This window comes from Cellulomonas humilata, from assembly GCF_013359775.1.
Taxonomy (GTDB): Bacteria; Actinomycetota; Actinomycetes; order Actinomycetales; family Cellulomonadaceae; genus Cellulomonas; species Cellulomonas humilata.
The window spans coordinates 230,687-285,376 of the sequence record NZ_JABMCI010000070.1; the positions used below are offsets into that span (position 1 = coordinate 230,687).

At 72.9% G+C, this 54,690-nt stretch carries 60 protein-coding genes (2 of these 60 only partly in view); 31 read left to right on the forward strand and 29 right to left on the reverse strand.

Features of this window, described 5'->3' with window-relative positions:
* Nucleotides 1-152, forward strand: partial view of an SRPBCC domain-containing protein gene (locus HP550_RS18110; protein WP_175349071.1) — the final stretch only. The gene continues 322 nt to the left of window position 1, outside the view; the window shows 152 of its 474 coding nt (coding positions 323-474); its start codon lies beyond the left edge, outside the window; it ends in the stop codon at nt 150-152.
* Entirely contained in the window at nt 149-598 is a 450-nt protein-coding gene (locus HP550_RS18115; RefSeq protein ID WP_175349072.1) for an SRPBCC family protein, read from the forward strand. The genes HP550_RS18110 and HP550_RS18115 overlap by 4 nt, the downstream gene beginning before the upstream one ends.
* Here the strand turns inward: HP550_RS18115 and HP550_RS22790 are convergent.
* Both HP550_RS22790 and HP550_RS18120 read right to left on the reverse strand, forming a co-directional pair.
* Nucleotides 595-729 carry a hypothetical protein gene (locus tag HP550_RS22790; RefSeq protein ID WP_281362247.1) on the reverse strand — a complete coding sequence of 45 codons (135 nt, stop codon included), beginning with the start codon at nt 727-729 and terminating at the stop codon, nt 595-597. The genes HP550_RS18115 and HP550_RS22790 overlap by 4 nt on opposite strands.
* Before the next feature lies 1 nt (nt 730).
* The gene (locus tag HP550_RS18120) at nt 731-1,021 is read right to left on the reverse strand and encodes a DUF4287 domain-containing protein (RefSeq protein WP_175349073.1); all 291 of its coding nucleotides are present in this window, start codon (nt 1,019-1,021) and stop codon (nt 731-733) included.
* Between the two features lie 229 nt (nt 1,022-1,250).
* Here HP550_RS18120 and HP550_RS18125 point away from each other — a divergent pair, with 229 nt between their 5' ends.
* Nucleotides 1,251-5,714: a CARDB domain-containing protein gene (locus HP550_RS18125; protein WP_175349074.1), complete on the forward strand. Its 4,464-nt coding sequence runs from the start codon at nt 1,251-1,253 to the stop codon at nt 5,712-5,714.
* Between the two features lie 90 nt (nt 5,715-5,804).
* Here the strand turns inward: HP550_RS18125 and HP550_RS18130 are convergent, their stop codons facing one another.
* Both HP550_RS18130 and HP550_RS18135 read right to left on the reverse strand, forming a co-directional pair.
* Nucleotides 5,805-6,074, reverse strand: coding sequence for a DUF1905 domain-containing protein (locus HP550_RS18130; RefSeq protein ID WP_175349075.1), 270 nt, complete (start codon nt 6,072-6,074; stop codon nt 5,805-5,807).
* Nucleotides 6,071-6,889 (reverse strand): alpha/beta fold hydrolase, encoded by an 819-nt coding sequence (locus HP550_RS18135; protein ID WP_175349076.1) that lies wholly within the window; start codon nt 6,887-6,889, stop codon nt 6,071-6,073. The genes HP550_RS18130 and HP550_RS18135 overlap by 4 nt, the downstream gene beginning before the upstream one ends.
* Before the next feature lie 38 nt (nt 6,890-6,927).
* On the opposite strand from HP550_RS18135, the gene HP550_RS18140 reads away from it, so the two are divergent.
* A complete protein-coding gene (locus HP550_RS18140) occupies nt 6,928-7,872 on the forward strand; it encodes a sigma-70 family RNA polymerase sigma factor (protein WP_175349077.1) in 945 nt (314 codons plus the stop codon).
* A gap of 76 nt (nt 7,873-7,948) precedes the next feature.
* Entirely contained in the window at nt 7,949-8,347 is a 399-nt protein-coding gene (locus tag HP550_RS18145) for a hypothetical protein (RefSeq protein ID WP_057209063.1), read from the forward strand.
* Here the strand turns inward: HP550_RS18145 and HP550_RS18150 are convergent.
* The 3 genes from HP550_RS18150 to HP550_RS18160 all read right to left on the reverse strand — a co-directional run bounded on the left by HP550_RS18150 (nt 8,340) and on the right by HP550_RS18160 (nt 11,641).
* The gene (locus HP550_RS18150; protein ID WP_175349078.1) at nt 8,340-9,542 is read right to left on the reverse strand and encodes a low temperature requirement protein A; all 1,203 of its coding nucleotides are present in this window, start codon (nt 9,540-9,542) and stop codon (nt 8,340-8,342) included. The genes HP550_RS18145 and HP550_RS18150 overlap by 8 nt on opposite strands.
* A gap of 71 nt (nt 9,543-9,613) precedes the next feature.
* Complete coding sequence (locus HP550_RS18155) at nt 9,614-10,684, reverse strand: lytic polysaccharide monooxygenase (protein WP_175349079.1); 1,071 nt, start codon at nt 10,682-10,684, stop codon at nt 9,614-9,616.
* 135 nt (nt 10,685-10,819) lie between these two features.
* Nucleotides 10,820-11,641 carry an alpha/beta fold hydrolase gene (locus HP550_RS18160; protein ID WP_175349080.1) on the reverse strand — a complete coding sequence of 274 codons (822 nt, stop codon included), beginning with the start codon at nt 11,639-11,641 and terminating at the stop codon, nt 10,820-10,822.
* A 53-nt stretch (nt 11,642-11,694) separates the two neighbouring features.
* On the opposite strand from HP550_RS18160, the gene HP550_RS18165 reads away from it, so the two are divergent.
* Nucleotides 11,695-12,876, forward strand: a complete 1,182-nt coding sequence (locus HP550_RS18165; RefSeq protein ID WP_175349081.1) for a DNA glycosylase AlkZ-like family protein — start codon at nt 11,695-11,697, stop codon at nt 12,874-12,876.
* Here the strand turns inward: HP550_RS18165 and HP550_RS18170 are convergent.
* Nucleotides 12,845-13,561: an alpha/beta hydrolase gene (locus tag HP550_RS18170; protein ID WP_210768263.1), complete on the reverse strand. Its 717-nt coding sequence runs from the start codon at nt 13,559-13,561 to the stop codon at nt 12,845-12,847. The two genes, HP550_RS18165 and HP550_RS18170, sit on opposite strands and share 32 nt — an antisense overlap.
* A 187-nt stretch (nt 13,562-13,748) precedes the next feature.
* On the opposite strand from HP550_RS18170, the gene HP550_RS18175 reads away from it, so the two are divergent.
* From HP550_RS18175 to HP550_RS18190, 4 genes are all read left to right on the forward strand, one after another.
* A complete protein-coding gene (locus HP550_RS18175) occupies nt 13,749-14,717 on the forward strand; it encodes a helix-turn-helix domain-containing protein (protein WP_175349082.1) in 969 nt (322 codons plus the stop codon).
* 70 nt (nt 14,718-14,787) lie between these two features.
* Nucleotides 14,788-15,312: a hypothetical protein gene (locus tag HP550_RS18180; protein ID WP_175349083.1), complete on the forward strand. Its 525-nt coding sequence runs from the start codon at nt 14,788-14,790 to the stop codon at nt 15,310-15,312.
* A gap of 26 nt (nt 15,313-15,338) precedes the next feature.
* Entirely contained in the window at nt 15,339-17,468 is a 2,130-nt protein-coding gene (locus HP550_RS18185; RefSeq protein ID WP_175349084.1) for a bifunctional polysaccharide deacetylase/glycosyltransferase family 2 protein, read from the forward strand.
* A 63-nt stretch (nt 17,469-17,531) separates the two neighbouring features.
* Nucleotides 17,532-18,632, forward strand: a complete 1,101-nt coding sequence (locus HP550_RS18190) for an AI-2E family transporter (protein ID WP_175349085.1) — start codon at nt 17,532-17,534, stop codon at nt 18,630-18,632.
* Here HP550_RS18190 and HP550_RS18195 read toward each other — a convergent pair whose 3' ends face one another.
* From HP550_RS18195 to HP550_RS18215, 5 genes are read right to left on the reverse strand one after another with little or no spacing between them, the layout of a single operon-like run.
* Nucleotides 18,633-19,835: an MFS transporter gene (locus tag HP550_RS18195; protein WP_175349086.1), complete on the reverse strand. Its 1,203-nt coding sequence runs from the start codon at nt 19,833-19,835 to the stop codon at nt 18,633-18,635. It abuts the gene before it with no gap.
* Between the two features lie 31 nt (nt 19,836-19,866).
* Entirely contained in the window at nt 19,867-20,937 is a 1,071-nt protein-coding gene (locus HP550_RS18200) for a GNAT family N-acetyltransferase (RefSeq protein WP_175349087.1), read from the reverse strand.
* Nucleotides 20,938-20,975: 38 nt separating this feature from the next.
* Entirely contained in the window at nt 20,976-21,386 is a 411-nt protein-coding gene (locus HP550_RS18205) for a DUF6069 family protein (RefSeq protein WP_210768264.1), read from the reverse strand.
* A complete protein-coding gene (locus HP550_RS18210) occupies nt 21,383-21,838 on the reverse strand; it encodes an SRPBCC family protein (protein WP_175349088.1) in 456 nt (151 codons plus the stop codon). The genes HP550_RS18205 and HP550_RS18210 overlap by 4 nt, the downstream gene beginning before the upstream one ends.
* Complete coding sequence (locus HP550_RS18215; RefSeq protein WP_175349089.1) at nt 21,835-22,170, reverse strand: ArsR/SmtB family transcription factor; 336 nt, start codon at nt 22,168-22,170, stop codon at nt 21,835-21,837. Before HP550_RS18215 ends, HP550_RS18210 begins: the two co-directional genes overlap by 4 nt.
* A 58-nt stretch (nt 22,171-22,228) precedes the next feature.
* On the opposite strand from HP550_RS18215, the gene HP550_RS18220 reads away from it, so the two are divergent.
* Nucleotides 22,229-22,561: a hypothetical protein gene (locus HP550_RS18220; protein ID WP_175349090.1), complete on the forward strand. Its 333-nt coding sequence runs from the start codon at nt 22,229-22,231 to the stop codon at nt 22,559-22,561.
* Between the two features lie 4 nt (nt 22,562-22,565).
* Here the strand turns inward: HP550_RS18220 and HP550_RS18225 are convergent, their stop codons facing one another.
* Nucleotides 22,566-23,177 (reverse strand): LysE family translocator, encoded by a 612-nt coding sequence (locus tag HP550_RS18225; protein WP_175349091.1) that lies wholly within the window; start codon nt 23,175-23,177, stop codon nt 22,566-22,568.
* A 22-nt stretch (nt 23,178-23,199) separates the two neighbouring features.
* Nucleotides 23,200-23,742 (reverse strand): NUDIX hydrolase, encoded by a 543-nt coding sequence (locus tag HP550_RS18230; RefSeq protein ID WP_343048252.1) that lies wholly within the window; start codon nt 23,740-23,742, stop codon nt 23,200-23,202.
* Nucleotides 23,743-23,806: 64 nt separating this feature from the next.
* On the opposite strand from HP550_RS18230, the gene HP550_RS18235 reads away from it, so the two are divergent.
* Nucleotides 23,807-24,781: a YegS/Rv2252/BmrU family lipid kinase gene (locus HP550_RS18235; protein ID WP_175349093.1), complete on the forward strand. Its 975-nt coding sequence runs from the start codon at nt 23,807-23,809 to the stop codon at nt 24,779-24,781.
* 4 nt (nt 24,782-24,785) lie between these two features.
* Here the strand turns inward: HP550_RS18235 and HP550_RS18240 are convergent, their stop codons facing one another.
* Nucleotides 24,786-25,706, reverse strand: a complete 921-nt coding sequence (locus HP550_RS18240; protein WP_175349094.1) for a universal stress protein — start codon at nt 25,704-25,706, stop codon at nt 24,786-24,788.
* The gene (locus tag HP550_RS18245) at nt 25,703-27,163 is read right to left on the reverse strand and encodes an APC family permease (protein WP_175349095.1); all 1,461 of its coding nucleotides are present in this window, start codon (nt 27,161-27,163) and stop codon (nt 25,703-25,705) included. The genes HP550_RS18240 and HP550_RS18245 overlap by 4 nt, the downstream gene beginning before the upstream one ends.
* A 191-nt stretch (nt 27,164-27,354) precedes the next feature.
* Between HP550_RS18245 and HP550_RS18250 the strand changes: the two genes are divergently transcribed.
* The 5 genes from HP550_RS18250 (at nt 27,355) to HP550_RS18270 (ending at nt 31,514) form a co-directional block, all read left to right on the forward strand.
* Nucleotides 27,355-27,771 carry a DUF5684 domain-containing protein gene (locus tag HP550_RS18250; protein ID WP_175349096.1) on the forward strand — a complete coding sequence of 139 codons (417 nt, stop codon included), beginning with the start codon at nt 27,355-27,357 and terminating at the stop codon, nt 27,769-27,771.
* 66 nt (nt 27,772-27,837) lie between these two features.
* A complete protein-coding gene (locus tag HP550_RS18255; protein ID WP_175349097.1) occupies nt 27,838-28,239 on the forward strand; it encodes a PPOX class F420-dependent oxidoreductase in 402 nt (133 codons plus the stop codon).
* A gap of 10 nt (nt 28,240-28,249) precedes the next feature.
* Nucleotides 28,250-29,026: a putative protein N(5)-glutamine methyltransferase gene (locus HP550_RS18260; protein ID WP_175349098.1), complete on the forward strand. Its 777-nt coding sequence runs from the start codon at nt 28,250-28,252 to the stop codon at nt 29,024-29,026.
* 46 nt (nt 29,027-29,072) lie between these two features.
* Nucleotides 29,073-30,773 carry a SpoIIE family protein phosphatase gene (locus HP550_RS18265; RefSeq protein WP_175349099.1) on the forward strand — a complete coding sequence of 567 codons (1,701 nt, stop codon included), beginning with the start codon at nt 29,073-29,075 and terminating at the stop codon, nt 30,771-30,773.
* Nucleotides 30,774-30,797: 24 nt separating this feature from the next.
* A complete protein-coding gene (locus tag HP550_RS18270) occupies nt 30,798-31,514 on the forward strand; it encodes a DNA alkylation repair protein (protein WP_210768266.1) in 717 nt (238 codons plus the stop codon).
* Here the strand turns inward: HP550_RS18270 and HP550_RS18275 are convergent.
* Nucleotides 31,507-31,905, reverse strand: a complete 399-nt coding sequence (locus HP550_RS18275) for a VOC family protein (RefSeq protein ID WP_175349100.1) — start codon at nt 31,903-31,905, stop codon at nt 31,507-31,509. The two genes, HP550_RS18270 and HP550_RS18275, sit on opposite strands and share 8 nt — an antisense overlap.
* A gap of 61 nt (nt 31,906-31,966) precedes the next feature.
* On the opposite strand from HP550_RS18275, the gene HP550_RS18280 reads away from it, so the two are divergent.
* Both HP550_RS18280 and HP550_RS18285 read left to right on the forward strand, forming a co-directional pair.
* Nucleotides 31,967-32,923 (forward strand): helix-turn-helix transcriptional regulator, encoded by a 957-nt coding sequence (locus HP550_RS18280; protein ID WP_175349101.1) that lies wholly within the window; start codon nt 31,967-31,969, stop codon nt 32,921-32,923.
* Nucleotides 32,924-32,933: 10 nt separating this feature from the next.
* On the forward strand, nt 32,934-33,344 hold the full coding sequence (locus HP550_RS18285) for a DUF3224 domain-containing protein (protein WP_175349102.1): 411 nt from the start codon (nt 32,934-32,936) through the stop codon (nt 33,342-33,344).
* On the opposite strand, the gene HP550_RS18290 is transcribed toward HP550_RS18285, so the two are convergent.
* Together HP550_RS18290 and HP550_RS18295 are read right to left on the reverse strand one after the other, a co-directional pair.
* Complete coding sequence (locus HP550_RS18290) at nt 33,329-33,874, reverse strand: SRPBCC family protein (protein WP_210768267.1); 546 nt, start codon at nt 33,872-33,874, stop codon at nt 33,329-33,331. The two genes, HP550_RS18285 and HP550_RS18290, sit on opposite strands and share 16 nt — an antisense overlap.
* 54 nt (nt 33,875-33,928) lie before the next feature.
* Nucleotides 33,929-34,339: a DUF6855 family protein gene (locus HP550_RS18295; RefSeq protein ID WP_175349103.1), complete on the reverse strand. Its 411-nt coding sequence runs from the start codon at nt 34,337-34,339 to the stop codon at nt 33,929-33,931.
* Between the two features lie 92 nt (nt 34,340-34,431).
* On the opposite strand from HP550_RS18295, the gene HP550_RS18300 reads away from it, so the two are divergent.
* Nucleotides 34,432-34,959, forward strand: coding sequence for a hypothetical protein (locus tag HP550_RS18300; protein ID WP_175349104.1), 528 nt, complete (start codon nt 34,432-34,434; stop codon nt 34,957-34,959).
* Nucleotides 34,960-35,141: 182 nt separating this feature from the next.
* Nucleotides 35,142-37,022, forward strand: a complete 1,881-nt coding sequence (locus HP550_RS18305) for an adenylyl cyclase (protein ID WP_175349105.1) — start codon at nt 35,142-35,144, stop codon at nt 37,020-37,022.
* Nucleotides 37,023-37,074: 52 nt separating this feature from the next.
* Here HP550_RS18305 and HP550_RS18310 read toward each other — a convergent pair whose 3' ends face one another.
* From HP550_RS18310 to HP550_RS18325, 4 genes are read right to left on the reverse strand one after another with little or no spacing between them, the layout of a single operon-like run.
* Nucleotides 37,075-37,683, reverse strand: coding sequence for a TetR/AcrR family transcriptional regulator (locus HP550_RS18310; RefSeq protein WP_175349106.1), 609 nt, complete (start codon nt 37,681-37,683; stop codon nt 37,075-37,077).
* On the reverse strand, nt 37,680-38,192 hold the full coding sequence (locus tag HP550_RS18315; protein WP_246281001.1) for a DoxX family protein: 513 nt from the start codon (nt 38,190-38,192) through the stop codon (nt 37,680-37,682). Before HP550_RS18315 ends, HP550_RS18310 begins: the two co-directional genes overlap by 4 nt.
* Nucleotides 38,189-38,620, reverse strand: a complete 432-nt coding sequence (locus HP550_RS18320; protein WP_175349107.1) for an Ohr family peroxiredoxin — start codon at nt 38,618-38,620, stop codon at nt 38,189-38,191. Before HP550_RS18320 ends, HP550_RS18315 begins: the two co-directional genes overlap by 4 nt.
* Nucleotides 38,621-38,652: 32 nt before the next feature.
* Nucleotides 38,653-39,093, reverse strand: a complete 441-nt coding sequence (locus HP550_RS18325; protein ID WP_175349108.1) for a hypothetical protein — start codon at nt 39,091-39,093, stop codon at nt 38,653-38,655.
* A 127-nt stretch (nt 39,094-39,220) separates the two neighbouring features.
* On the opposite strand from HP550_RS18325, the gene HP550_RS18330 reads away from it, so the two are divergent.
* The 4 genes from HP550_RS18330 to HP550_RS18345 are packed head-to-tail and all read left to right on the forward strand — an operon-like array spanning nt 39,221 to nt 42,857.
* The gene (locus tag HP550_RS18330) at nt 39,221-39,652 is read left to right on the forward strand and encodes a YciI family protein (protein ID WP_175349109.1); all 432 of its coding nucleotides are present in this window, start codon (nt 39,221-39,223) and stop codon (nt 39,650-39,652) included.
* The gene (locus HP550_RS18335; RefSeq protein WP_175349110.1) at nt 39,652-40,911 is read left to right on the forward strand and encodes an RNA polymerase sigma factor; all 1,260 of its coding nucleotides are present in this window, start codon (nt 39,652-39,654) and stop codon (nt 40,909-40,911) included. The genes HP550_RS18330 and HP550_RS18335 overlap by 1 nt, the downstream gene beginning before the upstream one ends.
* Before the next feature lie 13 nt (nt 40,912-40,924).
* Nucleotides 40,925-42,193: an MFS transporter gene (locus HP550_RS18340; RefSeq protein ID WP_175349111.1), complete on the forward strand. Its 1,269-nt coding sequence runs from the start codon at nt 40,925-40,927 to the stop codon at nt 42,191-42,193.
* Between the two features lie 22 nt (nt 42,194-42,215).
* Nucleotides 42,216-42,857: a GNAT family N-acetyltransferase gene (locus tag HP550_RS18345; protein WP_175349112.1), complete on the forward strand. Its 642-nt coding sequence runs from the start codon at nt 42,216-42,218 to the stop codon at nt 42,855-42,857.
* On the opposite strand, the gene HP550_RS18350 is transcribed toward HP550_RS18345, so the two are convergent.
* From HP550_RS18350 to HP550_RS18360, 3 genes are all read right to left on the reverse strand, one after another.
* Complete coding sequence (locus HP550_RS18350; RefSeq protein WP_175349113.1) at nt 42,841-44,037, reverse strand: sigma-70 family RNA polymerase sigma factor; 1,197 nt, start codon at nt 44,035-44,037, stop codon at nt 42,841-42,843. The genes HP550_RS18345 and HP550_RS18350 overlap by 17 nt on opposite strands.
* Entirely contained in the window at nt 44,034-44,378 is a 345-nt protein-coding gene (locus HP550_RS18355) for a YciI family protein (RefSeq protein WP_175349114.1), read from the reverse strand. The genes HP550_RS18350 and HP550_RS18355 overlap by 4 nt, the downstream gene beginning before the upstream one ends.
* A gap of 80 nt (nt 44,379-44,458) precedes the next feature.
* Nucleotides 44,459-45,295 carry an aldo/keto reductase gene (locus tag HP550_RS18360; RefSeq protein ID WP_175349115.1) on the reverse strand — a complete coding sequence of 279 codons (837 nt, stop codon included), beginning with the start codon at nt 45,293-45,295 and terminating at the stop codon, nt 44,459-44,461.
* 84 nt (nt 45,296-45,379) lie between these two features.
* Between HP550_RS18360 and HP550_RS18365 the strand changes: the two genes are divergently transcribed.
* Together HP550_RS18365 and HP550_RS18370 are read left to right on the forward strand one after the other, a co-directional pair.
* Nucleotides 45,380-46,297: an SDR family oxidoreductase gene (locus HP550_RS18365; RefSeq protein ID WP_175349116.1), complete on the forward strand. Its 918-nt coding sequence runs from the start codon at nt 45,380-45,382 to the stop codon at nt 46,295-46,297.
* Entirely contained in the window at nt 46,294-46,815 is a 522-nt protein-coding gene (locus tag HP550_RS18370; RefSeq protein ID WP_175349117.1) for a TetR/AcrR family transcriptional regulator, read from the forward strand. Before HP550_RS18365 ends, HP550_RS18370 begins: the two co-directional genes overlap by 4 nt.
* On the opposite strand, the gene HP550_RS18375 is transcribed toward HP550_RS18370, so the two are convergent.
* Nucleotides 46,796-47,224 carry an SRPBCC family protein gene (locus tag HP550_RS18375; RefSeq protein ID WP_175349118.1) on the reverse strand — a complete coding sequence of 143 codons (429 nt, stop codon included), beginning with the start codon at nt 47,222-47,224 and terminating at the stop codon, nt 46,796-46,798. The genes HP550_RS18370 and HP550_RS18375 overlap by 20 nt on opposite strands.
* A gap of 9 nt (nt 47,225-47,233) precedes the next feature.
* Nucleotides 47,234-48,106 (reverse strand): helix-turn-helix domain-containing protein, encoded by an 873-nt coding sequence (locus HP550_RS23115; RefSeq protein ID WP_175349119.1) that lies wholly within the window; start codon nt 48,104-48,106, stop codon nt 47,234-47,236.
* A 92-nt stretch (nt 48,107-48,198) separates the two neighbouring features.
* On the opposite strand from HP550_RS23115, the gene HP550_RS18385 reads away from it, so the two are divergent.
* From HP550_RS18385 to HP550_RS18400, 4 genes are all read left to right on the forward strand, one after another.
* Nucleotides 48,199-49,512 (forward strand): FAD-binding oxidoreductase, encoded by a 1,314-nt coding sequence (locus HP550_RS18385; protein WP_175349120.1) that lies wholly within the window; start codon nt 48,199-48,201, stop codon nt 49,510-49,512.
* 147 nt (nt 49,513-49,659) lie between these two features.
* Entirely contained in the window at nt 49,660-51,636 is a 1,977-nt protein-coding gene (locus HP550_RS18390; RefSeq protein ID WP_175349121.1) for a penicillin-binding transpeptidase domain-containing protein, read from the forward strand.
* A gap of 51 nt (nt 51,637-51,687) precedes the next feature.
* On the forward strand, nt 51,688-53,070 hold the full coding sequence (locus HP550_RS18395; RefSeq protein WP_175349122.1) for a 3' terminal RNA ribose 2'-O-methyltransferase Hen1: 1,383 nt from the start codon (nt 51,688-51,690) through the stop codon (nt 53,068-53,070).
* A protein-coding gene (locus HP550_RS18400) for a polynucleotide kinase-phosphatase (RefSeq protein ID WP_175349123.1) crosses the window boundary here: on the forward strand, nt 53,067-54,690 show its 5' portion. 893 nt of this gene lie beyond the right edge of the window; 1,624 of the gene's 2,517 nt are visible here — the first part of the coding sequence; its start codon is at nt 53,067-53,069; its stop codon lies beyond the right edge, outside the window. Before HP550_RS18395 ends, HP550_RS18400 begins: the two co-directional genes overlap by 4 nt.

Genomic DNA, 54,690 nt, shown 5'->3' on the forward strand with positions numbered 1-54,690 from the left:
AGACGTTCGAGCCCACGCCGACCGGGTCCCGCCTGACGTCGGTGTCGCTCTTCGCCTCGGTCGAGGACCGCGACGGCTGGGTGCCGTCCGGTGGGCTCGAGTCCGGGACGCGCGCGTCGATGGGGATGCTCGACGAGGTGCTGGCGTCATGACCGACCTCGAGGTGCAGCGGGCGTTCGACGCCCCGGCCGGCGCGCTCTGGGCGGCCTGGACGGAGTCCGACGTCGTGCGCAGGTGGTGGGGACCGCAGGGGTTCACGTGCCCGGTCGCCCGGATGGACGTGCGGGTGGGCGGGATCTCGCTCGTGGCCATGCGCACGCCCGACGGGGTCGACCTCTGGAACACGTGGACCTACACCCGCATCGTCGACGGCGAGCGGCTGGAGTTCGTCAACGGGTTCAGCGATGCCGACGGTGGCTCCTACGACCCGCAGGACCTCGGCTTTCCGCCCGGCATCCCGCGCGAGGTGCCGCACGTCGTCACCGTGCGCGACGGGCTCATGACGATCGTGGAGCGCGGGTACGCCGACGCGCAGACCGCCGAGCTGTCCCGGCAGGGCCTGGAGTCGTCGCTCGAGAAGCTGGCCGCGACGTTCTAGGGGTGCTGTGCGCGCAGCGCGACGGCGATGCGCTCGACGAGCTCGGCTCGCCGCAGCGCCTCGGCGACCTCGGTCAGGATCGGGCGGACCTCGTCGGGGAACGTCGCGATGTACTCGTCGGTCGTCGTCATGTCAGGTCGGCTTCGTCGCCTTGCCGTCGAGCCACAGCTTCTCGGACTCGTCGCGGTGCACGCTGTCCGTGCCGACGTGCTTGGTGCTGATGGTCGGGCCCTTCGAGATGACGTGCCACAGCGCCATGGCGTGCCCGCGACCGAGGCCGTAGTCCTCCGCCAGCCACGTCACCACGCCGCCGGCCTTGGCGCCCGGCGCGTCGAGGCCCTTCTCGTGCGCGATCGCCACCAGCTGCCGCGGCGTGAGACCGGTCTTGTCCTCGATGGTGTCCAGGTAGGCCTGGAACGACATGGGCGTCCCCTCTCTCTCGTGGAGAACCTAGCGTGACCCGGTGACACGCGCCCTTGACGGGATGCGCGAGATGTTCGTAATGTCGCACCTCACTACTGCAAGAACGCGACAACAGAATGCACAAAGCCGTGCATCCCGGTCGCGATGAACCGCACTCATCTCGCCGTCCGCTCTCCACACCCCTCACGGGGTCGACCCCTGCAATGACGCAGGGAGAACGAGGACGTCCATGAGAACTCGGTTGAAGCACGCGATCGTGGCCGGTGCCACGATCGCGCTCGTCGCGCCCCTGGGCGTCGCGCTCGTGGCACAGGGTGCGTCCGCCGCCCCCGTGCTGCTCTCTGCGGGCAAGCCCGCCACCGCCAGCAGCTCGAACCAGACCTACGTCGCCGGCAACGTCACCGACGGGAACCAGGCCAGCTACTGGGAGTCGGTGAACAACGCGTTCCCGCAGTGGGTCCAGGTGGACCTCGGCGCCGCCGCGACGGTCACCGACGTCACCCTCAAGATCCCCGGCGGCTGGGGCGCCCGGAACGAGACAGTCACGCTCCAGGGCTCGACCGACGGGTCCAGCTTCACGACGCTCAAGGCGTCCGCGTCCTACGCGTTCACCGGCGGCAACAGCGTCGCCGTCGACGTGACCGACACCAGCGCCCGCTACGTGCGCGCCGCCGTGAGCGCCAACACCGGCTGGCCCGCCGCGCAGCTGTCCGAGGTCGAGGTGTACGGCACCTCGTCGACACCGCCGGTCGACCCGCCCGAGGGCAGCAACCTCGCACAGGGCCGCCCGATCACCGCGACCTCCGTGCAGCAGACGTACGTCGCCGGCAACGCGGTCGACGGCTCCACCGCCACCTACTGGGAGGGTGCGCCGGGTGCGTATCCGTCGAACCTCACGGTGTCGCTGGCCGCGCAGTCCACGCTGACCGGCGTCGTCGTCAAGCTCAACCCCGACGCCGCCTGGAGCACCCGGACGCAGACGTTCGCGGTCGAGGGCCGCACGGGCAGCGGCTCGTGGAGCACCCTCAAGGCTTCCGCGGCCTACGCGTTCAGCCCGTCGTCCGGGAACACCGTGACCGTCCCGGTCACCGGGTCCGCGACGGACGTCCGCCTCGTGTTCACCGCGAACACCGGCTCGTCCAACGCCCAGGTCGCCGAGCTGCAGGTGTTCGGCAGCACAACGCCGGTGCCCACAAGCCCTGACCTCCAGGTCGCGCTGACGACGAACCCGATCACGGTGACGCCGACGCAGGCGATCTCCGTCGGCGCCACGGTCCGGAACTCCGGGACAGCCGGCTCGGCCGCCACCACGGCCGTCGTCGCGATCGGTGGCACGACCGTCGGCACGATGAACGTCCCGGCGCTCGCGGCCGGTGCGCAGACCACGGTCACCGTGAACGCGGGCACCCGGGCCACCGGCACCTACCCGCTCACGGTCACGGTCGACCCGGCGAACACTGTCGCCGAGTCCGACGAGACCAACAACACGGCGACCGGCTCGGTCGTCGTGTCCTCCGGACCGGAGCCCACCGCCGCAGACCTCCAGGTCAGCCTCACGGGTACCTCGCCCGCCAGCCCGACCCCCACGGACGTCATCACCGTCACCGGCACCGCGCGCAACACCGGCACGGCCGGCTCGGCCGCGACGACCGTCGCGCTCACCCTGAACGGCACCGCCGTCGGCTCCGCGAACGTCGGGGCGCTCGCCGCCGGTGCGCAGCAGAACGTGTCCGTCAGCATCGGCACCCGGGCCGCCGGCACCTACGCGCTCGTCGCCACGATCGACCCGGCCGGGTCGATCGCCGAGTCGAACGAGAGCAACAACAGCGCCACGGCATCCCTCGTGGTGAACACGCCGGGTGGCACAGGAGAGGACCTCGCCGCCGGACGGACCGCGACGGCATCGTCGACCGAGTTCTCGTTCGTCGCCGGGAACGCGGTCGACGCCGATCCGACCACCTACTGGGAGGGCGCGGGCGGTGCGTACCCGAGCTGGCTGGCCGTGAACCTGGCGTCGCAGTCGACCCTCCAGCAGGTGGTCGTCGGCGTACCGCCGGTGGCTGCCTGGGGTGCGCGCACGCAGACGTTCTCGATCGAGGGCCGCGTCGGCACCGGGGCATGGAGCACGCTCAAGGCGTCGGCCGCCTACGCCTTCGCGCCGGCGTCGGGCAACAAGGTGACGATCCCGGTGAGCGGCTCGGCCACCGACGTCCGCCTCGCCTTCACCGCCAACACGGGTGCCGGCAACGGGCAGGTCTCGGTGCTCCAGGTGGTCGGCATCCCCGCCCCCAACCCGGACCTCACGGTCACCGCGGTCACGGCCAGCCCGGCCGCACCCGTCGAGACCGCGGCGATCACGCTCGCCGCGACCGTGCGGAACGGCGGCAACCTGGCGTCGGCCGCGACGACCGTGGACCTCACGGTCGACGGGGCTCGCGTGGACTCGGTCGCCGTGCCCGCGCTCGCGGCCGGACAGTCGACGACCGTCTCCAAGGCCATCGGCACCCGGCCCGCCGGGTCGTACACGATCGGCGCGGTCGTCGACCCCGCCAACACGGTCGTCGAGCAGAACGACGCCAACAACGCGTTCAGCAACCCGACCAAGGTGGTCGTCACCGAGGCGCCCGGCCCTGACCTGCAGGTCCTCGCCATCGCCTCCAACCCGGCCAACCCCGCGGTCGGCTCGTCGGTGTCGTTCACCGTCACCGTGAAGAACCGCGGCTCGTCGGCGGCCGCCGCCTCCACCACGCGGCTGGCAGTCGGCACCACCACCCTGAACGGCACGACCGGATCCCTGGCCTCGGGCGCCACGGCGGTCGTCCCGATCAGCGGCACGTGGACCGCGGTCACCGGCGGGGCCACGCTGACCGCCACGGCCGACGCGACGAACGCCGTCGCGGAGACCAACGAGGCCAACAACACGCTCGCCCAGTCGATCGTCGTGGGACGCGGGGCGGCCGTCCCGTACACGTCCTACGAGGCCGAGGCCGGCACCTACACCGGCACCCTGGTCGAGGCGGACGCACTGCGGACGTTCGGGCACACCAACGTCGGGACCGAGTCCTCGGGCCGCAAGTCGGTGCGCCTGACCGCGCAGGGGCAGTACGTGCAGTTCACGTCGACCAACGCCACCAACTCGATCGTGATCCGGAACTCCATCCCGGACGCGGCAGGCGGCGGCGGCCAGGAGGCGACGATCAGCCTGTACGCCAACGGCACGTTCGTGCAGAAGGTCACGCTCAGCAGCCGGCACAGCTGGCTCTACGGGACGTCGGACCAGCCCGAGGGCCTCACCAACACCCCGGGCGGCGACGCCCGCCGGCTGTTCGACGAGTCCCACGCTCTGCTCGCGCAGTCCTACCCGGCCGGCACCACGTTCCGGCTCCAGCGCGACGCCGGCGACACCGCGGCGTTCTACGTCCTCGACCTGATCGACCTCGAGCAGGTGGCGCCCGCGCTGCCCAAGCCCGCGGAGTGCACCTCGATCACGGCCTACGGGGCGGTCCCGAACGACGGCGTCGACGACACCGCTGCCCTCCAGGCGGCCGTGACGGCCGACCAGAACGGCCAGATCAGCTGCGTCTGGATCCCCGAGGGCCAGTGGCGGCAGGAGAAGAAGATCCTCACCGACGACCCGCTGAACCGCGGCACGTACAACCAGGTGGGCATCTCGAACGTGACGATCCGCGGGGCGGGCATGTGGCGCTCGCAGCTGTACTCGCTGATCGAGCCGCAGGACGCCAACACCCTCAACCACCCGCACGAGGGCAACTTCGGGTTCGACATCGACAAGAACACCCAGATCTCCGACATCGCCATCTTCGGCTCCGGCCGGATCCGCGGCGGCGACGGGAACGACGAGGGCGGCGTCGGCCTCAACGGCCGGTTCGGTGCCGGCACCGCGATCAGCAACGTGTGGATCGAGCACGCCAACGTGGGTGCCTGGGTGGGCCGCGACTACGACAACATCCCCGAGCTCTGGGGCCCCGCCGACGGGTTGCAGTTCACGGGCATGCGCATCCGCAACACCTACGCCGACGGGATCAACTTCTCCAACGGCACGCGGAGCTCGAGGGTGTTCAACTCCTCGTTCCGCACCACCGGCGACGACTCGCTGGCCATCTGGGCCAACCCGTACGTCAAGGACCGGAACCTCGACAACGCCCGCGACAACCACTTCGTGAACAACACGATCCAGCTGCCGTGGCGCGCCAACGGGATCGCCATCTACGGCGGCTCCGACCAGTCGATCGAGAACAACCTCGTCTACGACACCATGAACTACCCGGGCATCATGCTGGCGACCGACCACAGCCCCCTGCCCTTCGGCGGGACCACGCTGATCGCCAACAACGGGCTCTACCGGACCGGCGGCACGTTCTGGAACGAGGACCAGGAGTTCGGGGCCATCACCCTGTTCCCCTCCACGCTCCCGATCACCGGCGTCACCATCCGGGACACCGACATCGACGACTCCACCTATGACGGCATCCAGTTCAAGAACGGTGGCGGCGCCATGCCCGACGTCCGGATCACGAACGTGCGGATCACGAACTCCCGCAACGGGGCCGGCATCCTCGCGATGAGCGGGGTGAGCGGCAACGCGATCCTGTCCAACGTGACGTTCGCCGGGAACGCCGACGGGGACGTGGTCCGGCAGCCCGGGTCGCAGTTCACGATCACCGGCAGCTGAGCACGCACCTGAGGGCCCTCGGTCAGCCGAGGGCCCTCAGGTACGCCACGATGTCGGCGGGGGAGCTCGAGCAGCAGGCGCGAGCCCGGTTCAGGAGAGTCGCTCCCGGAGGTGCACCTCCACCAGCTCGCCCGCCGAGCTCTTGCCGATCGTCGTGCACAGGGCCTTGCGCAGGGGGAGCCAGTGCGGTCCGGTGCCCGACGGCATCAGGGTCGCGGCGAAGCCGTGCCCATCGAGCGTGCCGGTGACCTTGACCGCCTTGCGGGTACCCAGCAGCTCGGCGGAGCCGTCCAGCTCCAGGTAGGTGGCGAAGGCTCCGTCCTTCCGGATGGGCGCGGTGAACGAGGCGTCGAGGCTCATGCGCCCAGGATCTCGCGGAGCCGCACCGCGAACGCGTCCGGCTGCTCGGCGAAGCCGATGTGGTCGCCGGGGAACAGGGTCGGTTCGAGGCCGAGCAGGTCGGCCAGCGCGCGCGAGGTGCGGTCGCACAGCTGACCGGTGGACTCCTCGCCGATGCCGATCACCAGCCGCGTCGGCGCCGCCGTGAGCGCGTCGATGTTCGGCCGGAAGCGCACGGTGTGCCGGATCATGTGCACGAACTGGAAGTGCTCGTCGGCCGCTGCCTGCCCCTCGCGCGGGGAGCCGAAGAACATCTCGAACAGCTCGTCGGGCATCTGGAGGTTCCCGATGACCATGAACTGCTGCCACGCCGACCGGGTGTCGCCCGTCAGGTAGGTGGCGATCATGCGCTCGGTCTCTTCGTACAGGTCGGCGTGGTCGGGGAGCAGCTCCTCCAGGGGCGGCTCGTGCACGACCGCCGTGCGGACCAGCTCCGGGTTCCGCTCGACGAGCGCGAGCAGGCTGACGGCCCCGCCGCTGGACCCGAGCACCGTGGCGGGTCCGGCGTCGACGTGCCGGATCAGCGCGGCCAGGTCCGCGGCCCGGTCGACGGGGGTCGAGTCCTGGTCGGGGTGGTCGACCGGGCTGCGGTTGATGCCGCGGGGGTCGGTGGTCAGGACGGTGTGGTCGGTGGCCAGCAGGTCGGCGAGCGGTGCGAACGAGGTGGCGTCCATCGGGGCGCCGACGAGGACGATCAGGGGCCCGGTCCCGCGGAGCTCGTAGTGGAGCCGGGCGCCGGGGACGTCGAGGGTGGTGGCGGTGGTGAGTGTGGTCATGCCGGTAGGACTTGCGCGGCGGGGGAGAATCATCGGTCATGACGGACGTCTCCGAGATCCGCGCACAGGACTTCACCGAGCTCGTCGCGCCGCTGCGGGGTGAGCTGCACGCGCACTGCTACCGCATGCTCGGCTCGGTGCACGACGCCGACGACGCCCTGCAGGACGCGCTGCTCCGGGCCTGGCGGGCCATCGACGGGTTCGAGGGCCGGAGCTCCCTGCGTTCTTGGCTCTACCGCATCGCCACCAACACCTGCCTCGACGCGATCGCCCAGCGCGGTCGTCGCGCCCTGCCCGTCGACCTCGGCCCGTCGAGCGACCAGGCCGTCGTCGGCGACGCGCCCCAGACCGAGGTCGCGTGGCTCGGCCCCTACCCGGACGCGCGCTACGAGCAGCGGGAGTCGGTCGAGCTCGCGTTCGTCGCCGCGCTCCAGCACCTGCCCGGCAACCAGCGGGCCGCGCTCCTGCTCTTCGAGGTGCTCGGGTTCTCGGCCGCCGAGATCGCCATGTGGATGGACACGACGGTCGCGTCGGTGAACAGCGCACTGCAGCGTGCGCGGGCCACGGTCGCGGAGAAGGTGCCGGCGCGGGACCACCAGCCGGCGGCCGATGCGCGCGTCCGGGAGGTCGTGGCGGCGTACTCGTCGGCCCTCGAGCGCGGGGACGTGGACCTCCTGCTGTCCCTGGTCACCGAGGACGTCACGTGGTCGATGCCGCCGCTGCCGCACTGGTACCGGGGACGTCCCGCCGTGGGCGACTTCGCGACGACGGTCGCCTTCACGTGCGGCTCCTGGCGGCACGTTCCGACGAGCGCGAACGGCCAGCCGGCGGTCGCGTCCTACCTGCGGGCACCCGGCGAGGACGTCCATCGCGCCTGGTCGATCGACGTCCTCACGTTCCGCGGGGACCAGGTGGCTGAGCTGACCGCGTTCATCGGCCCGGAGCACTTCGAGGCGTGGGGGTTGCCTGTCACCCTGCCGTGAGCCGTCCGGGTGACGGCCGCGTCGTTCGGGCGCCGCCCGGTCCGCGTCGCTCTACCGTCGACGCGGAGGTGGGGCGGTGCTGTTCGTGATCACCTGCTGGGTGCTGCTCCCCGTGGGGGTCGTGCTGGGCGTGCGAGCGCTGCGGCGGCGTGCCCAGGCCGAGCGCCGGCTGTGGGGTCGGCGGCCGATGTCGCTCGGGGAGGAGCTGCGCTGGCTGCTCGTCCTCCTGATCCCGTGGGGTCTGTTCCTGGCGCTCGGCGCCTACGCCATCGACAAGAACTGCGTCGAGGACAGCTTCTCGATGGAGCTGGCCCCGGGCACGACCGTCGCCGAGTACTGCAGCGGGGTGCTCCGGGAACAGTTCCCGGGCACCCTGATCGCCGTGACCACGTTCTTCGCGTCGGTCGCGCTGCTCTGGACCGCCGTTGTGCTGGTGGTCCGGGCGCGCGAGCGTCGGCGTTCGTGGATCAGCTGACGCCGGGCCGCCGGCGCTCCCGCCGTGGTCGTCCGTCCGCCGGCTTCTCCAGCACGAGCCACACCACGACGGCCACGAGCAGCCACACGAGCACGCCGACCGACAGGTCCGGCCACAGGAAGACCAGCGCCACAGGAACCAGGATGCTCGGCACTCCACGGGCGAGGATCCAGCGGCGGTTCTTGCCCACCAGCAGGGCGGTGACCACACCGATCGCGCAGTAGGCCGCGACCGCGCCGCACAGCAGCGTCCGGTACTCGTCGGGCAGAGGCTCGTGGGCGTGCTCGACGGCGACCCCGAGGGCGGCGGCCAGTGCCGCGAGCGCCCCGGTCAGCAGCGCGTGCAGGAGCATGACGATCCGTGGCGCGACCGTGTGCGGCCTGAGCTGGGGGATGCCCGCGGTCCCGTGCAGCAGCCCCGCGGTCCACACCGCAGCCAGCAGGGCGAACGCACCGAGCGCGACCAGAGCCGGGTCCCGGTTCCAGGTCTCGGAGTCGGCGGCGGCGTCGATGATCTGGATGAGGCCCTCGCCCAGCACGATGATGACGAACAGGCCGAGGCGCTCCGCGAGGTGCTCCTCGTCGGTGTGGGTGCCCTGGAGCACGAAGGGCCGGCCACCCCCGGGACCGCCCCGCCTTCCGCCCTGCCCGCGCTCCAGGCGCTCCTCGGCGTTCTGCATCGTGCGCGTGGCCGAGGCAAGAAGCAGCACGACGAGGTCGATGGCGATCCCGACCACCCACAGCCAGTACTTCAGCGGCGCGTCCACCCACAGGGAGACGAGCCACGGCACCGCCCCGAGCCCGTACTGCGCCAGCGGCCAGTCGAGCAGCACCTTCCCCCGCGCGATGACCGCACCGGAGAACCAGCGCAGCGCGACGTACGCGATGACGAACGCGTTGGACCGTGACCCGTGGATGCCCGGCACCGACGCCGCCATCACGGCGAGCCCGAGCATCGCGGTGATCAGGACGCCGGTGCGCGCGTCGTCGCCCGCGATGTTCCCGTACACCGCGAAGCCGGCCCAGGAGATCCAGAACGCCAGGTAGAGGACGGCGTACAGGCCGAGGGTGGTGGGCTCGGTGTCCTCGTGCAGCAGGTGGGCCAGCTGGCCGACGCCTGCGACGACCACCAGGTCGAAGAACAGCTCCTTCCAGGTGGCGTGCCGCTCGATGGTCGCGACGGGCTCGGATGCCATGCGGTCAGTAGACCGCACCCGAGGCGGCGCCCGCCCGCCCCCTGGCAGGGGACGGGCGGGCGCCCGGTCGATCAGTGCGTGCCGCAGGTGGCCGTCAGGCCGGTACCGCTGCCGTTGGCGATGAAGCCCGCGGTGGTGGTGCCACCGGCGGGAACTGCGCTGTTCCACGCAGCACTGGTGATGGTGTTGGCACCCGACAGGGAGCCGTTCCACGCCTGGGTCAGGCTCGCGCCCGCGACGGACGTGTGCCAGCCGGTCAGTGCGGTCGAGCCGGCCGTGATCGTGACCTCACCGACGAACGCGCCGGGCCAGGCGTTGACCACCTTCACCGTCGCCGTGCACGCGCCGGTCCCGCCGGTCGGGGTCGGGGTCGGCGTCGGCGTGACCGTCGGCGTCGGCGTCGGGGTGGGCGTCACCGTGGGGGTGGGCGTCGGCGTCGGGGTGACCGTGGGGGTCGGCGTCGGAGTGGGAGTCGTCGTGCCCCCGCCGATGTTGATGTCGCTGCACAGGTAGTACGGCTGGTCGAGGTGGCTGGCCTGCCAGATCGTGTAGAGGACCGCACGGCCGCTGCGGCCGGACAGGTTCACGTCGGTCTGGTAGAGCCCGGTGGTGCCGTAGCGGCCGGTCTCCTTGACCAGGTCGAGGTCGTCCCAGCCGAGCGCCTCGGTGGTCGGGTCGAAGCCCGCCTTCGAGACGTAGATGCGCAGGTAGTCGGCACCGTGCTTGGCGCCGTCGGTCAGGGTCAGGGTGAACGACGTCGGGACACCCTTGGCCACCCACGGGCCGACCGCGTCGAGGGCGTCGTAGCGCGGCGACTGCGTGCGGCCGCCGGAGCACAGCTGACCGTTCGGGATGACCGCCTGGTGGTTGCCGCCCACGTTCTCGCGGTAGAGCCCGTTCCAGTTCCACATGGCGTTCGGGTCGGCCTTCCAGGCCTGCCAGCACATGGGGTCCTTCTGCTCCATGGTGGGGTCGAGGTGGTTGCTGCCCCAACGCTCCCAACAGCCGTAGTTGCGGGTGGGTGGGTCGGTGACCGACCCGTGGGCGGACGCAGGCTGCGAGGTGATGACCGCAGCACCCAGCGCCAGGACCACCGCGAGGAGCGCGGTGGCCAGAGTGCGAGGTCGTGCTCGGACAGACATGGGTTCCCCTTCTCGAAGACGTCGTCGTTGACCCCCCGGAAGCGCCCTCGCCAGCAACCGTGTCGCTGACGGGGCGACGGGGGCGTCCGTCCACCCTCACGACACCGGGCCGGGGTGACCAGGCGCCGAAGCGATTCACACGCGCGTCAGCAGCCAGTCCAACGCGTCGGAGGCCGCACCCAGCACCGACACGTGCCCGTCACCGGGGCGCAGCCACAGCTCCGCCGACGGGATCCGCTGGGCCAGCCACCGGCTGTGCGCCGCCGGCACCACGCGGTCCGCCTCACCGTGCAGGAGCAGGACCGGGGCGGTGATGTCTGCGGGGTCGAACCCCCAGGGCGCGACGTAGGCCAGGTCGTCGTCGACCATCCCGCCGATGCCGTCCTTCTGCGCCTCGCCGGCGATCTGCGCGAGCCAGCCCCAGACGCCGTCGAGGGCCGCGTGGTCGGAGGGCGTGAACATCTCCGGGTCGTACTCGCCGGTGGTCAGCTCGCGTTCGAGGGCGTCGCGGCCGTCGATGGCGGCGTGCAGCTCCGCGGTGCCGGTGGGGTTGATGCCGGCGAGCCAGTCGAGACCGTCGGCCGGGTAGGGCGCGAGGCCCGACCCGCTCACCGCCGCGACGACCCGGTCACCGAGGAGCGCGGCGCAGGCGAGCGCGTGCGGACCGCCGCCCGAGTGGCCGAGGACCGCGAACCGGTCGATGCCGAGCGCGTCCACGATCGCCTCCACATCGGTGGCAGCCGAGGCGATGTCCCGGCCGGGGTGCGGGGTGGAGCCGCCGTAGCCGGGCCGGTCGTACGAGACCCAGCGGATGGCCGAGCTCAGGGGCAGCAGCGGCTCCGGGGGCGTGCCCACGTTCGGGGTGCCGTGGTGCCAGACGACGGTGAGTCGTGGCTCGTCGACGGGGACGTCGTAGGCGCGCAGCGTGCGGCCGTCGGGTGCGCTGACCTCGATCATCGCCCGAGCCTAGGACGGTTGTGCCAGACCCCGGCGCCCGACACCATCGGCACGTGATCCACATCGACGTCGCCGAGCGCCGGGCACGGCTGGCTCGTCGGCACGTGGTGGCGCCGCCGTTCCGGGTGGGTTCGGTCGAGGCTGCCGCGGAGGCCATGGTGTGCCTGCACGGCACCGACCCCACGGGGCTCTACCTGTCCGCGTGGGCGCGGATGGACGACTTCACGGTGCCGGACCTCGACCGGGCGCTCTACGACGACCGCACGCTGGTCAAGCACCTGGCGATGCGGCGCACCCTGTTCGCGGTCACGCGCGAGCTGCTGCCGGTCGTGCAGGCGGCGTCGAGCAACCGCGTGGCGGGCGTCGAGCGGCGGCGGCTCGAGAAGGAGGTCCGGGAGGCGGGGCTGGTCGAGGACGCGGAGCGCTGGTTCGACGAGGTCACGACCGCAGCGGTCGCGGGCCTCGCCGACGGGCCCCTGACCGCGGCGCAGCTGCGCGAGCGGGAACCGCTGCTGGAGGGCGCCATCGCGTACGGGCACGGGAAGTCGTGGGCGGGATCGTTCGCGGTGGTGTCGCGCGTGATGACCTGCCTGCAGGCCGCCGGGACGATCGTCCGGGCCGGCAACCTCGGCTCGTGGACCAGCTCACGGCCCACCTGGGCGCTCGCCAGCGACTGGCTCGGTGCGGAGATCCCGGCCGTCCCCGAGGACGTCGCCCGGGCGCAGCTGGTCGAGCGGTGGCTGCGCCGGTTCGGTCCGGGGACCACGCTCGACGTGAAGTGGTGGCTGGGCTCGACGCTCACCGCCGTGCGGCGGGCGCTGCGGGACGTCGGCGCGGTCGAGGTCGCGCTCGACGGCGGGACCGGCTGGGTCATGCCCGACGACGTCGACCCCGTCGGGCCGGTGGAGCCCTGGGTCGCCCTGCTGCCCGCTCTCGACCCGACGACGATGGGGTGGTCCGAGCGCGACTGGTACCTCGGGCCGTACCGGGCGCAGGTGTTCGACTCGGTGGGAAACGGGGGCGCGACCGTCTGGGTGGACGGGCGGATCGTCGGCGGCTGGTCGACGAGGGACGGGGCCGTCGACCTGGTCCTGCTCGAGGACGTCGGTGCTGACGCCCGCGCCGCCCTGGACGCCGAGGCCGACCGGCTCACCGCGTGGCTGCACGGCACGCCGGTCATGCCCCGGTTCCCCGCCCCGCTGGTCACCCCACCCCGGCGACCGCCTGCTGGATGAGGGCCGCGACCTCGTCGGGGTGGCTGATCATCGCGACGTGCGAGCTGTCGATCTCGACGGTCGTCGAGCCGGCGCGGGCGGCCATCGCACGCTCGGCGGCCGGCGGGATGACCCGGTCCGACGACGCGACCAGGTACCAGGACGGGAGCGTCTTCCACGCGGGCGGCCCGGAGGGCTCCCCGAGGGTCGCGAGCGCGGCGGGCCGCTGGGAGACGGCCATCACGGCGCCCACCTCCGGGGGCAGGTCCTGGCAGAAGGTCTGCGGGAAGATGTCGACGTTGAGGTAGGCGTCGGCGTTGCCCTCCCCGGCGTCCGGGAACGGGCGCACCGTGATGACCTGCGTGAGGTCCGGCGGCGGACCGTCGGCGCCGAGGGCCGTCGCGGCACCTGCTGCCTCTCCCTCCTCGAGCGCGAACGCCGCGATGTAGACGAGGGCCTTCACGTTGTCGGCGCCCACGGCCGCGTTGGTGATGACCGCGCCGCCGTAGGAGTGGCCGACGAGGATGACGGGACCCTCGATCGTCGACACGAAGGACCGGACGTAGGCCGCGTCCCCGGACACGCTGCGCAGGGGGTTGGCGGGCGCGTACGCGGAGATCCCGGCTGCGCTCAGGCGGCTGATGACGCCTCCCCAGCCAGAGGCGTCGGCGAATGCTCCGTGGATCAGGACGACGGTGGGGCTCATGGTCGGTTCCCTTCGGGCGACGGCGGGTGAGGCCAGTCTCCGGACGGGCGTGCCCGGATCGGTGGCCCCTGCGTGCACCGATCTGGTCCGGCCGTGCACGATCTGTCGTGAGACGGCAGGTGCCAGGGACGGGTCCTCGACCGTACGGTTGCTCACAACCGCGATGCCCGACTTGTGAGGTTCCGGTATGAGCCTGGTCCTACGGTCCGACGACCTGCCGCCCGACGACCGCATCGAGATCATCCACGACGCCATCTGGGCCGGGGTGCTGCCCGTCGAGATCGACTACGACCGGCCGGGACCGCAGATCGAGGTGCTCTGCAAGGTCGCGCAGGCGGGGCCGGTGAACTTCTCGTCCGCCCGGTCCACACCGACGATGCTGCGGCGGACCCCGGCCCTGGCGCGGCAGGACCACGACCCGACCGTCTTCCTCGCGGTGCAGGTGTCGGGCACGACGATGGTCGCGCAGGGTGACCACCAGGCCGTGCTGCGCGCGGGCGACATGGTGGTCTACGAGAGCACCCGGCCGTACACCGTGCTCAACACCGACCGCACCGAGCTGCACTACTTCCAGGTCCCTCGCAGCGCGCTCGCGCTCGCGGACGGGGCGCTCGCCGCGGTGACCGGGCTACGGATCGGGCCGGACAACAACGCGCTCGCGGCCGTGGTCGCGCCGTACTTCGACTCGCTCGGGAGCACCGACGTCCTCGACGACCCGACCGCCGCGGCCCTCGTCGCCGGGCCGAGCATCGACCTGCTCCGCGCGCTCATCGCCACCCACGTCGCCGACCCCGGGCTCGCTGCCGCACCGCTGCACGGGTCGCTCGTCCTGCGCGTCCAGGAGTACGTCCGCGCGCACCTGGCCGACCGGGGCCTGTCGGCCGCGACGATCGCCGCGGCGCACCACGTCTCCGTCCGGCACCTCTACGCGGAGCTGGCGCGTGCCGGGATCCGGCTGGGGGACTGGATCCGGACCGCCCGTCTCGAGGCGTGCCGACGAGACCTGCGCGACCCCGCGTCCGCGCACCTCACCGCCGCGACCGTCGGGGCTCGCTGGGGGTTCGCCGACGCCTCGCACTTCGGACGGCTGTTCCGGGACGCGTTCGGCACGACCCCGCGGGAGTGGCGGCTCGCCGGGCCCGCGGGGGTGGCCTGACCTGGGCGAATCCTCCGTCCGAGGGGTGCCGTGGGAGGATCGTCCGTTGTCCCACGACGAGAGGACGAGGATGAGCGGTCTGTCGGGCACCCCGCGAGCGGTCTTCGTCGACCCTTCCGGGCGCCGGGGCCGCACGGTCCGGCGGGTCATGTGGACCCTCGGTCTCCTCGTGGGGCTCTACTGCGCGCTCGTCGTCGTCGCCCTCGTGCTCCCGGTCGGCATGAGCCGGCTCGCCGTCCCCGGCCTGGGCCCGCTGCTGCCCGGTCCGGTGGCTCCTGCGCTCGCGGACCCCGGTTCGGACAGTGCACCGCTCGCACCGCTGACCACCCCGTCGGCCACTCCCTCGACGACGCCGAGCACCACGCCCGCGGCGCGCGTGTCACCGACGCAGGCGACCGTGCCGGCAGCGACGACCGAGCCGGCACCCGCGGTCGTGGAGGTCCCCGTCGCGACGCCCACCCCGACGGCCGCGCCGGGCCGCTCCGCGGAGGCGCCCGGGCAGTCGGCCGACGCGCCGGGCAACGACCCGACCGCCAAGCCCGTTCCGGCGTCGACGCACGCGGCCGTCCCGACCCCGCGCCCGACCAAGGGCTGAGCACCGTGCTGGACGAGATGGTCGGCATGGCAGCTGTGCCCACGCGTCGGCGCGGCGCGCACGTGGAGTACGTCGCGCGGCGCCCCGCGCTGGCGCACTGGTTCCTGCTCGTCGCGGTGCTCTCCGCGCTGCTCCTGGCGCTCGGGCTCCAGACGCTCTCGTCCGGCGTCGGCGGGGCCGGGACCGTCGAGCCGAGGGAGCGCGTCGCCGCCGACGCGCCGACCGGGGGTCCGGTCCTGGTGCAGGACCGTGGCCGGCTGGTGGGCGTGCCGATGCAGGACCGGACGGTCGCGCTCACGTTCGACGACGGTCCGGACGCGCGATGGACGCCGCAGGTCCTCGAGGTGCTGGCCAGGGAGGACGTCCCCGCGACCTTCTTCGTCGTGGGCGCCCGGGCCGTCGAGGACCCGGCGCTCGTGCGTGAGGTGCTGGCGGACGGGCACGAGATCGGGGAGCACACGTGGTCGCACGCCGACCTGTCGGCCGTCCCGGGCTGGCGCCGGAACCTCGAGCTCTCGCTGGGCCAGCTCGGCCTGGCGGGCAGCACGGGTCTGAGCACGTCGCTGCTGCGTCCGCCGTACTCGTCGTCGCCCGGCACCCTCGACGCCGCCGAGCTCTCGGCCGCGACGAGTGCCACCGACGCCGGCTACCTGGTGGTGCTGGCCGACCGGGACACCAAGGACTGGAGCAGCCCCGGGGTCGAGCAGATCGTCGCGAACGGCGGGCCCACCGGCACCGACGGGCACATCGTCCTGCTGCACGACGGCGGGGGTGACCGGTCGGAGACGATCGCGGCGCTGCCCGCGCTGATCGAGAGCTACCGGGCCGCCGGCTACCGGTTCACCACGGTGTCCGAGGGCATCGGTCTGACGGGTGGCGCGTCCCGGCCCGCCGCGGCCGTCCCCGCGTTCCAGGGGCACGTCCTGGAGTTCGCCGTCCATGCGTCCTCGTGGCTGGTCACCGCCGTGAGCTGGGCGGTGCTCGGGTTCGGCCTGCTGTCGCTCCTGCGGACGGTGCTGGTCGTCGCGCTGGCCCCGCACCACGTCCGGGTGTCGGCGCGGCGGGTGGCCGGCGAGCCGTGGCTGCCCCCCGTGAGCGTGCTCGTGCCCGCGTACAACGAGGCGGTCGGCATCGAACGCGCCGTGCGGTCGCTCGTCGCCGGCGACCACCCGGACCTGGAGGTCGTCGTCATCGATGACGGGTCGACCGACGGCACCGCCGACGTGGTCGAACGCCTCGGGCTGCCGGGGGTGCGTCTCGTGCGCCAGGCCAACGGCGGCAAGGCGGCCGCGCTGCGCACCGGCACCCGGGTGGCGTCGCACGACGTGCTGGTGATGCTCGACGGCGACACCGTGTTCGAGCCCGACACCATCCGGCTGCTGATCCAGCCCCTGCGCGACCCGGAGGTCGGCGCCGTCAGCGGCAACACGAAGGTCGGCAACCGCCGGGGTCTGCTCGGGCGCTGGCAGCACCTGGAGTACGTGAGCGGGTTCAACCTGGACCGCCGCCTGCAGGACCTGTGGGGGTGCATCACCACCGTGCCCGGCGCGGCGGGTGCGTTCCGCCGGCAGGCCGTCGAGGCGGCGGGCGGCCTGAGCTCCGAGACGCTGGCCGAGGACACGGACATCACCATGGGCGTCCTGCGGGCGGGCTACCGGGTGGTGCACGAGGAGCGGGCGCGCGCGTGGACCGAGGCGCCGAGCAGCGTCAACGACCTCTGGCGCCAGCGGTACCGGTGGAGCTACGGCACCATGCAGTGCCTCTGGAAGCACCGCCACGCCGTCCTCGACCGCGGAGGCAGCGGTCGCCGGCTCGGGCTGATCGGCATCCCGTACATGCTCCTGTTCCAGGTGCTCCTGCCGCTGCTGGCGCCGGCCATCGACCTGTTCGCGCTCTACGGGCTGTTCACGGGCAACGCGCAGTCGGTGCTCACGATCTGGCTCGCCTTCGCCCTGCTCCAGACGGCGGTGACCGCGTACGCCCTGCACCTGGACGGAGAGCGCCTCCGGCCGCTGTGGAGCCTCCCGCTCCAGCAGGTGTTCTACCGACAGCTCATCTACCTCGTCGTCATCCAGTCGATCGCCAGCGCGGTCGCCGGTGCGCGGCTGCCCTGGCACAAGCTGCACCGGTCCGGGGACGTCGTCGTCCCTGCCTGACGGCCCGATGCCTTGTATCTTGCGAGCACCTGCTCGGTGAGACCCTCGAAGGAGCACGCGCCCATGGCATCGCCCCAGGGCCTCGCGCCCTCGACCCGGACACTCCTGTTCCTCTCGGCCGCCGTCGTGGTGCTCGCCGGGATGCACGCGGCGCGCGAGGTGCTCGCCCCGCTGTTCCTCGCTGCCGTGCTCGTGATCATCGTGCACCCGCTCCGGCACCCCCTGGAGCGCCGGGGCTGGCCGCGCGCCGCCGCGACGACCGTCGTCATCCTCGTCGTCTACCTGATCCTGCTCGCCCTGATCGCCATGCTGACGTTCGCCGGCATCCAGTTCGGCGGGCTGGTCCAGGACTACCTGAACGAGCTGCAGTCGTCGATCACGGACGTCACCGCGTGGCTCGCGTCGCTCGGGGTGGACCAGAGCTCGATCGACTCGATCCGGGACGCCCTGCAGCCGTCGCAGCTGGTGGGCGTGGCCGCGTCTCTGGGCGGTGCGGTGATGGGCATCCTCACGACCCTCTTCGTCGTGGTCACCTACGTCATCTTCATCTCGGTCGACGCCGCGCGGTACGACGGGGCCGACGACCACTTCGGGGCGACGCAGGGCAACGTGCTCGGCCGCGCCACCACCTTCAACATCGGGGTCCGCCGCTACTTCGTGGTCAGCGCCTCGTTCGGTGCCGTCGTCGCGATCATCGACGGGGTCGCCCTGTGGGCGCTCGGCGTCCCCGCGCCGGCGGTGTGGGCGATCCTGGCGTTCGTCACCAACTTCATCCCGAACGTCGGCTTCGTCATCGGCGTCGTCCCGCCCACGCTGCTCGCCCTGGTGGTGGGCGGCTGGCCGCTGGCGCTCGCGGTGGTCGCCGTCTACAGCGTGGTCAACGTGGTGCTCCAGGTGCTGGTGCAGCCGAAGTTCGTCTCCGACGCCGTGAACATCACGCTCACGCTCAGCTTCGTGTCGGTCATCTTCTGGACGTTCGTCATCGGGCCGCTGGGTGCCATCCTCGCGGTGCCGCTCACCCTGCTGACGCGCGCGGTGCTGCTCCAGGGCGGGCCGGCGACCGCGTGGTACTCGTGGCTGTCGGGGGAGGACCTGCCGAAGGCGAAGGAGCTGCCGCCGGCGCCGGACGCCGAGGCCGACGTCGACGAGCCGGCTGCGGGCTGACTACTCGTCGCTCTCGATCCCCGCGGGGAACGCGCGTCGCGCCACCGCGATCACCACCAGGCTGACCGCCACCAGCCCGGCGCCGGCGTAGGGCAGGGCGCCGAGGCCGGGCCCGACGAGCACGAGCGCGCCGAGCGCCGCGCCGCCGCCGATGCCGATGTTCGCCGTCGCGTTCACGAGCGCGCCGATCACGTCGGGGGAGCCACCGCGCGTGCGGATGGCGGCGGCCTGGAACACGGACGCCATCGCGCCGAACGCGCCGGACCACACGGCCGCCGCGACCAGCACCCCGACGCGCGACGGGAACACGAGCCCGAGCGCCAGCAGCGCGAGCGCCATGACCGCGTGCACCACCAGGGTCCCGCGCCGGGGGTTCCGGTCGAGGGACAGTGCGGCGTACGCGGTGCCGACCAGTCCCACCGCGCCGAGCCCGAGGAGCACCGGACCGACGGCGGTCTCGCTCAGCCCGGTCGCCAGCAGGATCACCGACACGTAGGTGTAGACGGTGTACTGCGCGAGGTAGGTGAGCGTGTTCGCCGCGGACACGGCCCCGAGCCGGGTCCGGCGGTCGGTACGGGTGTGCTCGGGGTGGCGGGCGTCGTCGGCGGCGGAGACGGGCGGGAGCAGCAGCGCCACCAGCAGCGTCGCCAGCGCGCACCCCGCGGCGAGGACGAGGAACCCGTTGCGCCAGCCGATGGCGATACCCAGCGCGGTGGACAGCGGGACGCCGAGCACGAGCCCGGCGGACGCCCCCGCGGTGACCAGGGCGAGCGCCCGACCGGTGACCTGCGGCAGGACGAGCCGCGACGCGTACCCGATGCTCAGCGAGAAGAACAGCGCGTGCGCGATCCCGCCGACCGCGCGCCCCGCGGCGACCAGCCCGAACGACGGCGCGATCCCGACGAGCGCGTTGCTGACCGTGTAGGCGACGAGCGTGCACAGCAGCAGCCCCTTGCGCGGCAGGCGGCGGGTGCCCAGGGTCAGCGGGATCGCCAGCACGGCGACCATGAGCGCGTACACGGTGACCAGCAGCCCGGCGATGGACTCGGTCACCTCCAGGTCGGAGCTGATCTGCGGGAGCAGCCCGACGGGAACCAGCTCCGTGGTGATCGCGACGAAGGTCGCGAGCGTGAGCGCGCCGAGGCCCCCGGCCGCCTCACGGACCGACCCGGGACGCCCTGTGCTCTGCGCGGTGCCGGTCACCCGCGCATGCTCGCACGCGCCCCCGACAGGCTCACAGCGCCCGCTGCCACTCCGCGTCGACGCTGGCCTGCCGGAACCCGAGCGCCACGTTGATCGCGAGCATGTGCGCGTTCTCCTGCGCGTTCCAGGTGTGGATGCGCTCGGCGGCGGGCCGGACGCCCGGGAGCGCGTCGAGCACGGCGATCTTGGCCAGCATCCCGAGGCCGTTCCCGCGGTGCTCGCGCAGCACCAGGGTGTCGCCCTGGAACACCACGGCCGGCTTGTCCAGCGGGTACTCGACCATCGAGAACGCGGCGAGCGTCCGGGTGGGCACGTGCTCGACGACCGCCACGAGGAACCCCTGCCCGCGCGAGCGCATGTCGGCGGCGTTCGCGACGACGCGGTCGGCGTCCCACGGGTCCTCGGTCAGGTCGAGGCCGGCCGACGGGGCGTCGGTGCTCATCCGGGTCTTGAGCACGGCCAGCTGGTCGAGCCACTCGGCGGCGTACTCGTCCCGCATGGTGTGGACGCGGTAGTCGGGTCCGGGATCGCGCCGCAGCGGGCCCAGCACCGACTCGGCGACCGGGAGGTCGAGCACGGAGTGCCGGACCACCTGCTCGAGCGTGAACCCGCGGGCGAGCGCGAACCGGGTGGCGTCGTCGTGGAGCGGGATGCGTCCGCTGCCGGTCGGGGACTCGAGGGCGTCCGGCCCCGGCGGGGGCTCGGGCGCGTAGCTGGAGTCGGAGATGACGACCCGGCGGCCTGCGTCGCGGGCGATCGCGAGCCCCGCGTCCCAGAGCGTCGAGCCGATGCCGCGTCGTCTCCAGTCGGGGTGCACGGCGACGTAGACGACGGCGACGTGCGCGTTGCCGACCAGGGGGAGGCCGATGATCGCCCGTCCGACGACGGTCCGCGGCTCCCGCGAGCCGCGCGGGACCGCGACGAGGCGGTGGACCTTGCGGTGCGGCTCGCTGAGCGTGGCGCGGGTGGTCGGCACGTCGACGGCGAAGTCCGTCGAGCCGTGGATGGCCAGGTCGACGGCATCACTGACGTGCACCGTCCCCTCGACGGTCCAGGCGTCGGGGTGGGCGGGGTCCGCGGGGACGTGCACGAGGTCGATCATCCGACCAGCCTCGTGCCCGTCCCCGCGGTGCGGCAACGTCAATCGCGCAGGGCGCGCAGGGCGAGCACCGAGGTGGGCACGAGCGCCAGGTGGCAGCAGGCGAGCGCGACGGTGCTCGCGGTGTCGAAGTCCGCGGGGACGGTCATCACGAGGATCGTCCCGACGGCGAGCACGGGGGCGACGACGAGCGCGGTGGGGATCACCCACGACCAGCGCCGGAGCAGGGCGGCCACGGTGAGGCCGACGAGCAGCGGCACCGCGGTGAACCCCGCGACGGTCAGCGCGTCGACCGCCGACGGCGACCCGCCCGCCGCCGTGAACTCGTAGTCCGCCCCCGCCGCACGCCCGATCCCGTAGATCGCCAGGTTGACGACGACGGCGACGAGGACCGCTCCGACCACGACGAGCGTGGCCGGCCGCGTGCGCACCGGCGTGGCGGTGGCGGTCACTGCCGCACCAGGAACGCCTCGATGCGGTCGAGCGCCCCGACCCAGACCTCCTGCCCGAAGAAGTCACGCACCTCCACCGCCGGGAAGCCGCTCTGCACGATGGTCATGAGGGTGCCGCCCTCGACCGCTTCGAACGTGATGTCGACGCGCGTGGTCATGGACGAGCCGTCCGGGCCGCCGCCGGACGACTCGGTGACCAGCCGGTGCGGGCGGTCGATGACCAGGAACGTCTGGGTCTCGTGGAAGAGGGTGTCGCGGTCCGGCCCCCAGACGGCGGTCTGCTGGCCGCCGACGCGGAGGTCGACGGTGATCTCCACGATCCCAGGCGTCTCGTCGAGGATCGAGAACCAGATCTTCTGCTTCTCCGCGTCGGTGTACGCGTCGAACACCTGCTCCGGGGTGGCCGGCAGGACGCGCGTCATGCGCAGCTCGAGGGTGTCGGTGGTGGTCATGAGTCGGTGCCTCTCTGGAGTGTGAAGTAGGCCTCGAGACCGTCGAGCCGACGCTCCCAGAGCCGCTGGTAGAAGGAGATCCACGCCATGGCGTCGTCCAGTCGCTCCTCGCCGAGCCGGCACTGCCGCGAGCGGCCGACCTTCTCGGTGCGGACCAGTCCGGCGTCCTCCAGGACCCGGACGTGCTTGGTCATGCCGGTGAGGGTCATGCCGTGCGGCCCGGCGAGCTCCCCGATGCTGGCGGGGCCCTCTCCGAGTCGCGTGAGGATGTCGCGCCGGGTCGAGTCCGCCAGGGCCGAGTAGATCCGGTCGAGCGTGTCATGCTGAACCATGTGGTTCACCATAGGACACTGAACCGAATGGTGCAATGACGGGCCGTAGGATCGTGGGGTGCGAGCGATCAGAGGGAAGGTCGGCGTCGTCGCGGCCCTGGTGCTCGCGCTGGCGCTGGCGCTGTCCGCCCTGGCCGGGCTCGGGACGCGACCGACCGGGATCCCCGACGACGGACCGTGGGCGGTCCAGCTCACCGAGCCGGAGGGCGACTGGGCCTCGTGCCTCGACGATCCCGCGCTGACCAGCCCGACGACCTGGCAGTCGACCGTGACGGCCGTGTTCGCGACGGGAGCCACCGAGGCAGACGTGCAGCGCGTGCTCGACTGCCTCTCCGACGCGATGACCGGCGGGAGCGTCCAGGTCGGGACCGTCGAGCCGGTCGACGCCTAGCCCGTCACCGGTCGGTCAGGGCCAGCCTGGCGCCGAGGGCGACGAACGCGCCCGCGAAGGTCCGTCGCATCCACAGGACCACGCGCGGCCGGGAGACCACCTGCGAGCGCACGGCGGCCGCGCACGCGCCGTAGATCCCGAACACGACGAACGTCATCGCCATGAACACCCCGCTCAGCGCGACCATGTGCAGGAGCGCACCCGGCTCGTCGGGACGCACGAACTGCGGCAGGAACGCGAAAAAGAAGATCGTCAGCTTCGGGTTGAGCACGTTCAGCAGCACCGCGGACCAGATGACGCGGCCCGCGGACAGCGGCTCGGTCTGCCCGCTGACGACGATCTCCGACCGGTCCCGCCACATGCGCACAGCCATGTAGAGCAGGTAGGCGACGCCCAGGAGCTTGAGCGTCTGGAACGCGACCGCGCTGGTGTTGAGCACCGCGGCGAGCCCGGTCATCGCGGCGACGACGTGCGGCATGATGCCGAGCGTGCACCCGAAGGCGGCCACCAGGCTGGCGCGCGTGCCGCGCGAGAGGCCGGCGCTCAACGTGTAGATGACGCCCGTGCCCGGGGTCGCGACGATGACCAGGGTGGTGAGCAGGAAGGCCACGGTCATGGCCAGCAGTCTGCCCCGCGTGCTACCGGGTGGCCAGGACCTCGTCGAGCACCGTCCGCAGGCGGACCGCGAAGTCCTCGGGCGTGCCGGTCGGGAGCGCGTCGACCGCGAACCACGCCACCTGCTCGCTCTCGTCACTGACGACGGGCACCGCGCCGGCGGGCGCGTAGGCGACGAACCCGACGTCCCAGTGCACGCGGCACCGACCGAAGGCGGCGGACAGTTCGTGGCGGTGCACGTCGGCGGGCAGAGGACCGCCGGGGAGCAGGTCGACGATGCCGCCCTCCTCACGGGCCTCCCGGTGGGCGGCGTCGGCCAACGAGGTGTCACCGGGCTCCAGGTGGCCACCCAGCTGCACCCAGAACTGCCCCTTGCGGTGGAAGCAGAGCAGCACGCTCGACAGGTCCGGCGTGAGGACGAAGCAGCTCGCCGTGAGGTGCTCGGGGGCCAGCGACCGGTCGATCGCGGCCGGCCCCGACGCGGCGACGAACGCGCGGTACTCCTCGAGCAGCCCGGCCTGCGCGGGGTCGTGGGGGGTCCAGGCATCGAGCACGTCGGTGATCACCGCGGCAGCGTACGGTGCCCGTTCCGAGTGGCCGGTCGGCGGAGCCGGGCTCATACTCGCCGACGTGACGATCCCCCACGAGACGCCCGCCGAGCAACGCCTCGACCACGCCCCGCTGCGGTCGGCGGTCATCGTCAACCCCAACCGGGTCGAAGGTCTCGACGAGCTCCGCGCCGGCATCCGGGAGCAGCTGGCCGAGGCGGGCTGGCCCGAGCCGGCGTGGCTGGAGACCACCGCGGAGGACCCGGGCACCGGCCAGGCCGAGCAGGCGGTGGCCGACGGAGCCGACGTGGTGTTCGTCGCCGGCGGTGACGGGACCGTGCGCGCGTGCATCGACGGGCTGGCCGGCACCGAGGCCGCGCTCGCGATCCTGCCGGGCGGCACGGGCAACCTGCTCGCGACGAACCTCGGCATCCCGACCAACACGATCGAGGGCGTGCAGCTGGCCCTGGACCGGGGCCGCCGCCTGGTCGACCTGGGCGAGGTCGAGGGCCAGACGTTCGCGGTCATGGCCGGCATGGGCCTGGACGCGGCGATGGTCGACGACGCCCCCACCAAGCTCAAGGCCGTGCTCGGGTCCGTGGCGTACGTGTACTCGGCGCTCAAGCACCTCAACGACGCCGAGATGAAGGTCGAGATCCAGGTCGACGACTACCCCGTCCTGCGCCGCCGCGCGCGCACGGTGCTCGTCGGCAACGTCGGCCGGCTCCAGGGCGGCGTGAACCTGCTGCCTGACGCCGAGCCGGACAACGGCCAGATGGATGTCGCCGTCCTGGCGCCGAAGAACCTGGGCCACTGGATCCAGACCGCGTTCGGTGTGCTGCGCCCGGGCCGCAACAAGGTGCCCAACATGGAGGTGCTGCGCGGCTCGCGGATCACCATCACCAGCGACCGCCCGCAGCCCCGTCAGCTGGACGGCGACGTGATCGAGCCGTCGGCCACCCTCGAGGTCACCGTCCGCCCGGACACCCTGTGGGTGTGCGTCTACCAGCCGGACACGTCCGAGGACCTGACCGAGGGTGCCCCGGCCGCCGACTGATCAGTCACAGCTCGTCGCGCGGCACCACCAGCACGGGCACGGGCGCGTGCCGGATGATGCGCGTCGCGTTGGTGCCCAGGAACACGCGGCGCAGCGCGCCCGCGCTCGACGAGCCGAGGATCAGCAGCTCGTTCGGCATCCAGTCGACGGACGTGAGCGCCTCCCACCAGCTGCTGCCGGACGCGACGACCAGCTCGACGTCGTCGTCCAGCTCGCCGCCGAGCCGGGCCTGGAGGGCGTGCTGCGCGTCGGCCATCTGCGCGCGCCACTGCTCGTTCACCTCCGCCTCGATGGCGGTGCCGACCTCGGGCGGGTACATGGTCGGCGACCGGACGCCGAACGTGGCGATCCGCAGCCGGACGTCGATCTCGCGCGTGAGCCGGGCCGCCCACCGGACGGCCGCGGAGGCGAGGTCGGTGCCGCTGAACGAGCAGGTGAGCCGGTGCGCGGCCACGTCGGCCGGGCTGGGCGGGCACCGGTAGGAGTGCGGCGCGATGGCGAGCGGGACCGGGGACGAGTGCAGCAGGTAGTCGGCGGTGGACCCGATCACCACGCGGCCCGGTGCACCGGCGGGCGACGAGCCGAGCACCAGGGCGGTCGCGTCCCGCTCCTCGGCCAGGGCGGCGAGCGCCCGCGGCGTCGAGCGGTCGTGCAGGCGGACGAACTCGATGGTCAGGTCGTCGGCGCGGCCGTCGAGGAAGTTGAGCACCGCGGCCTCCGCCTCGTCGGCCCGGGCCTGGACCCACTCCTGCATCTCGCCGTCGACCCGCGCCATCGACGGCACGGTCCAGCCGGGCGGGACGACGGTCGCGATCACCAGCACGTCCGGGCCTGTCGCCTCCGGCAGCGTGCGGGCCAGCGTGACACCGAGGTCGATCGCGGCGTGCGAGTCCCCGAAGGGGTTGGCGCCGACGACGATCGTCATCGGACCTCCTCGTCGTCCAGGATCCCGGCCTCGGCCGCGCGCTGGAGCACCGAGTGCTTGCGGCCCCACAGGAAGTAGAACGCGAGCACCACGGAGAGCCACAGCAGGAACCACGCGTACGTGTACCAGTGCAGCCCGGACAGGATGTAGAGGCAGGCCAGCACGGCGAGCACCGGGGTGACCGGGTAGCCGGGGACCTTGAACCCGCGGGGCAGGTCGGGGCGGGTGCGACGCAGGATGATGACGCCGACCGAGACCACGATGAACGCGATCAGGGTGCCGATGGACACCAGGTCCCACAGGTAGTCGAGCGGGATGAACGCGGCCAGCAGCCCGACGACGATCGCGACGATGACCGTGTTGTTCACCGGGGTGTGCGTGCGCGGGTTGACGCGGGAGAACGACTTGGGCAGCAGGCCGTCGCGACCGATGGCGAACAGGATGCGCGTCTGCCCGTACATCGTCACCAGGGTCACCGAGAAGATCGAGATGACCGCACCGGCGGACAGGATCGTGCCCGGCCAGGTGGCACCGACGACGTCCTCCAGGATCTTGGCCAGACCGGCCTCGCCCTGCTCGGTGTCGCTGAACGCCTCCCAGGGCTGCGTGCCGAGGGCGGACACGGCCACCAGGACGTAGATGGTGGTGACGATCGCCAGCGCGCCGAGGATCGCGCGCGGCATGGTCTTCTGCGGGTCGCGCACCTCGTCGCCCGCGGTGGAGATGGCGTCGAGACCGATGAACGTGAAGAAGATCGTGCCGGCGGCTGCCGTGATCCCCGTGACGCCCATGGGGGCGAAGTCCGCGAAGTTGTCGGCGTTGAACCCGGTGAAGGCGACCGCCACGAAGAGCAGCAGCACCGCCAGCTTGATGATGACCATCGCGGCGTTGATCCTGGCGGACTCGGACGCGCCCCGGATCAGCAGGACCGCGCACAGGGCGACCAGGATCAGAGCCGGCAGGTTGATCAGGCCCGGGTCGGCGTCCCACGGCGCGGCGGACAGCGCCGTCGGGATCTCCCAGCCGATCAGGTTGTGCAGCAGCTGGTTCAGGTAGCCGCTCCAGCCGACCGCCACGGCCGCCGTGGACACGCCGTACTCGAGGAGCAGGCAGGCCGCGACCCCCATCGCGACCACCTCGCCGAGCGTGGCGTACGCGTAGGAGTACGTGGAGCCCGAGACCGGCACCGCCGACGCCATCTCCGCGTAGGACAGCGCCGACAGCCCGGCGGCCAGGCCCGCGAGCAGGAACGAGATCACCACGGCGGGACCGGCGTCGGGCACCGCCTCGTGCATGACGAAGAAGACACCGGTGCCCACGGTCGCGCCGACGCCGAACATCATCAGCGTGAACGTGCCGAGCGAGCGCTCCAGACCCTCGCTCGACTTCGTGGACGCGGCGGTGATCGGCTTCCTGCGCCAGATCTGCGACCTCAGGGACACCTGCGGAACCGTCATGGGCGGGCCTCTCTGAGGGGGCCCACCTGCCCGGGCCGTCGCCGTGTGTCCCGCCACGGTAGGAGCAGGACGGGTCGGCGGCAAGGCTAGTGGAACGCGTCCAGATAGCACACCGGCGGCTCCCAGAACCCGCGATGAGACGGTGCGTGGTTTCGGGCACGCGGGCGCGAGTTTGTCGCTACTGTCCGCGCATGCTCATCACAACACTCGCCACCGAGGTGGCCACCACGACCGCCGAGGTCAACCCGATCCCCATCGTCTTCAGCAGCCTCGTCGGCTACCTGATCGGCGCCTTCTCGGTCTACGGGATCTTCAAGAAGGCCGGCGAGCCCACCTGGCAGGCGTTCGTCCCGTTCTGGAACACGATCGTCCTGCTCAAGGTCGTGGGCAAGCCGCTGTGGTGGTTCGTCCTGCTCTTCATCCCGCTCGTGAACATCGTGGTCCTCGTCCTGATCTGGCAGGCGCTGTCGACCTCGTTCGGTCACGGGGCTGGCTTCACGGTCGGCCTGTTCTTCCTGCCCGTCATCTTCCTCTACATCCTCAGCTACGACTCGAGCGCGTACCGGGGCGCGGACGCCGCTGCACCGGTCGGCTACGCCACCGCCTGACCCGTCCCTCCGAGGCGGCCGTACCCCACGGGGTGCGGCCGCCTCGTGCGTGGGTGACCATCGCGCATGACGACTTTCGACGCCCTCGCCGACGAGGGGTTCATCTCCCTGACCACGTTCCGCAAGTCCGGTGTCGGGGTGCCGACGACCGTGTGGGTGGGCCGCGACGGCGACGCCCTGCTGGTGACCACCCCGCGGGGCAGCGGCAAGGTCAAGCGGCTCGGGCGTGACCCCCGCGTCGAGATGACGCCGAGCAGCCGCTTCGGGAACGTCGACGACGACGCCCCCACGGTGACCGGCGTCGGCGCGATCCTCGACGACGACGCCGCGCGTGAGCGGTGCAACGAGGTGATGGTCGAGAAGTACGGCCTCGAGTACCGCGTGATGATGGGGATCGAGAAGCTGGGCCGCAAGGGCGACGACAACCGCGTGATCCTGCGCATCACGCAGGCCGGAGCGCGGGCGTAGCCTGCCCGCCGTGCCCCTGACCCACCAGCAGATCACCGCCACGCTGCGCGCCGCCGGCTGCGTGTTCGCCGAGGACGAGGCGGCGATCCTGCTCGAGGCGGGGTCCGACGACCTGGAGGCGCTGGTCGCGCGTCGGGTCGCCGGGCAGCCGCTCGAGGTCGTCGTCGGGTGGGCGCAGTTCTGTGGGCTGCGCATCGAGATCGACCCCGGGGTGTTCGTGCCGCGTCGCCGCACCGAGCTGCTGGTCCGGGAGGCCGCACGGCTGGCTCCGCGGACCACCGAGCCGGTCGTGGTGCTGGACCTCTGCTGCGGCTCTGGGGCGCTGGGGGTGGCGCTCGCGCACGAGCTCGGGTCGGTCGAGCTCTACGCGGCCGACGTGGAGCCCGCGGCGGTCCGCTGCGCGCGCCGGAACGTGGGGGCGGTCGGGGGGCAGGTGTTCGAGGGGGACCTGGACCAGCCGCTGCCGGCGTCGCTGCGCGGCTGGGTCCAGCTGCTCGTCGCGAACGTGCCGTACGTGCCGACCGACGCGATCGGCCTCATGCCGCCCGAGGCCCGGCTGCACGAGCCCCGGGTCACCCTTGACGGCGGTCCCGACGGCCTGGACGTGCTGCGCCGCGTGGCGGCGGCGGCGCCGCGTTGGCTGGCGCCGGGCGGGCACCTGCTGGTGGAGTCCAGCGAGGCCCAGGTGCCGCCCGCCGTGGCCGCGTTCACCGCCGCCGGGCTGGTGGCGCGGGTGGTCGTCGACGACGACACCGAGGCCACCGTGGTCGTCGGGACGCTGCCGTAGGGCTGCCGGACTGCGGCATGGGGCCGGTGGCAGGCACAATCAGCCCGTGAGCGATGCGTACGCCGGGCCCGAGGGGCAGGCCGACCCGACGTACCAGCGGTTCGCGCGCCTCGCGCAGGCGTACGTCGGTGCTCCGGTGTCGCTGGTGTCGTTCGTCGACGAGGTCGGCCAGGTGTTCCCCGGGGCGCTCGGCCTGCCCGAGCCGTGGATGTCGCGGCGCGGGACGGAGCTGTCGCACTCGTTCTGCCAGTACGTGGTGAGCTCGGACGCGCCGCTGGTGGTCACCGACGCCCGCGAGGTCGAGTTCCTGCGCGACAACCTGGCCATCCCCGACCTGAGCGCCATCGCCTACGCCGGCTTCCCGGTGCGCGACCTGGACGGCCAGGCGGTCGGCTCCCTGTGCGCGATCGACGACGAGCCGCGGGTGTGGACCACCGAGGAGCTGGCCGTGCTCGCCGACCTGGCGCAGGCGTGCTCGTCGGAGGTCCAGCTGCGGTCGCTCGGGGAGCGGGCGCGGCGGGCGCAGCGCGCGGCCACGCAGAGCGACCGGCACGCGCGGCTCCTGCTGCTCATGTCGGAGGCGTTCGCGGACGCGGTGTCCGTGGACGACGTGCTGGACACCATCCAGCGGGTCGCGGTGACGGCGGCCGGCTCGCGGCGGACCGCGGTGGCGGTGGTGCACGAGCAGCACCTGCGCTGGGTGCGTCACGAGGAGGTCGACGGGGTGCCGGCGGTGCTGTGGAGGGACGTGGCGCTGTCCGACGCGCGGTGGCCGTCCGTGGTGGCCGTGACCGGCGGGGGCCCGCAGATCTTCGAGGACGCCGCGGCCATGGCGGCCGCCTTCCCCTCGACCGCCGGCCTGGGCGGTGACGGCGCGCTGGCGATCCTGCCGCTGACCGCGGCGACCGGGGTGCTGGGCGCGGTGCTGCTCCGGTGGGAGCTGGCGCGGGACATGGACGCCGACGCCCGGTCGGTGCTCAGCGCGCTGGCCGCGTACGCCGCCCTGGCGCTCGACCGCGCGCAGCTGCTGGAGGCGCGGCGGGAGGTCGCGCACGTGCTCCAGGCCGCGATGCTGACCGACCTGCCGACGGTCGACGGCCTCACGATCACCGCCGCGTACGCCCCGGCCTCGATGGGCGAGGACGTCGGCGGGGACTGGTACGACGCCATCGCGCTGCCCGACGGGTCGACGGCGCTGATGATCGGCGACGTGACCGGGCACGACATGGGCGCCGCGGCCCTCATGGGGCAGCTCCGGTCCATGCTGCGCGGGCTGACCTGGACCTTCCAGGAGCCGCCCGGCGCCATCCTGCGCCGGCTGGACGACGCGAACCTGGGCGTGGGGCTGCGGGCGACGGGCTCGGCCGTGCTGGCCCACCTGGACCCGCCGGGCGCGGACGGCGGTCGCGAGCTGCGGTGGTCCAGCGCCGGCCACCCGCCCCCCGTGCTGCTGCGGACCGACGGTACGGCCGACGTGCTGGAGGGTGAGCCGAGCATGCTGCTCGGGTTCCGGGCGGGGGTGGCCCGCCACGACCACACGGTCACGCTGTTCCCCGGCGACGTGCTCGTCCTCTACACGGACGGCCTGGTGGAGCGCCGGCGGGAGAACCTGCGTGCGGGCCTGGCCCGGCTGGTCGCGACGGTCGTCTCGGCGGCGTCCGGAGAGCCCTGGAAGCTGATCGAGGCGCTGGCCCCGGCGGAGATCCGTCGCGACGACGTGGCCGTCCTGACGGTCACCGTCGGATGAGCACCGTCGGATGAGCACCGTCGGGTGAGCACCGCCGTCGACCGCCTGGGCGCGATGGCGGACCCCGAGCGGGCGGCCGGGATGGCGCGGTTCTTCAAGAGCGGGCCGGGAGAGTACGGCGAGGGCGACCGCTTCCTCGGGTTGACCGTGCCTCAGGTGACGACCGTCGCCAAGGAGAACCTGGGCCTGCCGCCGGCGGCGCTCGAGGAGCTGCTCGAGGACGAGCGGCACGAGGTGCGGCTGCTGGCGCTGAAGATCATGGCGCTCGAGTGCGCGGCGAAGCGGACCTCGTCGCAGCGGCGGCGCGAGCTGCTCGACCTGTACCTGCGGCGCACCGACCGCGTGAACAACTGGGACCTGGTCGACGCCAGCGCGCCGGACGTGCTCGGCCGCGCGGTGCTGGCCGGTCTGTCGACCGACGTGCTCTACCGCCTGGCGGCCTCGGACCTGCTGTGGGAGCGCCGCATCGCGATCGTCGGGACCTTCCCGCTGATCCGCTCCGGGTCCCTGGACCACACGTTCGCGCTGGCCGCGCTGCTGGAGGCGGACCGGCACGACCTGATGCACAAGGCGATCGGGTGGATGCTGCGCGAGGCGGGCAAGAAGGACGAGGCGCGACTCCTTGCCTACCTCGACGAGCATGCCGCGACGATGCCGCGGACCACCCTGCGGTACTCCCTGGAGCGACTGGATCCCGAGGCGCGGGCGCACTACATGCAGGCGAGGAAGCGCGTCAGCTGACGACCTCCAGCCAGTGCGGGTTGGTCATGATGCCCAGGAGGTTGCCGAACGGGTCGACCACCGAGGCGGTGATGAACCCGGCGCCGCGCTCCACGATCCCCTCGTGCTCGGTGGCGCCGAGCTCGAGGAGCCGTGCGAGGGTGCCCTCGAGGTCGTCGACGTGCCAGGAGACGACGGCCCCGGTGGGACCACCCGCGCCGGGGACGTAGCGGCGGTCGATGATCCCGAGCTCGTCGAGGTGGTCGCCGATCCGGAACTCGACGTAGCCGTCGCGGACGAAGTACGGCTCGAAGCCGAACAGCTCCGTGTACCAGGCGCGCGCGGCGTCGAGGTCGTCGGCGAAGAAGGAGACGTTGGCGAGGCCGCGAAAGGTGTTCGTGTGTGTCGTCATGTCTCCACTCTCCGCACCTAAGTGCTCACCGTCTGAGCACTTTCTGATCCACTCTTGAGGCATGCGCGCAGACCGGTTGGTGGCCACCCTCCTGCTGATGCAGGCACGCGGGCGGGTGACCGCCGCGGAGGTCGCCGACGAGCTCGAGGTGTCGGTCGCGACGGCCCGGCGTGACCTCGAGGCACTGTCCACCGCGGGCATCCCGGTCTACCCGCAACCGGGTCGCGGGGGCGGCTGGTCGCTCGTCGGCGGTGCGCGGACCGACCTCACCGGGTTGACCGCGCCCGAGGCGCAGGCGCTGTTCCTGCTGCTCGGGTCGTCCTCCGACCGGTCGGCCGAGGCCACCTCGGCCCTCCGCAAGCTCGTCCGGGCCCTGCCGGCCACGTTCCGGGCGGAGGCCGAGGCGGCCGGGCGCGCGGTGCTGGTGGACCCGGTCGGGTGGGGCTCGTCGGCCCGGGCACGGCAGCCGTGGGTCGCGGAGCTCCAGGGGGCGGTCGTTCGCCGGCGGCAGGTGACGCTCGTCTACCGGGGCCGTGCCGGCGAGTCCGAGCGGACCGTCGACCCGTGGGCGCTCGTCGACAAGGGCGAGCACTGGTACCTCGTGGCCGGGACACCCGCGGGCCGGCGCACGTTCCGGCTGGACCGGATCATCAGCCTGGCCGTGCTCGACGCAGCGGCGGTGCGGCCCGACGACCTCGACGTGGCCGGGATCTGGGAGTCGGTGGTCGACGAGGTCGAGGAGCGCCGCTCGCGGGTGACCGCGACCGTGCTGACGACCCCGTTCCACGTGCGCGTGCTGCGCGGCCAGTTCGGGCGGCACGTCACCGTGCTCGGGGCCGACGCCGACGGCCGGGTGCGGCTCGAGGTGGGGTCGCACACCGCCCGGTCGGTGGCCGAGCACCTGGCGGGGTTCGGTGCGGCGGTGGAGGTGCTGGAGCCGGCGTCCGTCCGGGCCGAGCTGGCGGTGCTCGGCGCCGAGCTGGTCGGGCTGTACGGGGGTGTGGGTGGTCCTCGCTAGCGTCCCGACCATGATCACCGAGGGAACGTTCACGGTCAGCGGGTTCGCCGGGGTGCCGGTCGCGCAGGATGCCGAGCCGGTCAGCACGGCGCTCTCCGTGGGGGTGGCGACGATGGTCAAGCAGTACGCGGGCGGCGTCGCGGGCCGCTCGACCACCCTGTTCACGTCGGCGTTCGACCCGGAGCGAGGCGTCGGCACGTACGTCGCGATGGAGTCGTTCGAGGGCAGCCTCGACGGGCGCTCCGGCACCTTCAACTTCGTCCACGCGGCCTCGACGCACGGCACGGACCGGTACGACGAGCACTTCGTGGTCGTCCCGTCGAGCGGCACCGGCGAGCTCGCCGGCATCACGGGCAGCGGCGCGCTCGAGGTGGACGCGGACGGCACGCACCGGATGCGGTTCGACTACACGCTGGACTGAGCGCCGTGCTCCGCGGCCGCGAGGTGCGCGAACGTCAGGAGCTGCTTGCGCATCATCACCAGGTCGCCCCACGCCAGCAGCCACGCGCCCACCGCTCCCGGTCGGCTGGTCGGCTGCGGGGAGCGGAGCACCGCCACCAGCCGGCTGCGCTCCCGGCCGCTCGGGAGGACCGCGTAGGTGACGGCGACGTCCCCGAACATCCGGGCGCCGGCCGGGTTCATCCGCACGGTCAGGTGATCGTCGGTGGCGAACGAGACGAGCGTGAAGATCCGCGAGAACGTCTGGCCCACCTCCAGGTCCCACGTCCAGGGCAGCGGTCTGCGAGGGCTGCGGCGGCCGGCGTTGTCGATCCAGTCGTAGCTGTAGGGCGCGACGCGGAACTGGCACAGCCACCGGTAGACCACGTCGGGCGGCGCCGCGACGTCCACGCCGCGGAACAGCCGCTGGGCGGGAGCCGGGACCAGGTCGTCGCACGGGTAGGAGCGGTGCTGCTCGGACCCGGTCACGCCCCACGCCGTGGCGATCGTCATGGCAGTCACGCTAGGGCGAGCCCGACGTGCGCGCCCCGACCTCTCAGCGCGCCCTCAGCGCGGCAGGGCGCGGACCGTGTTGTTGCGGGCGTCGTGGGTCAGCTCCGCCAGGCCGAGGGCTTCGAGCAGCGGGGGCAGGTACATGCCGAACCGGCCGCGGTAGCCCTTGCGCAACCCGTACCAGCCGCCCACCGGGTTGGACTCGTCACGACCCCACGCCTCGACGGTCCCGGGCGCGGCCGGCTTCAGCTCGTCCGCGGCGCCGAGGGGCACCGCGCCGCCCTGCTCCAGCAGCCACGCGTGCAGGTCGTCGACCGCGCTGAGGTGGTACCTCAGCGTCGTCGAACCCACCTGGCAGACGAGCGCGGGCGGGTCGGCGGACTCGTCGCGGTACATCGAGTACGCCGACGAGCCGGGTGCCGTGGTGAGCTGCCAGGGGTCGTCCTTGGTTCCCGTGCCGGCCATGGGGCTCTCCCTCGAGCGTCGGCGGATCGTGTCGGTCCACTATCGACCCGCGCCCGATACGCTCGCGACCGGCATCGACTCGGGGAGGCTGGATGAGCGGGCTGGTGGCTGCAGGACTGGTGAGCGCGGTGCCGGACGAGCCCTGGTACGTGGTCGTCGCGACCCTCGGTCCGCTGGTGGCGGCCTTCGGCGCGATCGGTGCGCTGATCGTCGGGATCCTCACGGTGCGGCAGCGCACCGGCGCCGACTCCCGCGCGCAGTGGTGGGCGCGTGTGCAGTGGGCCGTGGACCTGTCGTTCTCGCCGGACGAGAGCAAGCGGGCGGTGGGGTTCGACGCGCTGGCGCTGCTGGCGTCGTCCCCGCTGGCCGGTCCCGACGACGACGCGTTCCTGGCGGGCCTGTCGCTCGACGTGCTCGACGCCGCCGCGGAGCGCGGGGCCGGCGACGATGCGGACTTCGTCCCCGCCGACGACCTGACCCCGGTGCGCCCGTCCACCGCCCGGCCGATGGTCCCCGTCTCCCGGTCCGAGGTGGCGGCGGCGCGGCTGCGCGTGGTCACCGACCGCGGGCGCGGCCGCGCCACCCCGGCGTGGATCGCCCGGCTGGCCCAGACCGGCTGACCAGCGGGGACGTCACCCGATCGGGCAAACACTTACCGACCTGTCAGGGTTGACACGAGTCACCAACTGAGTACCTTTCGTCCTGACCGGCACCGAATGTCCGGTCACCGGCGCCAACGGCGGTGCCTCCTCGCGCGCGGGGAGCCGTCTTGCGACGTCCCCTGTGCGGAGAAAGGTCCCTCATGCTCCTTCGTAGGCAGAGCCCCTCGCGTCCCCGACGCCGGCGGACGGCGACGGTTCTCGCGACCGCGCTCGCGGTCGCCCTGGTCCCCCTGATCGCCGCACCGGCCCAGGCGGCGCCACCGGTCGACCTCGGCCCGAACACAATCGTGTTCGACCCCAGCCAGCCGATCGAGCAGATCCAGGCGACGGTCGACGCCATCGCGACCCAGCAGGTCCCCGCGCACTTCGGTCAGGGCCGGTACGCGCTGCTGTTCAAGCCCGGCACCTACGGGACGCCCGAGCAGCCGCTCCGGTTCGAGGTCGGCTACTTCACCGAGGTCGCCGGTCTGGGGCAGGACCCGGGCGACGTGGTCATCAACGGCGCCATCGAGGTCTACAACCAGTGCCTCCCCGTGCCCGAGGGCGCGGACCCCAACTGCATCGCGCTGGTGAACTTCTGGCGCTCGCTGTCCAACCTGACCATCCAGTACGCGGCCGGTGACGCCGACGGCTGCCGCAGCTCGGCCAACTTCTGGGCCGTCTCGCAGGCCGCCCCGATGCGGCGCGTGAACGTCACGGGCGCCAACGTCAGCCTGATGGACTACTGCACGGCCGGCCCGCAGTACGCGTCCGGCGGCTTCATCGCCGACTCGACGCTGCCCTTCGTGGTCAGCGGCAGCCAGCAGCAGTTCCTGGTCCGGAACGGCTCGGTCGCCGGCTGGAGCAACAGCGTCTGGAACCAGGTGTTCGCGGGCGTCCAGGGTGCTCCCGCCACGAACTTCAGCCCGGTGGTCGGCGAGCCCAAGTACACGACGCTCGACACCACACCGGCCTCCAAGGAGAAGCCGTACCTCTACGTGGACGACGCCGGCAAGTACCAGGTGTTCGTCCCGGCGGCGCAGAAGAACTCCGCGGGAGCCACCTGGGCCGCGGGCAGCACGCCCGGCAAGTCGCTGCCGCTGAGCAAGTTCTTCGTCGCCAAGCCGGGTGACAGCGCCTCGAAGATCAACACCGCGCTGGCCCTCGGCAAGAACGTGCTGTTCACGCCCGGCGTCTACCACGTGAACCGGACGCTCAACGTGATCTGGCCCAACCAGGTGGTGCTCGGCCTCGGGCTGGCGACGATCATCCCGGACAACGGGGTGGTCGCCATGCAGACGCTCGACGTCCCCGGCATCGACATCGCGGGGATCATGTTCGACGCCGGCACGAAGAACTCCCCGGCGCTCCTGCAGCTGGGCACCAAGCTCTCCACGATCGACGGCAAGCACAAGAAGCCGCGGCTGAGCAGCGCGAACAACCCGACCGCGGTGCAGGACGTGTTCTTCCGCATCGGTGGCGAGGACGTCGGCAAGGCCACGCAGAGCCTGGTGGTCAACACCAACCAGACGATCATCGACCACACGTGGGCGTGGCGGGCGGACCACGGCACCGGCGTCGGCTGGGACATCAACACGGCCGAGACCGGCGTGCTGGTCAACGGCAACGACGTCACCGCGACGGGCCTGTTCTCCGAGCACTACCAGAAGTACAACGTCATCTGGAACGGCGAGCGCGGCAAGACGATCATGTTCCAGAACGAGCTGCCCTACGACGCGCCCGACCAGGCGTCCTGGCAGCACGACGGCGTCAACGGCTGGGCCGCCTACAAGGTGGGCGACAAGGTCAAGGTGCACGAGGGCTGGGGCATGGGTGCGTACATCTACACCAACGTGAACCCGACCCTGCACCTCAGCCGGGCCTACGAGGTGCCGGTCACGCCGGGCGTGAGGCTGCACAACGTGCTGACGGTCTCGCTGAACGCGGCGGGCACCATCGACCACGTGGTCAACGACACGGGCGACCCCGTGACGCCGACCTTCGCGGGTCCGAGCACGGTGCTGGAGTGGCCGGTCCCCTGAGCTGACCGGTGAACGGCGAAGGGCCTGACCGTCGCGGTCAGGCCCTTCGTCGTCAGGTTCGCAGGACGGCCCGTCCCGCTCGGCGCAGCGCTCGCCCGACCTCGGCGGGCTCGACCCCCGCGCCGGTGGACATGGCCCCGTCGCGCAGGATGACGAGCTGCACCGCGACCGAGCGGGGCTCCGGGAGGCCCAGCTCGGTGGCCAGCTCCTCGGCCACGTCCCGGAGCCACTGGCGGTGCCGCTCGGCCACGGCGCGGACGGGGTGCGTGACGTCGGGGTACTCCGCGGCCGCGTTGAGGAACGGGCAGCCGCGGAAGGCGCCCCCGCACACCTGGGCCGCGAGCTGGTCCGCGTAGGCCGCCAGGACCGCCGTCGGATCACCGACGTGCTCGGCGCGCCAGGCCAGGACCGCGTGCCGCTCCGCCGCGGCGACCGTCTCAAGGTACGCCTCGACCAGGTGGTCCTTCGTCGGGAAGTGCCGGTAGAAGGTCACCTTGGTGACCCCGGCCTCCGCCATGACCGCGTCGGCGCTGACCGCGCGGATCCCCTCGAGGTAGAACCGGGGCGCCGCCGCGTCGAGGATCCGACGGGCGACGTCGGACTGCCCGCCGTCGCGCGTCGGCCGCCCGACGATCGGGGCGTCCGCCAGGGCGGCTGTCATCGCGGCAGCACCTCTGCGGGCTGCGCAGCCAGCGCGGCACGCAGCGACCGCCAGGCGCCCGTCGACCACAGCGCCCAGAGCACCAGGACCGGCTGGCCGAGCAGCCGGACGGCGCGCGCCGTGTCGGACTCCAGCCCGAAGGCGTCGGTCCGGGTGACCAGCTGGGAGATGTTGCCGGGGAAGATCGCCACGAAGAACCCGGCGGCGATCCACCCGACGGCCGCACGCCGCCGGCCTGGCGCGGCGAGCAGGGCCACCCCGAGCGCGATCTCCACCACCCCGGACGCGAGGACGACGGCGTCCGGGTCGGCCGGGAACCACGTGGGCACCTGCGCCTGGAACTCCTCGCGCGCGACCGTCAGGTGCGAGGTCCCCGCGAACGCGAGGGTGGCGCCGAGCCACAGTCGGCCGACCGTCCGGCGGATCCCGCTGCCCCGGCTGGGCGGGTCCGCGACGACGTCGCCGCGGAGCACCGTCGCGAACGCGCGGGCGGTCCGGGAGACGTTCATGAGGCGTCGGTCGTCGTCGTCAGGCGGACGGCGATGTTGCCCCGCGTGGCGTTCGAGTAGGGGCAGACCTCGTGCGCGCGGGCCACGAGGCGCTCGGCCGTGGCCTGGTCGAGCCCGGAGATCTCGGTGTGCAGCGCCGCCTCGATGGTGAAGCCGCCGGACTCGGTGGTCACCAGGCCGATCTCCGCGACGACCGCCGAGTCGGACAGCGGGGTCTTCTCCGCAGCCGCGACCGTCTTGAGGGCCGAGTGGAAGCACGACGCCCAGCCGGCGGCGAAGAGCTGCTCCGGGTTGGTGCCGCCGCCGCGACCGCCGAGGGCGGCGGGGACGGCGAGCGTGAGGTCGAGGGTCCCGTCGTCGCTGACGGCCCGTCCTCCGGCGCGGCCCTCCCCGGTCGCGGTGGCGATGGCGGTGTAGAGAGCGGGCACGAGGGATCTCCTTGGTAGACGAACTAGTACACCTACCTTAGCCCCTCGTCGTCCGGGAGGGCGATGCCGAAGATCTTGCGACGCGGTACGCCGAGGGTGTCGGCCCCGGGTTCCGGGCCCGGGAAGCCCCCCGCGCGGGGCGGCCCGACCCACAGCCGCCACCACCCCTCGGTGTCGCGGAACACCTGCCCGGGGGTCTCCAGCCGCGCCCGGCCGGCGGCGGCGAGCTGCGCGCGCGCGGACTCCTCGTGCGACGGCGGCACGAACCCGACCACGTGGTTGCGGCACACCACGACGATGCGCCTGCCGCCCTCCGACTCGAGCGTCAGCTCGACGGGCACGGGCACCTGCGAGGCGCGCTCCGCAGGACTCAGGGCGCCCGCGAAGCCGGTCTGGAGCGCGACCGCCTCGCCGGCGACGAACCCGTCACCGACATCCGCGAGAACCACAACTCGACGCGCGAAGAGCCTCACCGGACCAGCGTCCCACGCGAACTCGTCGCCACCCGCTGTCGAAGCCGCCGCCGCCCGTTCGACGTCCATGGTGAAGGCACCGCCCCGGCACTAGCGTCGAGGTGGCCACCGAGCGGAGGAGAGCACCATGAAGGTCCTGGTCATGATCAAGGGCGACGGAGCCGACGAGGACAAGATCGCGCCCACGGACGAGATGTTCCGGGAGATGAACGTCTACAACGAGCAGCTGGTGAACGCCGGGATCATGCTCGTCGGCGAGGGGCTGCAGCCGAGCAAGGCCGGCGCCAAGGTGGTCCGGGACACCAGCGGCGAGGTCTCGGTGGTGGACGGCCCGTTCGCGGAGGCCAAGGAGATCATCGCCGGCTACTGGATCTGGCAGGTGAGCTCGCTGGACGAGGCGGTCGAGTGGGCCAAGCGGTGCCCGTCCACGCAGGGCATGCGCTCGGTGCTCGAGATCCGGCCGTTCTTCGAGATGGAGGACTTCGCGAAGGTGGTCTCGCCCGAGGTGCTGGAGCGGGAGCAGGCGATCGTCGACCGGCTGAAGGCCCAGCAGGGCTGATGAGCGACGCGCGGCGGACCGTCGAGGTCATCTGGCGGATCGAGTCGCCGCGCCTCATCGCCTCGCTCACCCGCCTGGTCCGGGACGTCGGGCTCGCCGAGGAGCTGGCGCAGGACGCGTTCGTGGCCGCGCTGGAGCAGTGGCCGGTCACGGGCGTCCCGGACTCGCCCGGTGCGTGGCTCATGGTCACCGCGCGGCACCGGGCGATCGACCTGGTCCGACGGGAGCGGAACCGCGACGCCAAGTACGCCGTCGTCGCGCACTCGCTGGTCGACGAGGCGGCCGCGGACAGGATCGTCGACGAGCCCATCGGCGACGACCTGCTCGCGCTGGTGTTCCTCACCTGCCACCCGGTGCTGCCGCGGGAGTCGCGGATCGCGCTCACCCTCCGGCTGTTCGGCGGCCTGACGACCGACGAGATCGCCCGCGCGTACCTGGTCCCGTCGCCCACGATCGGCCAGCGGATCTCCCGCGCCAAGCGCACGCTGGCCGAGGCCCAGGTGCCGTTCGAGGTGCCGCAGGCGGACGCACTCCCGGCGCGGGTGGGCTCGGTGCTCGAGGTGGTCTACCTGATCTTCACCGAGGGCCACTCGTCCACCAGCGGCGAGCGGTGGGTGCGCCGGGACCTGGCCGACGAGGCGATGCGCCTGGGCCGGGTTCTCGCCGGGCTCCTCCCGCGCGAGCCGGAGGTGCACGGGCTGGTCGCCCTGATGGAGCTCCAGGCGTCCCGCTTCGACGCCCGCGCCGACGGCGTCCTGCTGCAGGACCAGGACCGCCGACGGTGGGACCGGACGATGATCGCGCACGGCCTGGGGGCGCTGGACCGGTCGATCTCGCTGGGCCGGCCGCTCGGTCCGTACACCGTGCAGGCGGCGATCGCGGCGTGCCACAGCCGTGCCCGGTCGTTCGACGAGACCGACTGGGAGGCGATCGTGGCCCTCTACGACGCCCTGGCGCAGCTGGCCCCGTCCCCCGTGGTCGAGCTCAACCGGGCCGTCGCGGTGCTGCACGCGGACGGGCCGCAGGCGGCGCTCGACGCCCTCGACGCCGTGCACGCCGACCCGCGGCTGGCGCGGTACCACCTGTACGGGGCGGTCCGTGGGGACGTGCTGCTCCGGCTCGGCCGGGCCGACGAGGCGGCCGACGAGCTGGAGCGGGCGGCGGCGCTGGCTCCGACGCGGCGGGAGAGGGACCTGCTGATGGCTCGCGCGGCTGCGGCAGGCGTCGAATCTCCGGAGACCGATGTCGGTGCCGGCTGACAGCATGGGTGGCATGACCGAACCGACGCAGACGGACGTGGAGGTCCCCGCGCCCGAGCGACCCGGGTGGCGCCGGGACGTCACGATCTTCCTGTCCGGCCAGACGGTCTCGCTGTTCGGCTCGATGCTCGTCCAGTACGCCGTGATGTGGCACCTGACCCTGGAGACCAAGTCCGGCGGGGTGATGGCCCTGTACGCGGTGTTCGGGTTCCTGCCGCAGGCGGTGATCTCGATCTTCGGCGGCGTGTGGGCGGACCGGCTGGATCGCAAGAAGCTGATCATCGGCGCCGATGCCACCATCGCGATCGTCACGCTGGCGCTCGCGATGTTCATGGCGGCCGGTGCCACGGACCTCTGGCTGATCTTCGTGGCGATCGCCATCCGCTCGGCCGGCGCAGGGATCCAGATGCCGGCGGTCGCCGCGCTCCTGCCGCAGATCGTCCCGGCCGACAAGCTCATGCGGGTCAACGGCATCAACGGCACCATCCAGTCGGCCATGATGCTCGTCGCCCCGGCGGCCGCGGCCGCGGTCTACGCCAGCATGTCCATCGTGGCGGTGTTCTACATCGACGTGGTGACCGCCGTCATCGGGATCGGCCTGCTGCTGCTGATCACGGTCCCGCGGCTGGTGCGCTCGGCGGAGACCGAGCACCTCGGCTACTTCGACGACCTGGTGGGCGGCGTCAGGTACGTCGCCTCGCACGCGTTCGTCCGCTGGGTGCTCGCCCTGTACGCCGTGGTGTTCGTGCTCATCGTGGCGCCGTCGTACCTGACGCCGCTGATGATCGTGCGGACGTTCGGCGAGGAGGTGTGGAAGCTGACCGCCAACGAGCTCGCGTTCAGCATCGGCATGGTGCTCGGCGGCGCGGCGGTGGCCGCCTGGGCGGGGAAGTGGAACCGGGTCCGGATGATCCTGGGCTCCACGCTGGTGTTCGGTGGCATCTCCGTCGGGCTCGGCCTGTCCACCAACCTCTGGGTGTTCTTCGGGTTCATGTTCCTGCTCGGGCTGGCCGTGCCGGCGTTCTCCACCCCCTCGTTCACGGTGCTCCAGGAGACCGTGGAGCCGGAGATGCAGGGACGGGTGTTCGGGTTCGTCGGCATCGTCATGGCCGTGTCGATGCCGTTCGGCATGGCGGTCTTCGGGCCGCTCGCGGACCGGTTCTCGGTGGAGTCGCTGCTGATCTGGTCCGGGGTCGCGCTGCTGCTGGTGGTGGCGCTGGCGCTGATCGTGCCGGGCGGGCGGCGGGCGATCCACGCGGCGAACGCGCACGCCGAGGCGTGAGGGCGTCGGGCACGATGGGCGCATGATCGCGCCCTTCACCCTGACCGGCCGGCACGTCCAGCTCGAGCCGCTGGCCCTCGCGCACGTCGACGCGCTCGCCGTGGCCGCCGCCGAGGAGCGCGGCAGCTACGGGTTCACATGGGTGCCCGACGGCCTCGACGAGACCAGGACGTACGTCGAGGCCGCCCTCGAGCACGCCGCGGGCGGCCGCGCGGTGCCGTTCGCGGTGCGTCGCCTGACGGACGGCGCGCTCGTGGGCAGCACACGGTTCCTGGACCTCGAGGTGTTCGCGGACCCGGCGCCGTGGCCTCCCGGCATCGGGGTCGGCGGAGCGCCGAGCGACGAGCACCCGCCGTCCGTCGCCGAGATCGGGAGCACCTGGTACGCGGCGTCGGCGCAGCGCACCGCGGTGAACACGGAGACCAAGGTGCTGCTGCTCACGCACGCGTTCGAGACGTGGAAGAGCCTGCGCGTCACCCTCAAGACCGATGCGCGCAACGCGGCCTCACGGGCGGCCATCGAGCGGATCGGCGGGACGTTCGAGGGCGTCCGCCGGGTCCACACGGTGGCCACGGACGGCGGTCTGCGGGACACGGCGTACTTCTCGATCGTCGCCGCGGAGTGGTTCGCGGTCCGCGCGGGACTGGTCAGCCGGCTGGGCTGAGCGCGTCGCGGCTGCGGGTGAGGAAGTCACGCTCCGCGTCGTTGGCGGTCAGGGCGAGCGCGGCGTCGTAGGCGGCCGCTGCGTCCGTCGACCGGTCGAGGCGGCGCAGCAGGTCGGCCCGGACGGCGTGGAACAGGTAGAACCGCTCCAGCGGCAGCCCGTCCACCAGCGCGAGCCCGGCAGAAGGCCCCTCCAGCTCCGCCACCGCGACGGCCCGGTTGAGCGCGACCACCGGGCTGGGGGAGATCGACATCAGCTGGTCGTACAGGAGCACGATCTGCCGCCAGTCGGTCCCGGCCGGCTCGCTGTGCACCGCCTGCATCGCGGCCTGGAGCTGGTACGGACCGAGGTGGTCGCGCCGCAGGCACCGGCGCACCAGGTCGCGACCCTCGTCCAGCTGCTCCGCGTCCCAGAGCGCGCGGTCCTGGTCGCGCAGGAGCACCAGCTCCCCGGTGGCCGTCACCCGGGCGTCGCGGCGGGCGTCGGTGAGCAGCATGAGCGCGAGCAGGCCCAGGGCCTCGGGCTCGTCGGGCATGAGCTCGACCAGGACGCGGCCCAGCCGGATCGCCTCGGCGCAGAGGTCGTCGCGGGTGAGGGCGGCCGAGCCGGTGGTGAACACCAGGTAGACCACCGCCAGCACCGCCCGGAGCCGGTCGGGCAGGTCGGCGTCGCGGGGCACCCGGTAAGGGATGCGGGCGTCGCGGATCTTGCCCTTGGCGCGCACCAGCCGCTGCGCCATCGTCGGCTCCGGTACCAGGAACGCCCGGGCGATCTCCTCGGTGGTCAGCCCGCCGAGCAGCCGCAGCGTGAGCGCCACCTGAGCCTCGACGGACAGCGCGGGGTGGCAGCAGGTGAACACGAGCCGGAGCCGGTCGTCGCGCACGGGCCCCACCTCCACCGGTTCCTCGCGCTCGTGCAGCAGGGCGGCCTGGGCGTGCCGGTCGTCCCGGGACGCCTCACGGCGCAGGCGGTCGATCGCCTTGCGCTTGGCCGTGGTGATGATCCAGCCGGCCGGGCTGGGTGGGACGCCGTCCGCGGGCCAGCGCTGGACTGCTGCGACGAACGCGTCCTGCACCGCTTCCTCCGCGACGTCGAGGTCACCGAAGGACCGGGCGAGGACAGCGACCGCGCGGCCGTGCTCCGCGCGGAACACCCGCGCGATCGCGTCCTCGTCGGTCACTGGTAGCGGAACGGCCGCACCTCGATCGGCAGCCCCGTGGCGACGGCCAGCTTGCCGCCCCAGTCGAGGGCCGCGTCGAGGTCGTCGGCGTCGATGATCGTGAAGCCGCCCAGGTGCTCCTTGGCCTCGACGTACGGGCCGTCCGTGGTGACCACCTGACCGTCGGTGGCGCGCAGCACGGTCGCGGTGCTGGGCTGGTGCAGGCCGCCGGAGTAGACCCAGACGCCGGCGTCGTGCATGGCGTGGTCGACCTCCCCGACCGCCTTCATGATCGGCTCCAGGAACTCCGGGTCGGGGGCCGGGCCGACGGGCTCGATGACGCTCAGCAGGTAGTGGCTCATCACGTTCTCCTCGGTGTGCGTCGCCGGCCCTGCGCCGGCTGCTCACCCTCCGTACGAACGGTGAGCAGCCGGATCGACAGCTACGAAGGAACGTAGTCGAACGTGTCCGGGTCCGGGCCGGTGCGCTCGTCACGGTTCAGACCGGAGATGTCCGCCACGTCCAGGTCGGAGAGCTCGAAGTCGAAGATCGCGAAGTTCTCCTCGATGCGGCTGCGGGTGACCGACTTGGGGAAGACGATGTCGCCGCGCTGGAGGTGCCACCGCAGCGTGACCTGCGCGGGGGTCTTGCCCAGAGCCTCAGCGATCCGCACGATCGTCGGGTCGTCCAGCACCTTGCCCTGAGCGATCGGGCTCCACGCCTCGGTGGCGATCCCGTGCTCGGTGCCGTACGCGCGCACCGCCTCCTGCGTGAGGTACGGGTGCACCTCGATCTGGTTCACGGCGGGGGTGATGGTGGCTTCCGCCCGCAGACGGTTCAGGTGGTGCGGCTGGAAGTTGGAGACGCCGATCGACTTGGCGCGGCCGGACCGGTAGAAGTCCTCCATCGCCTTCCAGGTCTCGACGAAGTCGCTCACCGTCGCCAGCGGCCAGTGGATGAGGAACAGGTCCACGTAGTCCGTGCCGAGCGCCTCGAGCGTGACGTCGAACGCGACCGCCGCCTGCTCGGGATCGTGCATGTCGTTGTTCAGCTTGCTGGTGAGGAAGACGTCCTTGCGGTCCAGGCCGGAGGCGGCGACGGCATCGCCGACGCCCTTCTCGTTGCCGTACATCTGCGCGGTGTCGATGTGGCGGTAGCCGACCTCGAAGGCCGCCAGGACCGCGTCCTTGGTCTCGGCGGGGTCGATCTGGAAGACGCCGAACCCCAGCTGGGGGATCTGGACGCCGGTGTTCAGGGTGAGGAGAGGGACAGTGGTCATGCCTCCATTCGACCCCGCGCGCACCCGGGGCGCATGTTAAGGTCACCAACTAACCAGTTGGTTGTCGTCGCTGAGGAGCCCACCGTGTACGTCGTCCCCGATCAGTCCGGCCGCACCGTCGTCGTCACCGGGGCCAACAGCGGCACCGGGCGGGAGGCCGCCGAACGGCTCGCCGCGGCCGGCGCGCACGTGGTGCTCGCGGTGCGCAACGCCGAGAAGGGCGAGAAGGCGCTCGCCGAGATCGTCGCGGCGCACCCCGACGCCTCCGCGGAGGTGCGTCTGCTGGACCTCGCCTCCCTGGCCTCGGTGCGTGCGTTCGCCGAGGCGCTCGCGCGCGACCTCCCGCACCTGGACACCCTGATCAACAACGCCGGCGTGATGGCCCCGCCGACGCGCTTCGAGACCGAGGACGGCTTCGAGCTCCAGCTGGGCACCAACTACCTCGGCCCGTTCGCGCTCACCAACCTCCTGCTGCCGCTCCTGCTCGCCGCCCCCGAGGGCCGGGTGACCACGATGAGCAGCGGCATGGCCAACGTGGGCCGCATCCGGTTCGACGACCTCCAGTGGACCCGTCGGCGCTACAGCCCGACGCGGTCGTACGCGCAGTCCAAGCTGGCCGACCTGCTGCTGTCCCGGCAGCTGGCGCGCGTCTCGATGCAGCGCGGCTGGACCCTGCGCAGCAACGCCGCCCACCCGGGGTTCACGCAGACCAACCTCCAGACCGCCGGCGCCTCGCTCGGCCGGGACTCGGTGCACCGCTCGCCCATCGGCAACCTGCCGTTCGTCCCGTCGCAGCAGCCGGAGCAGGGCGCCGAGCCGATGCTGTTCGCGGCGGCCGACCCCCGCGCGGTCGAGGACGGCTACTACGGCCCGTCCGGCCGGTTCGGCCTCGTCGGCCCCACCGGCCCCGCCCGGCTGAACCGCCGGATGCGCGACGACGACACAGCGGCGCGCCTCTGGGCCGTGACGGAGGACCTGACCGGGACGTCCCTGCCCGCATGATGGCCGCCGACACCCCGCGCCGGATCCTGGACGCGGCCGCCGACGAGTTCGCCGAGCGCGGGCTGGCCGGCGCGCGCGTGGACCGGATCGCCGAGCGCGCCGGGGCCAACAAGCAGCGGATCTACGCCTACTTCACCAGCAAGGACCAGCTGTTCGACGCCGTGATCGAGGACCGGATCGAGCAGCTGCTGGACGCGGTGCCGTTCGACGCGGCCGACCTGCCCGGCTACGCGGTGCGGATCCTCGACTTCAACCTGGCGCACCCGTCGCTGGTGCGGCTGCTCCTGTGGCACAACCTCGAGCGGCCGGCCGTGCTGGCGCGGCTGCCGCAGTCGGTGGAGTCGCACGCGCGCAAGGTCGCGGCCCTGCGTGCTGCGCGCGGCGACGACGACTGGGCCGCGGACCGGCTGCTGGCCCAGGTGCTCGGGCTGGTGCACGGCGTGACGCTCGCACCCGGACCGGACCTGGACCGGACGCGGGCGGACCTGCACCGCGCGGTCAGCCGGCTGGTCGGCTGACCGCCTCGACCACCGCCCGCAGGCGCTCGGGCTGGACGCCGTCCTCCGTGGCGATCGAACGGCGGACGACCCCCGCCAGGAGCTGCAGGGGCCCGCGCACGACGACGTCGGCGACCAGGCGGAGGTCGGTGCCGGCGGCGGTCGGGGCGAGCGTGTAGGTGTACACGGCGGTCACCGGTCCGGAACGCGACAGCAGGGCCAGGCGGTGGGACGCGTCGAGATCGTCGACGAGGGCGGTCCGTTCCTTGCCGCGCACGGTGAACGTCACCGTCGCCCCCCGCGCCAGCGGCCCGGCCATGGCGGAGACGCCGGGCATCCACTGCGGCGCCAGGGACCAGTCGGTGAGCGCCGCCCAGACCGCGTCGGGCGGGGCGGCGATGCTCGTGGTGGTGTCGATCGCGGTGGTCATGGCGCGACGCTAGGCGTCCGGGCCGACGCGGTCTTGGACGGGATTGACCACCGGTGCGAACCCGGGCTCGGTGGGGGCGTCCCCGTAGACCGCGCGGTACGCGGCGAGGTACGCGGCCGGCGTCGTGCCCGTGTGCCGGCGGAAGTGCCGGATGAGGTGCGCCTGGTCGTACCAGCCGCGGTCGGCGGCCACCTGCCCCCAGCCGACCGGACGCCCGGTGTCCAGCGACGCCAGCAGGTCGCGCATCCGGGCCACCCGCGCGAACGTGCCGGGACTCAGCCCGACCACGCGCCGGAACCCGCGGTCCAGGTGGGCGTGCGACAGGTGCAGCGACCGCGCGACGTCGGCGACCGGGCGGCCCGGCTCCGCGACGAGGACCCGCACCGCTGCCTCGACCGCGTCGGTGCAGCGGGGTAGCGCGTGCTCCCGTTCGGCCACGGACTCCGCGAGGGCGGCCTCGACCGCGGCGATCATCGCGTCCGGGTCCTCGAGCCCCAGCAGCTGCCGACGCAGCGGCGCCCACGCCTGCGCTCCGACCAGCCGGCCCCGGAGCGCCCGCGGGTCGACGTCGAACGCGGTCGCGCACCCGATCGGCGTCGCGACCACGCCGACGCACCACGTCTCGCCGAGGGGCCGGTTGAGCATCGGCTGGTCGTCGGGGCCCAGCAGGAACCCGGTCCGGGCCACGTGCACGTCGCCGGTCCCGTTGCGCGCCACCTGCGCGATCGGCGGCCCGAGCACGAGGCCCAGGACGGCCGACCCGGTCGGCGCGATCCGCTCGGCCGGGGCACGCAGCCGGCCGCGGGCGTACCAGACGCTTGCCACGGACCGCCCGAGGGCACCCGTGGGCTCGTGGGTGACGTAGGTGAACGTGTCGGTCACCCCGCGATCGTCCCGCAAAGGAGTGTCGGAGGGGGGTGCAAGGGTGGCAGCGTTCCCTTCCTGACGACCAACCACCTGCAAGGAGTCAGGGTATGTCTCACCTCCTCACCTCCCGCGTCACCGGCCCCGTGCTCACCCCGGACCAGGACGGGTTCGCCGACGAGATCGCCCCGCACAACCGCGCGGTCGTCCACGCGCCCGACGTCGCGGTCGGCGCCGCGAGCACCCAGGACGTCGCGGAGACCGTGCGGTGGGCCGCCGAGCAGGGCGTACCCGTCCACGTGCTGGCCACGGGCCACGGCGCCACCACGCCCGTGACCTCGGGCGTCCTGCTCACCACCCGCCGGCTCGGAGGCGTCGACGTCGACCCGGACGCCCGGGTGGCGACGATCGGCGCCGGGGCGCGCTGGTCCGACGTGGTCCCCGCCGCCGACGCCCACGGGCTCACACCGATCGCGGGCTCCTCGGCCAACGTCGGCGTGGCCGGCTACCTCCTCGGCGGGGGGCTCGGTCCCGTCGCCCGCAGCCACGGGTACAGCTCCGACCTGCTCGAGTCCGTCACCGTCGTCACGGGGACGGGTGAGGTGGTCGAGGCGTCGGCCGACGAGCACCCCGACCTCTTCTGGGCGCTCCGGGGCGGCAAGGTCGGCCTCGGCGTGGTGACGCAGGTGCGCCTGCGCCTGGTCGAGATGCCCGAGCTCTACGCGGGCACCCTGTTCTTCGGCGCCGAGCACATCGAGCCCGCGGTGCGCGGCTGGCTGGCGTGGACCTCGACGGCGGACCCCGCGACGACCACCAGTGCGGCGATCGTGCGCTTCCCGCCGCTGGAGGCGATCCCGCCGTTCCTGCGCGGCCGCACCGTCCTGCTGCTGCGCGTCGCCCGGCCCGGTGACGAGGCCGCGGGCAAGGCAGCCGCCGCTCCCCTGCGGGCCCTCGCGCCGGCGTTCCTGGACACGGTCGGCGTGCTGCCCGCGGCCCGCGCGGGGGAGATCCACAACGACCCGGGGCAGCCCGGACCCGGGTGGGTGCGCGGGATGCTGCTCGACCGCGCCGACGACGCGCTCGCGAGCACCTGGCTCGGGCTCGTGGGCGCCGACGCGTCGACCCCGTTCATGGCCGCCGAGCTGCGGCACGTCGCCGGCGCCACCGGCGTCGACGTCCCCGACGGGTCGGCGGTGTCGGGGCGCGGGTCGGCGTTCGTCGTGTCGGTCGCGAGCGGCAACCCGAGCCGGTTCGCCGAGCTGCCGGCCGCTGCCGACGCGGTCGTCGAGGCGTTGGCCCCGTGGGCGTCGACCGAGGTCAACCCGAACTTCGCCGGCACCGGGTCGGCGGTCTGGACGCCGGAGACGGCGGACCGGCTGGCTCAGGTGCGGCGGACCTACGACCCGGCGGGGGTGTTCGGGTGACCCCGTCTGGGGAGGAGTCGTGAAGGCTGCACCGTTCCCGCCCGCGACGTCACCCGGTGGTGACACGCTCTCGGGGCGCCGTGCGGGCGGGTGAGCCGGGCGTGCAGCAGCAGGAAGCGGCGCGATGCCGCGCGACGAGGGGACAGCATGTCGTTCGCAGGTGAACGCGCAGTGGCCGGTCGGCGGCTCGTGGGTGGCGGGATCGCCCTGGTGCTCGCGGCGGTGGGCCTGACCGGGTGCTCGCCCGAGCCGCCCGACCCGACGAGCGCGACCGAGGCGCTCGCCGCTGCGCTCACGTCCGGCGACTTCACCAAGGCCCCCTTCGCCGGCGGCGCTGCCGACGTCACCGCGGCGACCGCGGCCCGCACCAGCGCCTACGAGGGTCTCGCCCCGTGGCAGCCCACCGTGACGGTCGTGTCGACGGAGGTCGACGAGCAGGACGAGGACGTCGCCACGACGACGCTCGGGTTCACGTGGGACGTCGACGAGAGCGACTCCGACTGGACGTACGAGACGCACGCCAGGCTCGCGCGCGACGACGAGGACGTCTGGCACGTCACGTGGGCGCCCGCGCTGCTCGCGCCGGACCTCGTGGCGGGCGAGGTGCTGAGCGTCGAGCGGACACGGGCCGACCGCGCCAACGTGCTGGGCGCCGGCGGGGCGGTCATCGTCGAGCCGCGGCGCGTCCACCGCGTCGGGATCGACAAGACGAAGATCGCGGCCCCCGAGCAGGAGGCGGCGGCGCGCGAGCTGGGGCGGCAGCTGGGGATCGACAGCGACTCGTACGCCGCCAAGGTGCTCGGTGCCGGGGAGAAGGCCTTCGTCGAGGCGATCACCATCCGCGACGGCGACCCCGGCTACGACCTCACCGCGCTCGTCGGGCTGCCCGGCGTGATCGAGGTGCCGGACACGCTGCCGCTGGCTCCCACCCGCCAGTTCGCCCGGCCGATCCTGGGCACCGTCGGCCCCGCGACGGCCGAGATCATCGAGAAGTCGGACGGCGCGGTGTCCCCCGGAGACCTCGCGGGACTGTCCGGGCTCCAGCGCCAGTACGACGCCCAGCTGCGCGGACTGCCCGGACTGACCATCACCGCCGCGCAGGCCGACGGCGCCGCCCCGCGCCAGCTGTACGACGTCGCGCCCACCCCCGGCACCCCGCTCACCACCACCCTCGACGTGCGCCTGCAGGAGGCGGCCGAGTCGATCGTCGCCACCGTCGGGCCGGCCAACGCGATCGTCGCCATCCGCCCGTCGACCGGCGAGGTGCTCGCCGCCGCGAGCGGGGTGGGCGGCGAGGGCATGTCGACGGCCACGCTCGGCCAGTTCGCCCCCGGCTCCACGTTCAAGGTGGTCACCGCGCTCGCCTTGCTGCGGTCGGGGCTCACGGCGGACAGCGACACCACCTGCCCGACCACGGTGAGCGTCGACGGACGATCGTTCTCCAACTTCCCCGAGTACCCCACGGACAAGCTGGGCACCATCCCCCTGCGGACCGCCTTCGCCAACTCCTGCAACACGGCGTTCATCTCGGCACGCGACCAGGCGACCCAGGACGCGCTCATCGACGCCGCCGGATCGCTCGGGCTGGACCCGAACGCGTCGCTCGGCTTCCCGGCGTTCCTCGGGGACGTCCCCGCCGACTCGGACGGCACGGACCACGCCGCGTCGATGATCGGGCAGGGCCGGGTGCTCGCCTCGCCGCTGGGCATGGCGACGGTCGCCGCCTCGGTGGCAAAGGGGTCGACCGTGGTGCCGCAGATCGTCGTCCCGGTCGAGGGTGCCGCGGCGCCGGAGGCGGACGACGAGACGTCCACCGACGACCCGACGGAGACCGCGCGCGCCGCCGTCCCGCTGACCGCCGACGAGGCCGCCACCCTGAAGCAGCTGATGCGCGGCGTGGTGACCGAGGGCGGCGCGACGTTCCTCCAGGACGTCCCCGGCGACGAGGTCGCGGCCAAGACCGGCACCGCGCAGTTCGGCGAGGCGGGCAACCTGCAGAACCACGTGTGGATGATCGCCGTCCAGGGGGACCTCGCGGTCGCGGTGTTCGTCGACGTGGGCGAGTACGGGTCGACCACGGCAGGACCGCTGCTGGAGCAGTTCCTGCGGGCGGCGCAGGGGTGACGGTCGAGTAATCCGCAGGTCAGGGGACCCCGGCGCCGACACAATGGCCCGGTGTTCCTCACCCTGACGTCGACGGCCGACTCCGCGAGCGACCTGGGCTTCCTCCTGCACAAGCACCCCGACCGGGTGCAGGCGTTCGACCTGTCCGTGGGCACGGCGCACGTCTTCTACCCCGAGTCCACCGACGAGCGCTGCACGGTCGCGCTGCTGCTCGAGGTCGACCCGGTGGAGCTGGCGCGCGGCAACCGGTTCGGCGACGGGTTCGCGCTCGGCGCCTACGTCAACGACCGGCCCTACGCCGCGAGCTCGCTGCTGGCGGTCGCGCTGGGGCGCGTGTTCCGGTCGGCGATGGCCGGCACCTGCGCGGCGCGGCCGGACCTCGTCGGCGTCCCGCTGCCGCTGGAGATCCACGTGCCGGCCGTGCCGGACGACGGCGATGCCGCGCTGGTGGCGCGGCTGTTCGAGCCGCTCGGGTGGCAGGTCTCGGCCGGCGTCGGCCCGCTCGATCCCGCCGTCCCCGCGTGGGGCGACTCGCCGTACGCCGACGTGCGCCTGACCGGGACGTTCACCGTGGCGGACGCGCTGCGGCACCTGTACGTGCTGCTCCCGGCGCTGGACGGCGGCAAGCACTACTGGGTGGGACCCGACGAGGTCGACAAGCTGGTGCGCAGCGCGGGCGAGTGGCTGGGCGACCACCCGGAGCGGGACTGGATCCTGCGGCGGTCGCTGGCACACCGACGCGAGTACGTGGCGGACGCGGTGGAGCGGCTGGGCGTCGTCGAGGTGCCCGCCACTCCCGACGAGCCGTCTGTTCCGGAGGTACGCCCGCTCTCCCAGGTCCGGCGTGAGGTCGTGCTCGCGGAGCTGCGGTCGGCCCGTGCGGCGTCCGTCGTCGACCTGGGGTGCGGCGAGGGTGCACTGCTGCGCGAGCTGCTGGCGGACCCGTCGTTCACGCGGGTGGTCGGCGCCGACGTGTCGCACCGGGCGCTGCGGCGCGCGGCCGAGCGGCTGGGCCTGGACCGGATGCCCGACACCGTCCGCGCGCGGCTCACGCTGCTCCAGTCGTCGGTGACGTACCGGGACGCGCGGCTGGCCGGTGCCGACGCGGTGGTGCTCATGGAGGTCGTCGAGCACGTGGACGCGGACCGGCTGCCGTCGCTGGAGCGGACCGTGTTCGGGGACGCCCGCCCGCGGACCGTCATCGTCACCACGCCGAACGAGGAGTTCAACGTGCGCTACCCGACGCTGCACGCGGGGACCATGCGCCACACGGACCACCGGTTCGAGTGGACGCGCGCGCAGGGCGAGGCGTGGGCCGCCGGGGTGTGCGCGGCGTACGGGTACACGTTCCGCGCCGGTGCGGTCGGTGACGTCGACCCCGAGGTCGGTCCGCCGACGCAGCTGCTGGTCTTCACGCTCGGAGCGGCGGCATGACCGCGCTGGAGATCCCGGAGCTGTCCCTGGTGGCGCTGGTCGGCGCGTCCGGGTCGGGGAAGTCGACCTTCGCACGCGAGCGGTTCGGGCAGTACGAGGTGGTGTCCAGCGACGCCTGCCGCGCCATGGTGTCCGACGACGAGACCGACCAGGACGCCACCAAGGACGCGTTCGAGGTGCTGGGGTTCGTCGTCGGCAAGCGCCTGGACCGCGGCCGGCTGACGGTCGTCGACGCCACGAACGCCCAGCGCGACGCCCGCAAGCACGTGGTCGAGCTGGCGCGCGCGCACGACGTGCTGCCGGTCGCGATCGTGCTGGACCTGCCGCTGGACGAGTGCCTGGAGCGCAACCGCGGCCGGGGCGACAGAGCGCTGCCGGAGCGGGTGGTGAAGCGCCAGCACGACCTGGTGCGTCGCGCGGTCGGCGGTCTGGCCCGCGAGGGGTTCCGGCAGGTGCACGTGCTGCGCACGGTCGAGGAGGTCGAGTCGGCGACGATCACCCGTACCCGCCTGCACAACGACCTGCGCGACGAGCACGGCCCGTTCGACGTCGTCGGCGACGTGCATGGCTGCCGGTCCGAGCTGGAGTCGCTGCTGGAGAGGCTCGGCTACGTGCTGGTCCGCGACGACGCCGGGCGACCGGTCGACGCCGTGCACCCGGAGGGCCGGAAGGTCGTCTTCCTCGGTGACCTGGTCGACCGCGGCCCGGACACCCCGGGCGTGCTGCGGCTGGCCATGGGGATGACCGCCGCGGGCCACGCGCTCGCGGTGCCGGGCAACCACGAGCACAAGCTGGTGCGCGCGCTGGGCGGCCGGAACGTGCAGGTCAGCCACGGGCTGGAGACGTCGCTGGCGCAGCTGGAGGCCGAGGGCGCGGAGTTCTCCGCGCAGGTCCGGGCGTGGGCGGACGGGCTGGTCTCGCACCTGGTGCTCGACGACGGGCGGCTCGTCGTCGCGCACGCCGGGCTCAAGGAGGCGTACCACGGGCGGGCGTCGGGACGCGTGCGCAGCTTCGCCCTGTACGGGGACACCACCGGGGAGACCGACGAGTTCGGGCTGCCGGTGCGGTACCCGTGGGCCGACGAGTACCGCGGCCGCGCGATGGTCCTGTACGGGCACACGCCGACCCCGGTCCCGCAATGGGTCAACAACACGATGTGCCTGGACACCGGCGTCGTGTTCGGGGGACACCTGACCGCGCTGCGGTACCCGACCAAGGAGCTCGTCCAGGTGCCGGCCGAGCAGGTCTGGTACGAGCCGGCGCGGCCGTTCCTGGTCCCCGAGCAGGTCCGCCCGGACGACGTGCTCGACATCGAGGACGTGCTCGGGCGGCGGTCGGTGGAGACCCGGCACCACGGGCGGGTCACCATCGACGAGGAGAACGCGGTCGCCGCGCTGGAGGTGATGAGCCGGTTCGCGCTGCACCCGCGGTGGGTGCCGTACCTGCCGCCGACGATGGCGCCGGTGGCGACCTCCCCGCTGCCGGGCGTGCTGGAGCACCCTGCGGAGGCGTTCTCGGCGTTCGCAGCCTCGGGCGTCACGCGGGTGATCTGCGAGGAGAAGCACATGGGCTCACGGGCGACCTTGCTGGTGTGCCGGGACGGGTTCCGCTGGTCGGGTG

Coding starts and splice junctions, on each gene's coding strand:
- HP550_RS18140 (WP_175349077.1), top strand. CDS start 6,928: ATGACGGACGTCTCCGAGATCCGCGCACAGGACTTCACCGAGCTCGTC.
- HP550_RS18240 (WP_175349094.1), bottom strand. CDS start 25,706: ATGACGATCGTCGTCGGCGCCAACCCCTTCGGGGACTCGCACGCCGCG.
- HP550_RS18305 (WP_175349105.1), top strand. CDS start 35,142: ATGCTCCTTCGTAGGCAGAGCCCCTCGCGTCCCCGACGCCGGCGGACG.
- HP550_RS18180 (WP_175349083.1), top strand. CDS start 14,788: ATGAGCGGTCTGTCGGGCACCCCGCGAGCGGTCTTCGTCGACCCTTCC.
- HP550_RS18185 (WP_175349084.1), top strand. CDS start 15,339: ATGGCAGCTGTGCCCACGCGTCGGCGCGGCGCGCACGTGGAGTACGTC.
- HP550_RS18245 (WP_175349095.1), bottom strand. CDS start 27,163: ATGACGGTTCCGCAGGTGTCCCTGAGGTCGCAGATCTGGCGCAGGAAG.
- HP550_RS18280 (WP_175349101.1), top strand. CDS start 31,967: ATGCGCGCAGACCGGTTGGTGGCCACCCTCCTGCTGATGCAGGCACGC.
- HP550_RS18190 (WP_175349085.1), top strand. CDS start 17,532: ATGGCATCGCCCCAGGGCCTCGCGCCCTCGACCCGGACACTCCTGTTC.
- HP550_RS18115 (WP_175349072.1), top strand. CDS start 149: ATGACCGACCTCGAGGTGCAGCGGGCGTTCGACGCCCCGGCCGGCGCG.
- HP550_RS18250 (WP_175349096.1), top strand. CDS start 27,355: ATGCTCATCACAACACTCGCCACCGAGGTGGCCACCACGACCGCCGAG.
- HP550_RS18290 (WP_210768267.1), bottom strand. CDS start 33,874: ATGACGATCGCCACGGCGTGGGGCGTGACCGGGTCCGAGCAGCACCGC.
- HP550_RS18210 (WP_175349088.1), bottom strand. CDS start 21,838: ATGACCACCACCGACACCCTCGAGCTGCGCATGACGCGCGTCCTGCCG.
- HP550_RS18295 (WP_175349103.1), bottom strand. CDS start 34,339: ATGGCCGGCACGGGAACCAAGGACGACCCCTGGCAGCTCACCACGGCA.
- HP550_RS18375 (WP_175349118.1), bottom strand. CDS start 47,224: ATGACCACCGCGATCGACACCACCACGAGCATCGCCGCCCCGCCCGAC.
- HP550_RS18360 (WP_175349115.1), bottom strand. CDS start 45,295: ATGACCACTGTCCCTCTCCTCACCCTGAACACCGGCGTCCAGATCCCC.
- HP550_RS18335 (WP_175349110.1), top strand. CDS start 39,652: ATGAGCGACGCGCGGCGGACCGTCGAGGTCATCTGGCGGATCGAGTCG.
- HP550_RS18370 (WP_175349117.1), top strand. CDS start 46,294: ATGATGGCCGCCGACACCCCGCGCCGGATCCTGGACGCGGCCGCCGAC.
- HP550_RS18120 (WP_175349073.1), bottom strand. CDS start 1,021: ATGTCGTTCCAGGCCTACCTGGACACCATCGAGGACAAGACCGGTCTC.
- HP550_RS18310 (WP_175349106.1), bottom strand. CDS start 37,683: ATGACAGCCGCCCTGGCGGACGCCCCGATCGTCGGGCGGCCGACGCGC.
- HP550_RS18170 (WP_210768263.1), bottom strand. CDS start 13,561: ATGAGCCCCACCGTCGTCCTGATCCACGGAGCATTCGCCGACGCCTCT.
- HP550_RS18340 (WP_175349111.1), top strand. CDS start 40,925: ATGACCGAACCGACGCAGACGGACGTGGAGGTCCCCGCGCCCGAGCGA.
- HP550_RS18130 (WP_175349075.1), bottom strand. CDS start 6,074: ATGAGCCTCGACGCCTCGTTCACCGCGCCCATCCGGAAGGACGGAGCC.
- HP550_RS18150 (WP_175349078.1), bottom strand. CDS start 9,542: ATGGCATCCGAGCCCGTCGCGACCATCGAGCGGCACGCCACCTGGAAG.
- HP550_RS18300 (WP_175349104.1), top strand. CDS start 34,432: ATGAGCGGGCTGGTGGCTGCAGGACTGGTGAGCGCGGTGCCGGACGAG.
- HP550_RS18255 (WP_175349097.1), top strand. CDS start 27,838: ATGACGACTTTCGACGCCCTCGCCGACGAGGGGTTCATCTCCCTGACC.
- HP550_RS18330 (WP_175349109.1), top strand. CDS start 39,221: ATGAAGGTCCTGGTCATGATCAAGGGCGACGGAGCCGACGAGGACAAG.
- HP550_RS18215 (WP_175349089.1), bottom strand. CDS start 22,170: ATGGTTCAGCATGACACGCTCGACCGGATCTACTCGGCCCTGGCGGAC.
- HP550_RS18285 (WP_175349102.1), top strand. CDS start 32,934: ATGATCACCGAGGGAACGTTCACGGTCAGCGGGTTCGCCGGGGTGCCG.
- HP550_RS18160 (WP_175349080.1), bottom strand. CDS start 11,641: ATGATCGAGGTCAGCGCACCCGACGGCCGCACGCTGCGCGCCTACGAC.
- HP550_RS18315 (WP_246281001.1), bottom strand. CDS start 38,192: ATGAACGTCTCCCGGACCGCCCGCGCGTTCGCGACGGTGCTCCGCGGC.
- HP550_RS22790 (WP_281362247.1), bottom strand. CDS start 729: ATGACGACGACCGACGAGTACATCGCGACGTTCCCCGACGAGGTCCGC.
- HP550_RS18355 (WP_175349114.1), bottom strand. CDS start 44,378: ATGAGCCACTACCTGCTGAGCGTCATCGAGCCCGTCGGCCCGGCCCCC.
- HP550_RS18125 (WP_175349074.1), top strand. CDS start 1,251: ATGAGAACTCGGTTGAAGCACGCGATCGTGGCCGGTGCCACGATCGCG.
- HP550_RS18155 (WP_175349079.1), bottom strand. CDS start 10,684: ATGTCTGTCCGAGCACGACCTCGCACTCTGGCCACCGCGCTCCTCGCG.
- HP550_RS18390 (WP_175349121.1), top strand. CDS start 49,660: ATGTCGTTCGCAGGTGAACGCGCAGTGGCCGGTCGGCGGCTCGTGGGT.
- HP550_RS18200 (WP_175349087.1), bottom strand. CDS start 20,937: ATGATCGACCTCGTGCACGTCCCCGCGGACCCCGCCCACCCCGACGCC.
- HP550_RS18345 (WP_175349112.1), top strand. CDS start 42,216: ATGATCGCGCCCTTCACCCTGACCGGCCGGCACGTCCAGCTCGAGCCG.
- HP550_RS18175 (WP_175349082.1), top strand. CDS start 13,749: ATGAGCCTGGTCCTACGGTCCGACGACCTGCCGCCCGACGACCGCATC.
- HP550_RS18225 (WP_175349091.1), bottom strand. CDS start 23,177: ATGACCGTGGCCTTCCTGCTCACCACCCTGGTCATCGTCGCGACCCCG.
- HP550_RS18135 (WP_175349076.1), bottom strand. CDS start 6,889: ATGACCACACTCACCACCGCCACCACCCTCGACGTCCCCGGCGCCCGG.
- HP550_RS18385 (WP_175349120.1), top strand. CDS start 48,199: ATGTCTCACCTCCTCACCTCCCGCGTCACCGGCCCCGTGCTCACCCCG.
- HP550_RS18275 (WP_175349100.1), bottom strand. CDS start 31,905: ATGACGACACACACGAACACCTTTCGCGGCCTCGCCAACGTCTCCTTC.